The 54250-nt window shown below is 68.2% G+C and carries 59 protein-coding genes and 1 pseudogene; 20 read left to right on the forward strand and 40 right to left on the reverse strand.

The window, feature by feature from the left end:
- Both B5D37_RS13105 and B5D37_RS15205 read right to left on the reverse strand, forming a co-directional pair.
- Positions 1-285, reverse strand: a pseudogene (locus B5D37_RS13105) (transposase); the annotation flags it as partial.
- Between the two features lie 193 nt (positions 286-478).
- On the reverse strand, positions 479-976 hold the full coding sequence (locus B5D37_RS15205; protein ID WP_343124512.1) for an excalibur calcium-binding domain-containing protein: 498 nt from the start codon (positions 974-976) through the stop codon (positions 479-481).
- Here B5D37_RS15205 and B5D37_RS13115 point away from each other — a divergent pair.
- From B5D37_RS13115 to B5D37_RS13125, 3 genes are read left to right on the forward strand one after another with little or no spacing between them, the layout of a single operon-like run.
- Complete coding sequence (locus B5D37_RS13115) at positions 976-1542, forward strand: RNA polymerase sigma factor (protein ID WP_078759190.1); 567 nt, start codon at positions 976-978, stop codon at positions 1540-1542. The genes B5D37_RS15205 and B5D37_RS13115 overlap by 1 nt on opposite strands.
- Entirely contained in the window at positions 1529-1915 is a 387-nt protein-coding gene (locus B5D37_RS13120) for a DUF6768 family protein (protein ID WP_078759191.1), read from the forward strand. Before B5D37_RS13115 ends, B5D37_RS13120 begins: the two co-directional genes overlap by 14 nt.
- A gap of 52 nt (positions 1916-1967) precedes the next feature.
- Entirely contained in the window at positions 1968-2735 is a 768-nt protein-coding gene (locus B5D37_RS13125; protein WP_159447402.1) for a hypothetical protein, read from the forward strand.
- 31 nt (positions 2736-2766) lie between these two features.
- Here B5D37_RS13125 and B5D37_RS13130 read toward each other — a convergent pair whose 3' ends face one another.
- From B5D37_RS13130 to B5D37_RS13150, 5 genes are all read right to left on the reverse strand, one after another.
- Positions 2767-3945: a threonine aldolase family protein gene (locus B5D37_RS13130; protein ID WP_078759193.1), complete on the reverse strand. Its 1179-nt coding sequence runs from the start codon at positions 3943-3945 to the stop codon at positions 2767-2769.
- A 31-nt stretch (positions 3946-3976) separates the two neighbouring features.
- The gene (locus B5D37_RS13135) at positions 3977-4456 is read right to left on the reverse strand and encodes a hotdog fold domain-containing protein (RefSeq protein ID WP_078759194.1); all 480 of its coding nucleotides are present in this window, start codon (positions 4454-4456) and stop codon (positions 3977-3979) included.
- 86 nt (positions 4457-4542) lie between these two features.
- Positions 4543-5523: an RNA polymerase sigma factor gene (locus B5D37_RS13140; protein ID WP_159447403.1), complete on the reverse strand. Its 981-nt coding sequence runs from the start codon at positions 5521-5523 to the stop codon at positions 4543-4545.
- Between the two features lie 79 nt (positions 5524-5602).
- Positions 5603-6928: a PQQ-dependent sugar dehydrogenase gene (locus B5D37_RS13145; RefSeq protein ID WP_078759250.1), complete on the reverse strand. Its 1326-nt coding sequence runs from the start codon at positions 6926-6928 to the stop codon at positions 5603-5605.
- A gap of 11 nt (positions 6929-6939) precedes the next feature.
- Positions 6940-7278, reverse strand: a complete 339-nt coding sequence (locus B5D37_RS13150; protein WP_078759196.1) for a tRNA-binding protein — start codon at positions 7276-7278, stop codon at positions 6940-6942.
- A 146-nt stretch (positions 7279-7424) separates the two neighbouring features.
- On the opposite strand from B5D37_RS13150, the gene B5D37_RS13155 reads away from it, so the two are divergent.
- The 5 genes from B5D37_RS13155 (at position 7425) to B5D37_RS13175 (ending at position 13162) form a co-directional block, all read left to right on the forward strand.
- Positions 7425-8240: a DUF1206 domain-containing protein gene (locus tag B5D37_RS13155; RefSeq protein WP_078759197.1), complete on the forward strand. Its 816-nt coding sequence runs from the start codon at positions 7425-7427 to the stop codon at positions 8238-8240.
- 61 nt (positions 8241-8301) lie between these two features.
- Positions 8302-9903 carry an MFS transporter gene (locus B5D37_RS13160; protein WP_078759198.1) on the forward strand — a complete coding sequence of 534 codons (1602 nt, stop codon included), beginning with the start codon at positions 8302-8304 and terminating at the stop codon, positions 9901-9903.
- A gap of 121 nt (positions 9904-10024) precedes the next feature.
- The gene (locus B5D37_RS13165) at positions 10025-11242 is read left to right on the forward strand and encodes an efflux RND transporter periplasmic adaptor subunit (RefSeq protein ID WP_143814320.1); all 1218 of its coding nucleotides are present in this window, start codon (positions 10025-10027) and stop codon (positions 11240-11242) included.
- A 5-nt stretch (positions 11243-11247) separates the two neighbouring features.
- Positions 11248-12450: an ABC transporter permease gene (locus tag B5D37_RS13170; RefSeq protein WP_078759199.1), complete on the forward strand. Its 1203-nt coding sequence runs from the start codon at positions 11248-11250 to the stop codon at positions 12448-12450.
- Positions 12443-13162 carry an ABC transporter ATP-binding protein gene (locus B5D37_RS13175; RefSeq protein ID WP_078759200.1) on the forward strand — a complete coding sequence of 240 codons (720 nt, stop codon included), beginning with the start codon at positions 12443-12445 and terminating at the stop codon, positions 13160-13162. The genes B5D37_RS13170 and B5D37_RS13175 overlap by 8 nt, the downstream gene beginning before the upstream one ends.
- Before the next feature lie 8 nt (positions 13163-13170).
- Here the strand turns inward: B5D37_RS13175 and B5D37_RS13180 are convergent, their stop codons facing one another.
- The 12 genes from B5D37_RS13180 to rlmE all read right to left on the reverse strand — a co-directional run bounded on the left by B5D37_RS13180 (position 13171) and on the right by rlmE (position 25260).
- Positions 13171-13497 (reverse strand): hypothetical protein, encoded by a 327-nt coding sequence (locus B5D37_RS13180; RefSeq protein ID WP_078759201.1) that lies wholly within the window; start codon positions 13495-13497, stop codon positions 13171-13173.
- Complete coding sequence (locus tag B5D37_RS13185) at positions 13494-14972, reverse strand: sensor histidine kinase (protein ID WP_078759202.1); 1479 nt, start codon at positions 14970-14972, stop codon at positions 13494-13496. Before B5D37_RS13185 ends, B5D37_RS13180 begins: the two co-directional genes overlap by 4 nt.
- Before the next feature lies 1 nt (position 14973).
- The gene (locus B5D37_RS13190; RefSeq protein WP_078759203.1) at positions 14974-16266 is read right to left on the reverse strand and encodes an adenylosuccinate synthase; all 1293 of its coding nucleotides are present in this window, start codon (positions 16264-16266) and stop codon (positions 14974-14976) included.
- 143 nt (positions 16267-16409) lie between these two features.
- On the reverse strand, positions 16410-16604 hold the full coding sequence (locus tag B5D37_RS13195) for a DUF2065 domain-containing protein (RefSeq protein ID WP_078759204.1): 195 nt from the start codon (positions 16602-16604) through the stop codon (positions 16410-16412).
- Between the two features lie 7 nt (positions 16605-16611).
- On the reverse strand, positions 16612-17475 hold the full coding sequence (hflC, locus tag B5D37_RS13200) for a protease modulator HflC (protein WP_078759205.1): 864 nt from the start codon (positions 17473-17475) through the stop codon (positions 16612-16614).
- Positions 17472-18623: an FtsH protease activity modulator HflK gene (hflK, locus tag B5D37_RS13205; RefSeq protein WP_078759206.1), complete on the reverse strand. Its 1152-nt coding sequence runs from the start codon at positions 18621-18623 to the stop codon at positions 17472-17474. The genes hflC and hflK overlap by 4 nt, the downstream gene beginning before the upstream one ends.
- Positions 18624-18694: 71 nt before the next feature.
- Positions 18695-20008, reverse strand: coding sequence for a ribosome rescue GTPase HflX (gene hflX, locus B5D37_RS13210; RefSeq protein ID WP_078759207.1), 1314 nt, complete (start codon positions 20006-20008; stop codon positions 18695-18697).
- A gap of 95 nt (positions 20009-20103) precedes the next feature.
- Positions 20104-20391, reverse strand: a complete 288-nt coding sequence (gene hfq / locus B5D37_RS13215) for an RNA chaperone Hfq (protein WP_078759208.1) — start codon at positions 20389-20391, stop codon at positions 20104-20106.
- A 180-nt stretch (positions 20392-20571) separates the two neighbouring features.
- Positions 20572-21561, reverse strand: coding sequence for a tRNA (adenosine(37)-N6)-dimethylallyltransferase MiaA (gene miaA / locus B5D37_RS13220; protein WP_078759209.1), 990 nt, complete (start codon positions 21559-21561; stop codon positions 20572-20574).
- 113 nt (positions 21562-21674) lie between these two features.
- Positions 21675-22529: a dihydropteroate synthase gene (folP, locus tag B5D37_RS13225; protein ID WP_078759210.1), complete on the reverse strand. Its 855-nt coding sequence runs from the start codon at positions 22527-22529 to the stop codon at positions 21675-21677.
- Between the two features lie 69 nt (positions 22530-22598).
- Positions 22599-24518 (reverse strand): ATP-dependent zinc metalloprotease FtsH, encoded by a 1920-nt coding sequence (ftsH, locus tag B5D37_RS13230; protein WP_078759211.1) that lies wholly within the window; start codon positions 24516-24518, stop codon positions 22599-22601.
- 109 nt (positions 24519-24627) lie between these two features.
- Complete coding sequence (gene rlmE / locus B5D37_RS13235; protein WP_078759212.1) at positions 24628-25260, reverse strand: 23S rRNA (uridine(2552)-2'-O)-methyltransferase RlmE; 633 nt, start codon at positions 25258-25260, stop codon at positions 24628-24630.
- Between the two features lie 71 nt (positions 25261-25331).
- Here rlmE and yhbY point away from each other — a divergent pair, with 71 nt between their 5' ends.
- The gene (gene yhbY / locus B5D37_RS13240) at positions 25332-25637 is read left to right on the forward strand and encodes a ribosome assembly RNA-binding protein YhbY (protein WP_078759213.1); all 306 of its coding nucleotides are present in this window, start codon (positions 25332-25334) and stop codon (positions 25635-25637) included.
- 46 nt (positions 25638-25683) lie between these two features.
- Positions 25684-26064 (forward strand): Mth938-like domain-containing protein, encoded by a 381-nt coding sequence (locus B5D37_RS13245; protein WP_078759214.1) that lies wholly within the window; start codon positions 25684-25686, stop codon positions 26062-26064.
- A 15-nt stretch (positions 26065-26079) separates the two neighbouring features.
- On the opposite strand, the gene B5D37_RS13250 is transcribed toward B5D37_RS13245, so the two are convergent.
- Genes B5D37_RS13250 through surE form a run of 4 tightly spaced genes read right to left on the reverse strand, consistent with a single transcriptional unit; the run spans position 26080 to position 28960 of the window.
- Positions 26080-26835 carry a peptidoglycan DD-metalloendopeptidase family protein gene (locus tag B5D37_RS13250; protein ID WP_078759252.1) on the reverse strand — a complete coding sequence of 252 codons (756 nt, stop codon included), beginning with the start codon at positions 26833-26835 and terminating at the stop codon, positions 26080-26082.
- Between the two features lie 28 nt (positions 26836-26863).
- Positions 26864-27457, reverse strand: a complete 594-nt coding sequence (locus B5D37_RS13255; protein WP_078759215.1) for a YqaA family protein — start codon at positions 27455-27457, stop codon at positions 26864-26866.
- A 25-nt stretch (positions 27458-27482) separates the two neighbouring features.
- On the reverse strand, positions 27483-28160 hold the full coding sequence (locus tag B5D37_RS13260; RefSeq protein WP_078759216.1) for a protein-L-isoaspartate(D-aspartate) O-methyltransferase: 678 nt from the start codon (positions 28158-28160) through the stop codon (positions 27483-27485).
- Entirely contained in the window at positions 28157-28960 is an 804-nt protein-coding gene (gene surE / locus B5D37_RS13265) for a 5'/3'-nucleotidase SurE (RefSeq protein WP_078759217.1), read from the reverse strand. Before surE ends, B5D37_RS13260 begins: the two co-directional genes overlap by 4 nt.
- Before the next feature lie 168 nt (positions 28961-29128).
- Between surE and B5D37_RS13270 the strand changes: the two genes are divergently transcribed.
- The gene (locus tag B5D37_RS13270; RefSeq protein ID WP_078759218.1) at positions 29129-29689 is read left to right on the forward strand and encodes a Smr/MutS family protein; all 561 of its coding nucleotides are present in this window, start codon (positions 29129-29131) and stop codon (positions 29687-29689) included.
- Between the two features lie 6 nt (positions 29690-29695).
- On the opposite strand, the gene B5D37_RS13275 is transcribed toward B5D37_RS13270, so the two are convergent.
- The 9 genes from B5D37_RS13275 to B5D37_RS13315 form a co-directional block, all read right to left on the reverse strand.
- On the reverse strand, positions 29696-29932 hold the full coding sequence (locus B5D37_RS13275) for a hypothetical protein (RefSeq protein ID WP_143814321.1): 237 nt from the start codon (positions 29930-29932) through the stop codon (positions 29696-29698).
- A 130-nt stretch (positions 29933-30062) separates the two neighbouring features.
- Positions 30063-31124 carry a tRNA pseudouridine(13) synthase TruD gene (gene truD / locus B5D37_RS13280; RefSeq protein WP_078759220.1) on the reverse strand — a complete coding sequence of 354 codons (1062 nt, stop codon included), beginning with the start codon at positions 31122-31124 and terminating at the stop codon, positions 30063-30065.
- Entirely contained in the window at positions 31121-31600 is a 480-nt protein-coding gene (gene ispF, locus B5D37_RS13285; protein ID WP_078759221.1) for a 2-C-methyl-D-erythritol 2,4-cyclodiphosphate synthase, read from the reverse strand. Before ispF ends, truD begins: the two co-directional genes overlap by 4 nt.
- Positions 31597-32325 carry a 2-C-methyl-D-erythritol 4-phosphate cytidylyltransferase gene (gene ispD / locus B5D37_RS13290; RefSeq protein ID WP_078759222.1) on the reverse strand — a complete coding sequence of 243 codons (729 nt, stop codon included), beginning with the start codon at positions 32323-32325 and terminating at the stop codon, positions 31597-31599. The genes ispF and ispD overlap by 4 nt, the downstream gene beginning before the upstream one ends.
- On the reverse strand, positions 32322-32651 hold the full coding sequence (ftsB, locus tag B5D37_RS13295) for a cell division protein FtsB (RefSeq protein WP_078759223.1): 330 nt from the start codon (positions 32649-32651) through the stop codon (positions 32322-32324). Before ftsB ends, ispD begins: the two co-directional genes overlap by 4 nt.
- Before the next feature lie 6 nt (positions 32652-32657).
- The gene (gene eno, locus B5D37_RS13300; protein ID WP_078759224.1) at positions 32658-33959 is read right to left on the reverse strand and encodes a phosphopyruvate hydratase; all 1302 of its coding nucleotides are present in this window, start codon (positions 33957-33959) and stop codon (positions 32658-32660) included.
- Between the two features lie 19 nt (positions 33960-33978).
- Entirely contained in the window at positions 33979-34812 is an 834-nt protein-coding gene (kdsA, locus tag B5D37_RS13305; RefSeq protein WP_078759225.1) for a 3-deoxy-8-phosphooctulonate synthase, read from the reverse strand.
- A gap of 103 nt (positions 34813-34915) precedes the next feature.
- Positions 34916-36604 (reverse strand): CTP synthase, encoded by a 1689-nt coding sequence (pyrG, locus tag B5D37_RS13310; protein ID WP_078759226.1) that lies wholly within the window; start codon positions 36602-36604, stop codon positions 34916-34918.
- Positions 36605-36764: 160 nt separating this feature from the next.
- A complete protein-coding gene (locus tag B5D37_RS13315) occupies positions 36765-37052 on the reverse strand; it encodes a hypothetical protein (protein WP_078759227.1) in 288 nt (95 codons plus the stop codon).
- Positions 37053-37265: 213 nt separating this feature from the next.
- On the opposite strand from B5D37_RS13315, the gene parE reads away from it, so the two are divergent.
- Positions 37266-39173 carry a DNA topoisomerase IV subunit B gene (gene parE, locus B5D37_RS13320; RefSeq protein WP_078759228.1) on the forward strand — a complete coding sequence of 636 codons (1908 nt, stop codon included), beginning with the start codon at positions 37266-37268 and terminating at the stop codon, positions 39171-39173.
- A 125-nt stretch (positions 39174-39298) separates the two neighbouring features.
- On the opposite strand, the gene hutG is transcribed toward parE, so the two are convergent.
- The 5 genes from hutG to B5D37_RS13345 form a co-directional block, all read right to left on the reverse strand.
- Complete coding sequence (gene hutG, locus B5D37_RS13325) at positions 39299-40078, reverse strand: N-formylglutamate deformylase (RefSeq protein WP_078759229.1); 780 nt, start codon at positions 40076-40078, stop codon at positions 39299-39301.
- A gap of 31 nt (positions 40079-40109) precedes the next feature.
- Entirely contained in the window at positions 40110-41453 is a 1344-nt protein-coding gene (gene gorA, locus B5D37_RS13330; RefSeq protein ID WP_078759230.1) for a glutathione-disulfide reductase, read from the reverse strand.
- 73 nt (positions 41454-41526) lie between these two features.
- Positions 41527-42783, reverse strand: a complete 1257-nt coding sequence (locus tag B5D37_RS13335) for an NAD(P)/FAD-dependent oxidoreductase (RefSeq protein WP_078759231.1) — start codon at positions 42781-42783, stop codon at positions 41527-41529.
- A gap of 10 nt (positions 42784-42793) precedes the next feature.
- Positions 42794-44032 carry a DUF418 domain-containing protein gene (locus tag B5D37_RS13340; RefSeq protein WP_143814322.1) on the reverse strand — a complete coding sequence of 413 codons (1239 nt, stop codon included), beginning with the start codon at positions 44030-44032 and terminating at the stop codon, positions 42794-42796.
- A gap of 162 nt (positions 44033-44194) precedes the next feature.
- Positions 44195-44674, reverse strand: coding sequence for an FKBP-type peptidyl-prolyl cis-trans isomerase (locus B5D37_RS13345; protein WP_078759233.1), 480 nt, complete (start codon positions 44672-44674; stop codon positions 44195-44197).
- 62 nt (positions 44675-44736) lie between these two features.
- Between B5D37_RS13345 and B5D37_RS13350 the strand changes: the two genes are divergently transcribed.
- Both B5D37_RS13350 and B5D37_RS13355 read left to right on the forward strand, forming a co-directional pair.
- Positions 44737-45339: a C40 family peptidase gene (locus B5D37_RS13350; RefSeq protein WP_078759253.1), complete on the forward strand. Its 603-nt coding sequence runs from the start codon at positions 44737-44739 to the stop codon at positions 45337-45339.
- A 120-nt stretch (positions 45340-45459) separates the two neighbouring features.
- The gene (locus B5D37_RS13355; RefSeq protein WP_425478069.1) at positions 45460-46092 is read left to right on the forward strand and encodes a C40 family peptidase; all 633 of its coding nucleotides are present in this window, start codon (positions 45460-45462) and stop codon (positions 46090-46092) included.
- Between the two features lie 18 nt (positions 46093-46110).
- Here the strand turns inward: B5D37_RS13355 and B5D37_RS13360 are convergent, their stop codons facing one another.
- Positions 46111-46608, reverse strand: coding sequence for an acyl-CoA thioesterase (locus B5D37_RS13360; protein ID WP_078759234.1), 498 nt, complete (start codon positions 46606-46608; stop codon positions 46111-46113).
- Positions 46609-46723: 115 nt separating this feature from the next.
- On the opposite strand from B5D37_RS13360, the gene bla reads away from it, so the two are divergent.
- The 3 genes from bla (at position 46724) to B5D37_RS13375 (ending at position 49830) form a co-directional block, all read left to right on the forward strand.
- Complete coding sequence (bla, locus tag B5D37_RS13365) at positions 46724-47590, forward strand: subclass B3 metallo-beta-lactamase (RefSeq protein ID WP_078759255.1); 867 nt, start codon at positions 46724-46726, stop codon at positions 47588-47590.
- Positions 47590-48078, forward strand: a complete 489-nt coding sequence (locus B5D37_RS13370) for an NUDIX hydrolase (RefSeq protein WP_078759235.1) — start codon at positions 47590-47592, stop codon at positions 48076-48078. Before bla ends, B5D37_RS13370 begins: the two co-directional genes overlap by 1 nt.
- 78 nt (positions 48079-48156) lie before the next feature.
- On the forward strand, positions 48157-49830 hold the full coding sequence (locus B5D37_RS13375; protein WP_078759236.1) for an alkaline phosphatase: 1674 nt from the start codon (positions 48157-48159) through the stop codon (positions 49828-49830).
- A gap of 145 nt (positions 49831-49975) precedes the next feature.
- Here B5D37_RS13375 and B5D37_RS13380 read toward each other — a convergent pair whose 3' ends face one another.
- Entirely contained in the window at positions 49976-50428 is a 453-nt protein-coding gene (locus B5D37_RS13380) for a CopD family protein (protein WP_078759237.1), read from the reverse strand.
- 96 nt (positions 50429-50524) lie between these two features.
- On the opposite strand from B5D37_RS13380, the gene B5D37_RS13385 reads away from it, so the two are divergent.
- The 3 genes from B5D37_RS13385 (at position 50525) to B5D37_RS13395 (ending at position 53616) form a co-directional block, all read left to right on the forward strand.
- Positions 50525-51145 (forward strand): methyltransferase, encoded by a 621-nt coding sequence (locus tag B5D37_RS13385; RefSeq protein ID WP_078759238.1) that lies wholly within the window; start codon positions 50525-50527, stop codon positions 51143-51145.
- Between the two features lie 97 nt (positions 51146-51242).
- A complete protein-coding gene (locus B5D37_RS13390) occupies positions 51243-52487 on the forward strand; it encodes a polyhydroxyalkanoate depolymerase (RefSeq protein ID WP_078759256.1) in 1245 nt (414 codons plus the stop codon).
- 115 nt (positions 52488-52602) lie between these two features.
- Positions 52603-53616: a peptidylprolyl isomerase gene (locus B5D37_RS13395; protein WP_425478070.1), complete on the forward strand. Its 1014-nt coding sequence runs from the start codon at positions 52603-52605 to the stop codon at positions 53614-53616.
- Here the strand turns inward: B5D37_RS13395 and speG are convergent.
- Positions 53609-54196 carry a spermidine N1-acetyltransferase gene (speG, locus tag B5D37_RS13400; protein WP_078759239.1) on the reverse strand — a complete coding sequence of 196 codons (588 nt, stop codon included), beginning with the start codon at positions 54194-54196 and terminating at the stop codon, positions 53609-53611. The genes B5D37_RS13395 and speG overlap by 8 nt on opposite strands.
- Positions 54197-54250 lie beyond the last annotated feature (54 nt).

Below are 54250 nucleotides of genomic sequence, written 5' to 3' on the forward strand. Positions count from 1 at the left end.
GCTCGCGTCGAGCCGGTGCGCTCACCACTTTTTTCGAAGGACGTCCTTGATGACCTCGTTCTCGAGAACCTGCTCGGCCAGCAGCTTCTTCAGCCGGCCGTTCTCGGTCTCAAGCTCCTTCAGGCGCTTGGCATCGGGCACGCTCATGCCGCCGAACTTGCTCCGCCACAGGTAGTACGACGCCTCGCTGAAGCCGTGCTTGCGGCACAGCTCCTTGACCGGCAGTCCGGCCTCGGCCTCGCGCAGGAAGCCGATGATCTGCTCTTCGGAAAAGCGCTTCTTCACGTCCAATCTCCTCGCTTTGGGGAATTGGACTCCAGATCGCCGTGCTACTCAAAACCGGGGGGACGTCGCCAGCTCCGAACTGAGGACAATCGCCCGTGGCCAATCCTAAACCATTACCTTTGGTGCCGAGAGCCGTGTGCCCTGAACGAAACGTCTGCTTTGGGTCGGAAGCGGACGTGGCAAATGCGCAATCCTACTCACACCCAACCCCATCCCCATCCCGATCCAGATGCCGCCCATACCCCGGCTCCCCCGCCCTCACCGGCGCGGCACCTGCCGCCCTCGCTTCCGAACAGTTGGCATACGCACCGCCTGAAGCCGCGCGCGATGGCGCATAGCCGGACGACAGCGAAGATGCAGGCGCAGGCGCGCTAGGCGCGCGGTGACAGTGGTAGTCGCCCGTCTTCCGGTTGGTGTGGCAGCCTTGGGCGTTCAAGCCGCCCCCATGCGCCAACGCCGTGACTGGCACTGCAAGCAATGCCAGCAGCAGAACGCTGGCAACGATCGTCTTCATATAGCCCCCTGTATGAAGCCCTCCCGGATCACGGGGAGGTATGGACCCAAACGGCACCGGGTCCAATGAGGGGCCAGCATGCACCTGTTGGCATCCCGAGATCGCGCTGCGCCCATTGAACCGTTTCCCCGCTCCCGCGCACCTAACATGCAAAGGGGTACACAGGGCGGCAGCCATTGAACCGGGACAGCGAGCGGCTCTTCGACGAATACCTGGTCACGGCCGCGGCGACGGGCGATCGACAGGCGTACGTCCGGCTGGTGGAGCGTTGGCAGCCGCGGCTGCTGCGCCATGCGTGGCGGGTGCTCGGCGATGCGGAGCGTGCGCGGGACATGGTGCAGGAGGCATGGGTCGAGATCCTGCGCGGGCTGGGCCGGCTGGATGACGCGGCGGCCTTCCCCGCATGGGCGTTCCGCATCGTGACGCGTCGCTGCCAGCGCCAGTTCCATCGCAATGCCCGCGAGCCCTTCGAGCCCGAGGAGGCCGGCGAAGGCATGGAGCCCGAGCTCCCCCGGCACCACTCCGCCGAATTCGCCGCCGAGCTCGCCATCGTGATGCAGGCGGTCGGCGCGTTGCTGGCACCGCAGCGCGCGGCACTCGCGCTGTTCTACATCGAAGACCTGAGCGTGGCGGAGATCGCCGTCGCACTCGACGTTCCACCGGGAACGGTCAAGACCCGGCTCATGCATGCGCGGCGCAAGGTCCGCGCGCTACTTGAAGGATGCAGCGATGAACAACGTTGATGATCTGATCGGCCGCGCTCTCACCGACGAGGACCGGGCGCTGCTCGCCCGCCACGGCGAGCCCGGCTATGTTGCACAGGCCTTCGGGCTGTTCCGCGGCCCGATGGGCTGGGCCGTGTGGGTGGCCTACATCGTAGGGGTGCTGGCTTTCCTGGCGGGTGCCTACGCGGTATGGCAGATGGTGGCCACGGCCGATCTGCTCTCGGCCGTGAAGTGGGGCGTCGGGGCAGTGCTGCTGTTCCAGCTCACCACGATGACCAAGGGCTTCATGGGCAGCCACATGGAGGCCAACCGCATGCTGCGCGAGCTCAAGCGCGTGGAGTTGCAGTTGTCGCTACTGCGGGCGGACAGGGCTGGGGAGCAGGGGCGCTAGCCTCTGGCGCTATGCTTGTTGCCGTCAATCCACTCTGCAGGGATACACCACGATGCAAAGCACCGGACGCCTGATTGCCCTCGTTACAGCCGCCCTGTTGGGCGCGTGCCAGAACCCCGGCGAAGCGCCATCATCGCAGGGGGCGGAAGCCATGAGCGCCGATCCGCCATCATCGACCTCGACCGCCCAGGCAGTAGGTGCCACGGAGGCCGCAACGACGGCGCCAGGAATCACCCCGATCGTCGCACTCGATTCGATTGGCGCGACGAAGGAGTTCCTTGAGCGCACCCTCGGCGAGTCGACATACGAGACACCGGACGAGGCGCGCTACACGGTCGACGGATGCGATGTCAGCGTGGGATTCCACGACCGCGCCGTTTCGATGATCAGTATCGACCTTCAAGAAGGCTGCCGATTCGATGTGTCCGGACTGACGGGCACGCAAAGCGACGTAGTGATCGACGGACCGTTGACCTTCGGGGAGTTCGAGCAGCTGTTCGGTGAGGCTGACTACCGTGCGCCCTGCCTCGCCAGTTGCGGGAATGCATACGACCCCTACGTGGACGCGGTCGTCGGGGGCTCACGGGCGAACGGCGTCATCGACGTGTCCGCACACTCCGTATTCGTGAACGATTCGGTGATCCAGGCAGCCAACGAATGGCGCGATGAGCTGACAGCGGAACGCGGCGAAGACTACGTGTTCGAGACGCAGTTCAACTGCACGCGGGAGCACAACGCCGTCGCGCGAAGGATCTTCGCCCGGATCGAGGTCCACAGCTTGCAGTTCGGCCGGGAGCTGGGCACCTACGAGTGCGGATGACCGTCGCACGTATGTAACTTGGCGTAACGCGTCAACCTGCCAGCGCACCCACGAACACCCGCGCCAGCTCTTCAGGCGATCGACGCAGGAGCGACGTATTGACCATCAGCGGCAATTCGTCGGTGCCGGACATGGCGTGGGGCAGGTCGACACCCTGCTCCGCCACCCGCTGCACCCACGCACGGGGTTCTACGCCCGGGACCTTCATCACCAGGCGGCAGGTACCCCCTGGCGGCTTGCGGAACTGGAAGCGGCCGTCGGCGCGTAGCCGTTCCGCCAGCTCGTCGGCGGTTTGCCATGCCTTGGCGTAGTCGGTTTCGTAGCTCGTGGCGTAATGGCTCGCCACTGCCGCCTGCGGCCAGGCGTAGGGCATGCCGCCGCCGAACATGCGCCGGGTGTGGAACAGGCCTTCGATGACGCTGGCGTCGCCGGCGAGGATGGCGCCGGCGCCAGCATTGAAGTGCTTCCACAGCGAGACGTAGACGGTGTCGAACAGAGCCGCATGCTCCCGCACGCTGCGTCCGGAGTGCTGGGGCAGGTTGAACATGCGGGCGCCGTCCAGGTGCAGCCGGATGCCTTGCTCACGGGCGCGCTCGCAGACGCGCACCAGCTCGTCGAACTCGACCATCTGGTGCCCCCGTCGCCGCACCGGGTTTTCGATCGAGATCACGCCTACCCCTGTTTCCACCCGGCCACTGGCCGAGCGCCCGAGCCACTGCTCCACTTCCACCAGTTCGATCGTGCTTCGACCGGCAGCCAGCGGGATCAGGTTCAACCCGCTGAGGGTGCTGGCCGCATCGCCGCTGTCGTTGTAGAGGTGGCTTTCGGCCTGCACCAGCACGCGGCGCTCTTCCCCCGCCAGGGTGCGGACGGCGATGTGGTTGGCCAGGGTGCCGGTGGGCAGGAATATCGCGGCCTCCTTTCCGAGCAGCCCCGCGAAGGTCCGCTCCAGCGACTCGATATTCCCGCCCAACGAGTAGTAGTCGGCTTCGAAGTCGGGCGCCGAGACCACGTCGCGAAGCAGCGTCGCGTACTCCAGCGGGCTCAGGTTCAAGCCGTCCCAGGTGAAGTTGACGCGCTGGAACAGCTCATTCGCGCTGTTGCTGGCAACTGACGCAGCACTGAAAGCAGCGGCAGGACCGGTCATGTGACCCACCAGCGGCAAAGCGGCGGCCAGTCCACTCGTGGCCAGGAAATGTCGGCGATCCATCGGTGTGCTCCGCGGTTGGGCTACGGGTTGGTCAGGCGGATCCCTTCTTCGGCGAGACCCACATCGAGATGATGGCGCGGAACACCCGCTCACCGTGGGTATCGGTCACCACCACCTCGACATCGTAGTTCCCTGCGCGGCCCCAGTCGGGCGTGCCTTCGACCGGACGGGCGATGGCCACCACCGACGTCGTCGCCTTTTTCAGGTATTCGACCGTCATCCCCTTCGGGATCCATCGGTGGGTCGGCGGGATGGTGACTTCGGTCATCGTCCCGCCGGCCAGTTCGGCCATGTTGCACATCGCAATCGCGTGGACGGTGCCGATGTGGTTGAGCACCTTGCGCCGCTTGCGCACCGCTACTTCGCAATACCCGGGCCGCAACTGCAGGAACCGGGGGCTGACGCTGCTGAAGTAGGGTGCCTTCAGGCACAACAGCACGCCGAAGAGCCACTTGCCACCGGGCATCGAGGCGAGGCTGGTCCAGATGTCGATCGTCCTGCGCTTGCCCATGCGGTTGGCCCTTCACTCGCCCCGGTTGAAGGCGGGGCTGACCATACCATGGTGTATGGGCGCGCCGGACGCACAAAGCTGCGGCTCTAGGGCCGATGCCGCCGATGGATACGGGCGCGTGCAATGCCCAACCCGATGATCACCAGCGAGTACCCCGCCGACACACCCAGCAGCCTGGCCTGTGACCAGTCGCCGTGCTTCGACCAGAACAGCATGCCGACGAAGCTGGCCATCACTGCGGCATAAACGATGCCATGGCGCAGCAGCGCCGTGCGCTCGGACGGGCTGCGGGCACGGCGCATGGCGCGCCGCACGTCGATGACGACGGCGCCGACCACCACCGCGAGTGCTGCCAGCACGGTACCAACGGCTCCCAGCGCCCATTTGCCGGCAGTGGCCGTGGCTGCCGTTGCGGCGGCGGCATCGCGTGGCCCCAGCGAGCCGACCACCAGGGCCGCGAACGCCAGGCCGGGGGCACTGTGGCGTGCCACGTCCGCCACCTGCGCCAGCAACTCCGACTGCAGGCCCTCGCGCGCACGCTGCAACCGTTTGCGCACGGCGCCATCGCTCAGCCCCAGCAGGCTTGCCACCTGCTGACTGCTCTGGCCCTCGCGGTAGAACAGCAGCAGTACTTCGCGGCTGTCGTCCGGCACCGCGTCCAGCGCACGCGCCAGTTGCTCGGATCGCTGCCTGTCCTGCATCCAGGCCTCGGGATCCGGACCGGTGGCGGCCGCCCCCGCAATGCGCGAGTCCTCGGTATCGAGCGCGACCTCCTGGTGGCGGCGACGCCGCAGGTGGTCGATTGCCTCGTTCCGCGTGACCTGCCGCAACCACGGCAGCAGGCTTTCCGGGTTCTGCATCGACGCCAGCCGCTGCCAGGCTTTTACATAGGTGTTCTGGGCGATGTCCTCGCTCAGCTGCACGTCGCGGGTGACGGCCAGCGCAATAGTGGCCACCGTCTTCTGCGTCGCCAGCACCAACCGTGCAAAGGCATTGCGGTCACCCCGCTGCGCGGCGAGGAAGTCCGCGGGGGCGACCGGGCTGGTGGTGGGGTTGGCAGTGTTCATCGTCGACCAATGATGGGAGGTTGCCTCGAATAACGAGCGGGCACGGCGGATGTGACAGGCGCCAACGGGGTAATGGGCACTAAGGCCGCGGAGCGGCTCCATCCTTCGCGAACCGGATGATCAGCCCTGCCCGGTCGTCCGTGGCCCAGATGGCCCCATCGTGCGCGACGGCCAGTCCCACCGGCGAGCCCTGGGGTCGTCGCCCTTTGCGCAGCCCCCAGCCGGGCGTCAGCGTCACCGGTGTCGCGGCGGGGCCTGCGCCGTATGCGCGCGACCCGCCGCCGTAGTAGTGGAAGCGGGCGTTCCGGTCCGCGATCGGCACCCCGTCCCCGTCTACCGCGAACGATACGATGCGGCCGCCAACGGAGCGGTGCCCGTGGAAGGTCATGAGCATGCGGCCGTGCAGTGCGGGGAACATCGCGCCGTCGTACCAGAGCAGATCAAGCGGCGCTGCGTGCGGAGGCAGGAGGACGCGCGGCGCGGTGTGCGCGCTCCCGCGGCAGTCCATGGCCGTGCCCGAACGCCAGGCGGGCGCGGGCGTGGCGATGTCCATGCAGTAGGGCCACCCGTAGTGCCGCCCCGCTTCGATGACGTTGAGCTCTTCGAAGGGCGACCACCGCGTGGGCAGGTCGAAACTGTTCTCGGCCTGTACGACGGTGCCGGATGGATGCACTGCAAGCGCGACCGAGTTCCGCAGCCCCTTCGCATGCACGGTGTAGTCCGGGCTCCATTGGCCCGGGCCGACGGCTTCATAGCGACGGATGCTGGCGGCGTGTTCGCCGGTCTCGCTTTCCGTGCAACGGGGGCCGGCAGCATTCCCCTGCTCGTCCGCGCACTGATCCGACAACGCCCCTACGTTGACCAGGAGCGCACCGTCGGGCGCGAACACGAACTTCGACAGCGGGTGGCGATGCAGGTGGAGCGCATTGTCGGGCAGTCCGGAAATGACTACCTCGACGCTGGCCGCCGGGTCCGGTGAAGCAGGATCGAACCGGATGATCCGGCTCATCTCCCCGACATAGACCAGCCCTTCGGGTCCACGTGCCAGTGCATGCGGCACATGCAGGTCGCCCAGCAGGCGTTCTACCTCGGGTGCCCGCCCCGGTTGCAGCGTCAGCTTCCAGACGGCACCGCGCGGCCGGTCCCACGCGCCGAGATCGCTGACCAGCCATTCGGTCTCGCTCAACTGCAGCAGGGAGCGCGGCAATCTGATCGGGCGTGTCCGGTCCTGCCTGGTGGGACCCAGTACCAAGCCCGCGCACATGCCGTGGACGGTGCCGATGTCCAGGCGCGGCAGTCCGCCGCATTCCCCTTCCAGACCGGTGTGGAACTCTCGCGCGTGCAACGGCTGGACAAACAGCACCGCCGCCAGCAGCGCCGCGAACCTGCCTGTTGCCCCTGTCATGGTTGCGATCTTCAAAGCAGCCGGGTTCCCAACGGCACCGGCCGATCGGGCACGCAGAGCGCGACCTCACCCTGCTCGTTGTCGAAGCCGGTCACCAGGCATTCCGACATCAGCGGGCCGATCTGCTTGCGCGGGAAGTTGACGACCGCGACCACCAGTTTCCCCACCAGCTCCTCCGGCGTGTAAAGCGCAGTGATCTGCGCGCTGCTCTTCCTGGTGCCGATGGCCTCGCCGAAGTCCACCTGCAGGACATAGGCCGGCTTCCTGGCCTCCTTGAACAAGGACGCGCTGGTGATGCGCCCGACGCGGAGCTCGACTTTGAGGAAGTCTTCGAAGGTGATGTCGTCCATCGGGAATGGCGGTACGGGAGGGGCGGTCGGGCGATTATCGGGCCGTCCCGTACCCCGCGCGAGTTCAACGCCCTCGACCCTAGCATTCACGGCGCCGGCACCGTCGCTCTGCGAAAACTCCGGCTTCTTCTACATGAGCCAAGCCCATGAACCGATCCATCGAAAATGCAGGCTCCTCCGCCGCGCACCAGGTCGCAGGCTGGGTGCCGCCGGTGGCACGGGCCGGCTACGCCGCCAAGGGCGTGGTCTACGTGTTGCTGGGATATATCGCTTTCACTGCCGCCATGGCGTCCGGCCAGCCCGAGGGCGCCAGTGGCGCACTGCAGTCCCTGGTGGATGAAAGCGGCGGCCATCTGATGCTGATGCTGATTGCGGTGGGCCTGCTTGCCCACGTCATCTGGCGCATGGTGCAGGCGGTGCTGGACCCGGAGCATCGCGAGCATGGTGCAAAGCGCGTCTTCATGCGGCTGTTCTACGCGCTGAGCGCGGTGATCTATGGATCGCTGGCCTATACCGCCTGGCAGCTGTCGCGACAGGGCCAGACCGATGGCGGGAACGGCACCGAGATCTGGATCGCCCGGCTGTTGGACAAGCCCTTCGGCACCTGGCTGGTGATGGCGGCCGGGGTGGGCATCATCGGGTACGGCATCCATCAGCTGATCAAGGCAGCGCGCGGAGACGTCAATCGCCGCATGACGACGAGCAACGCCACGACGTCCCGGGCGGTGCGCGCGATCGGTCGCATCGGCACTGCCGCGCGCGGGGTGGTGCTGCTCCCGATCGGCTGGTTCGTGTTCAAGGCGGGCCGGTCCTACAGCGCAGCCACCGCTGCCGATACGGGCGAGGTGCTGCAGATGCTCGAGCGTGGCGGACTGCTGGCCGCCGTCGGACTGGGTCTGCTGGCCTACGGCGTGCACCAGATTGCCAAGGCGGTGTATCGCCGGATCGAGCGGCCGGACTGACCGGGGCGCTCGCCCGGCGCGGCTCCTCCGTCGGTAAGATGCGCCGACCAGGGGGAGCCCAATGAAGCAGCCGGGATTGTCGTTCCACCGCCCCGCCGCGTTCTGGCTGGGCTGCGCGCTGATCGCCGGTGGCGTGCTGTCGCACGGGCCGATGTTCATGATGGGCCAGCACACGCACTGGCAGATGGTGGGCATGCCGATGACGACCGCGATGTGGGTCGGCATGGCGATCATCCCGCTTGGCCTCGCGCTGTCGGCGTACGGCATGCTGCCGCGGGCACCGGCTTACGCCGGCAGCGATGGCGCCCCGCTGAACTTCCACGTGGCCGACGGCGCCCCGCTCAACCGTGCGCACTGGGCACTGGTGACGGTGCTGGTGATCACGCTGGCGATCGATGTCATGAAGCCGGCGACGCTGGGTTTCGTCATGCCGGGAATGACGGCCGAGTACGGCATGGGGACTTCGCTGGCCAGCCTGCTGGCCCTGTTCGCGCTGACCGGGACCGCGATCGGGTCGGTGGTATGGGGCCGCATCGCCGATCGCTTCGGCCGGCGCTCGGCGATCCTGCTGTCAGCACTGATGTTCATCGGTACGGCCATCTGCGGGGCGATGCCGACGTTCGGCTGGAACCTGGCGATGTGCTTCCTGATGGGCGCGTCGGCGGGTGGGCTGCTGCCGATCACCTTCACGCTGATGACCGAAACGGTGCCGGCGGCGCACCGCGGGTGGTTGCTGGTGGCGCTGGGTGGCCTCGGCACCTCCGGTGGCTACCTGCTCGCGGCGGGCGCGGCGGCCATCCTGGAACCGATGTTCAGTTGGCGGGTGTTGTGGCTGCTTGGCCTGCCGACAGGCGCCCTGATCATTGTGCTGAACCGGTTCATCCCGGAGTCTCCGCGGTTCCTTTCGAGCATGGGATTGCACGGGCAGGCCCGCGCCCTGCTGGAGCGGTTCGCCGGGCGACGCGGCGGGATCGAGCGCGATGACGAAACACATCCGGGCGCGCCTGTCATCGACGAGAGCCATCCCGTCACCGGGGTCCGCCAGCTCCTGCGCGGGCGCCACGCCGCCGTTTCCTGGAGCCTGCTGGTGGCGGGAACCGCATGGGGGCTGGTCAACTTCGGCTTCCTGCTGTGGTTGCCGGTCAACCTGCGCGTGCTCGGCGTCGACCCTGCAGGCGCGAGTGCGCTGCTGGCCTGGTCGGCGGTCTATGCGCTGCCGGGCATCGCCCTGGTGATCTGGATCTACCACCGCTGGAGCAGCTTCAAGTCACTGGTGCTGTTCCTGGCGTTGACCGCGGCATCGCTGCTGGCGTTCGGCGCGCTGGATGCACTGGCCGTGCGTTCGGTGGTGGTGACCACGCTGGCGACCGCCGCGCTGCTGGTCAGTGTCAGCGGTGTCATCGCGATGCTGATTCCCTATGCGGCGGAGATCTATCCGCTGCACTTGCGCGGCACCGGCTCGGGCGTGGTTGCCGCCAGTTCCAAGTTCGGCGGCATCCTGGGTGCCGGACTGGGCGTGGCGGGGTTCTTCGATCACTTCGCCGTGTCCGCGGTGTTACTGGCGCTGCCGATGGCGGCCGCCGCATTGATGCTATGGCGCAGCGGCGTGGAGACGCGCGGGCGCCGGCTCGAGGAGATCGAAACCTGTTTCAGCCGCTCGTGAAAGCACTCTGGCGTCCAGGCCCCATCCAGGCGTGCAAGCTGCTCAACGCCTGCGGGTACGTACCGCTGGTGCCGCAGCCGTTACCTTAACTGAGCTATCGCGCCTGCTCCGGAGTCCGTCGATGAAGCGCAACCTGATGCTCGCCGCCGTCGCCTGCCTGGTCCTGGCCGCCATGGCCTGGGGGTGGGTGAAGATGCGGGGGCCTGAGCTGCCCGGCTACGAAGTGGTCTCGCGCCCGCTGGTGCAGACGGTGGTGGCGACGGGCCGGGTGGTCGCGGTGTCACGTGCCCAGGTGGGCAGCGCCATCACCGGCGTGGTGGTCGAACGCCGGGTCCAGGAAGGCGACGCGGTAGAGCCTGGCGACGTACTGGCGGTACTGCGCGCCGATGACCTGGAGGCCGCCGTAAGGGAAGCCGAGGCCGCCATGGCGCAGCTGCGGGAATCGACGCGTCCACGGGCGCAGGCCGCATTGCGCGAAGCCGAGGCACGGCTCACCCAGGCCAGCCGTGAGGTGCAACGCCGGAGGGACCTCCTGCAGCGCCAGCTGATCGCCCGCGAAACCATGGAGCAGGCGGTGCAGGCCGAGACGGTCGCCAGGACCGCTGCCGAACAGGCGCGGCTGGCCGTGCGTTCGCTGGCGGCCGGCCACCCGGACGAGGCCGCCGCCAGCGCCCGGCTCGCGAACGCCAGGGCGCAACTCGACAAGACAATCGTCCGCGCCGAAGTCGCCGGCACCGTGCTCACCCGGGATGTCGAGCCGGGCGACCTGGTGCAACCCGGCCGCGTGCTTTTCGAGATCGCGCGTGCCGGCGCCACCGAAGTGCTGGTGCCGCTGGATGAAAAGAACCTGGAGGTACTTGCCATGGGCCAACCTGCCATGTGCATCGCCGATGCCTACCCTGCGCGCCCCTTCCCCGCGGAGGTCACCTTCATCGCACCCAGCGTGGACCCACAACGCGGCTCGGTCGATATCCGCCTGACGGTGGATCCGGTGCCCGACTTCGTGCGCCAGGACATGACGGTTTCGGTGAACGTCGAAACCGGACGCCGCGAGAGCGCACTGGTGGTGCCCAACGACGCGCTGGATGCGGTCTCCGGCCACCGGGGCGAGGTGTGGCTGGTCGACGACGGCCGCGCCATCAGGCGCGAAGTGCAACTGGGACTGCGCGGCCTGACGTCCACCGAGGTCACCGGGGGACTGCAGGCCGGCGACTGGGTCCTGGCCGATGCCCGCGCGGAGATCGAGGAAGGCGATCGCCTGCGGGTGGCCGCCACCGAACTGCCCGTGGACGCGACGGACTCCGGCACGCGAAAAGAGCTGCCGATGGCGCTCGACTGACCACGATGTGGATCGAATGGACCATCGCCACCAAATTCCTGCGCGAGGGCAAGGCGCAGAGCGTGCTGATCCTGGTGGGGATCGCGGTCGGGGTGGCGGTAATCGTTTTCCTGACTGCGTTGATCACCGGCCTGCAAGGCAACATCATCGAACGCACATTGGGCACGCAGGCCCATATCAAGGTCGAGCCGGCCGATGAGGCCAACCGGATCCTCGCGCCCGCCGAAGGCACGGTGCAACTGGTGCTGGAGAGCAGGCGGGCACAGCGGCTGCGCTCGATCAACAACTGGCAGCAGGTCCGCGACGTGCTGGACACGCTGCCGCGCATAACCGCAGTGTCGCCGGTGATATCGGGGCCGGCATTTGCACGCCGCGGCGAGGCGCTGGAATCAGTGGCCCTGGTGGGCATCGACGCCGAACGCTACCAGCGGATCATCCCGATCCAGGACGACATCGTCGAGGGCGAGTTCCGCATCGGTGCCGGTGACGTGGTGGTCGGCAGGCAGCTGGCGATCGAGCTGGGCATGCGCGCGGGCGACAAGATGCGGATCGACGGTGGCCAGGGCCGCGAGAGCGTGGTGAACGTGGCGGGTGTCTTCGAGCTGGGCGTGCGTGAGCTGGATGCGCGCTACGTCTACCTGGACATGAAGCAGGCCCAGTCGCTGCTCAACCTGCCGGGTGCGGCCACGATCATCGATGTCACCGTCGACGACATCTTCGCCGCGAAATCGATGGCTTCCCGCATCGCAAGGCTCACCGGCCTCAAGGCCGAAAGCTGGATGGAGACCAACGCCCAGCTGATGAATGCACTGCGCTCGCAAAGCCTGTCCACCCAGATGATCAGCGTGTTCGTGGCGCTGAGCGTGGCGCTTGGCATCGCCAGCGTATTGTCGGTGAGCGTCGTGCAGCGCACGCGCGAGATCGGCATCCTGCGTGCGATGGGTACCACGCGTCGACAGATGCTGGGGGTATTCCTGATCCAGGGTGCGCTGTTCGGCCTGGCAGGATCGCTGCTTGGTGGCGCGGCCGGTTACGGGCTGGTGGCCGCGTTCAACACTTTCGGCCCCAAACTGTTCTACATCCCGGTGGACCAGACGCTGCTGATGGGCGCCACGTTGCTGGCCACCCTTACCGGAATCGTGTCCGCGGCATTGCCGGCACGTCGAGCATCGCGCCTTGATCCGGTCGAGGCGATCCGGCATGTCTGAGCACGATGCCGGACAGGAAGTGCTGCGCCTGCAGTCTCTGAAGAAGAGCTACAACGTCGGAAGGCCGACCGAGATCGAGGTGCTGCACGGACTCGACCTGCGCCTGTTGCGCAGTGACTTCGCCGCACTGGTGGGGGCTTCGGGTTCGGGCAAGAGCACGCTGCTGAACGTGATCGGCCTGCTTGACCAGCCCACGTCGGGCGAGTTGTACCTGCTGGGCGAACCCACCCGTGGCATGGACGACGCCCGGCGCACGGCACTTCGCGGCAGCGCGATCGGCTTCGTCTTCCAGTTCCACCACCTCATCCAGGCCTTCACCGCACTGGAGAACGTGTTGATGCCGCTGATGGTGGCGAGCGGCAAGCCCACGCAAGACCAGCTGGAGCAGGGCCGCGGGCTGCTCGCACAGGTCGGGCTGGAAGGGCTGGAGAACCGCAAGCCCGACCAGCTCTCGGGCGGCCAGCAACAGCGCGTCGCTGTCGCCCGCGCGCTGGTCACCCGCCCCGCGCTGCTACTGGCCGACGAACCCACGGGCAACCTGGACAGCAAGTCCGCCGCCGAAGTGTTCGAACTGTTTCGCAAGTTCAACCGCGAGTTCGGTTGCGCGGTGTTGCTGGTGACCCACGACCCGCGGATGTCAGAGCAATGCGACCGCACCGTGACCCTGGTCGACGGGAACATCGAGAGCGACACGTTGTCGGAGCGTGGATGAAGCCGCCTTCAAAGGCGCTCGACGGCGGTGGCGCGCAACAGGATCTCTTCCTGCTCAAAGCGTGCCTCCAGGGTCTTGCGATACCCCTGCCACCACTCGCGGTCGAGGGTGTCGGCCATCACTTCGTAGAGGATGACGTCGTCGCGGCAGACGTCGCCGTCGTCGTCCTCCCAGGCACCGACGGCCGGCGAGTGCGCAAAAGCGGTGGCACCGCCGAACTCTTCGGTGAGCTCGTCGCGCACCGCATCGAACATGGCCCTGGGGAACGCCTTGCCGTCGTTGCCGTAGACCGGCAGAAACAGCTGGACCAGCGCCTGGCAGGAGTTGGTGCTCATGGCTGGATGGCAGGCAGGCGAACGATGAACTCTGCGCCCTCGCCCGGAATACCGGTGCTGAAGGCGCTGACACTGCCGCCGTGGCGCTGCACCATCTGGTGCACGATGCTGAGCCCAACCCCGAGCCCGCCTCCATCGGCCCGCACCGGTCCCTGGTCGTCCTGGGCGAACAGCTTGAACACGTAGGCGAGGTTCTCGGGCGCAATGCCGGGGCCGTTGTCGCGCACGCTCAGCTCGACGTCCGGACCCGCCTGCGAAAGCCGGGCTTGGATCCGACCCTCCTCCGGTGTGAACTTGACTGCGTTGTGCAGCAGGTTGGCCGCCACCTGGACCAGGCGGACCTTGTCTCCCTGCACGCGGATGTCATGTTCGGGCATCTCGACCTCGAGCAGCTGGCGCTTCTCCCGGCTTGCCGGCATCACCGCTTCGACGGCCTCCTCCAGCACCTGGCGCATGTGCACGGGCTCGTTCTCGAGGTGGATCTTCCCGCTGACGATGCGGCCGACGTCCAGCAGATCGTCCACCAGCCGCGTCAGGTTCCCGACCTGCCGACCGAGGATCTCGCGGGTCATCCTGGTCTGTTCGGTCGGGTCCGGATCCAGCTGCATGATCGCCACCGCATTGGCGATGGGCGCCAGCGGATTGCGCAACTCGTGGCCCAGCATGGCGAGGAACTGATGGAGGTGGCGCTCGTGGTGCTCGAGCGTCCTGATGCGTCGGCGCTCGGTGAGGTCGCGCGTCACCTTGGCGAACCCGTAGTGGCGGCCCTCGTCGTCATGCAACGCGGTGATCACCACGCTGGCCCAGAACCGGCTGCCGTCCTTGCGCAGGCGCCAGCCCTGGTCTTCGAAGCGACCGTCGCGCAGCGCCATCGCCAGCTCCTGCTCCGGCCACTTTTCATCGAGCTTGTTCTGGGGATAGAAGATGGAGAAGTGGCGACCGATGATCTCCTCGGCGGTGTAGCCCTTGTTGAGCTGGGCGCCAAGATTCCAGCTGGCGATGTTGCCGGACGGGTCCAGCATGAAGATCGCATAGTCCCGCACGCCCTCCACCAGCAGCCTGAAGCGCTCCTCGCTTTGGCGGAGCAGTTCCTCGTGCTGTCGGCGGGCGCTGAAGTCCCGGGTGACCTTGGCAAAGCCGCGGTGGGTGCCGTCCTGGTCGAACAGCGCGGTCAATACCACGTTGGCCCAGAACCGGCTGCCGTCCTTGCGCAGGCGCCAGCCCTCGTCCTCCACCCTGCCCGAGCGCAGGGCCTCTTCCAGCTTGGCGCGCGGCAGCCCGAGGCGAACCTGCTCCGGGGTGTAGAAGATCTCGATGCTGCGGCCGATGGCTTCTTCGGGGGTGTAGCCCTTCAGCGCCTGTGCGCCAGCGCTCCAGCTGCGGATACGGCCGTCGGTATCGACCAGGAAGATCGCGTAGTCGCGTACCGCCTCGACCATGAGGCGGTAGTCGGCATCGGCGACCTCACGGGGCATGTCAGGCCCAGGGATCCTGCAGGACGATGTTGGCGTCGCGGTCCGGGCCGGTGCTGACCATGGCCAGCGGGCAGCCCGACAGCTCTTCCAGCGCGCGCAGGTAGGCGCGTGCGGCCGGTGGGAGCTTGTCCCACTCGGTGATGCCGTGGGTGCTCTCTTCCCAGCCCGGGAACTCCAGGTAGACCGGCACGCACTCGTCCCAGCCCTGGGCATCCAGCGGGGCGTACTCGGTCTGCTTGCCGCGGTACTGGTAGCCGATGCACATCTTCAGCGTCGGCATGCCGTCGAGGATGTCGAGCTTGGTGATGCACAGCCCACTGATGCCGTTGATCGCCACGGCACGCTTGAGCGCGACGATGTCGATCCAGCCACAGCGGCGCGGGCGGCCGGTGGTGGCGCCGTATTCCTGGCCCCGGTCGCGGATGCCCTGCCCGACTTCGTCATGCAGCTCGGTCGGGAACGGGCCACCACCGACGCGGGTGGCATAGGCCTTGGCGATGCCGAGCACGTAGTCGATCGAGTCCGCGCCGACACCGGTGCCGGCCAGCGCGCCGCCGACGGTGGTGTTGGAGCTGGTGACGTAGGGATAGGTGCCGTGGTCGATGTCGAGCAGCGAACCCTGAGCACCTTCGTACAGCACGCGCTTACCCTGCTTGCGCAGGTCGTGCAGGATGCCGGCGACGTCGGACTTCATCGGCTCGACGTAGTCGCCGAAGGCCAACGCTTCGTCCAGGGTCTGCTGGAAGTCGACCGGCTCGACCTTGAGGTACTGGGTGAGCACGAAGTTGTGGTAATCCAGCGCGGCGCGCAGCTTCTCGGCCAGTTGCTCGGGGTAGTGCAGGTCCGCGACGCGGATGCTTCGGCGGGCCACCTTGTCCTCGTAGGCAGGGCCGATGCCGCGGCCGGTGGTGCCGATGGCCTTGCCGCCGGCGGCCTTCTCGCGCGCCTGGTCCAGAGCGATGTGGTACGGCATGATCAGCGGCGTGGCCGGGCTGATCTTCAGGCGCGAGCGCACTTCCACGCCGTTGCCTTCCAGCTCGGCGATCTCCTTCTGCAGGGCGCCCGGGTGCAGCACCACGCCGTTGCCGATCAGGCACAGCGCACCCTCGCGGAGGATGCCGGACGGAATCAGGTGCAGCACGGTCTTCTTGCCGGCGATCACCAGCGTGTGGCCGGCGTTGTGGCCGCCCTGGAAGCGGACCACCGCGCCGATGTCCTGCGTCAGCAGGTCGACGATCTTGCCCTTGCCTTCATCGCCCCACTGGGCACCGAGAACGACGACTGACTGACCCATTGCACTTGCTCCTGAGGCATTTTGGGGCCGGTTTGTGGCCGGCCGGGCGGAGAGGCTCCGCACACAGAAAAAGCCGGAAGGGCGAGGGCCCCTGCCGGCTTTTGTGCATTATCCGGGTTTCCAGCCCCCGCGGCCAGTACCCGTTACAGGAACTGCCGGGTCAGCCACAGGGCCAACAACCCCGCGCCGAGAATCACGCCGCCGAGCACCCGGAGCTCGCGATCTCCCAGCGCGCGCGCCTGGTCGATGGCGCGCCGCCAGCTTCCCGGCGCGACGAACAGGAACAGCCCTTCGAGCACGGCGGCCAGGCACAGGGCCGACAACAGCTCCGTCACCATGGCCGGCTCAGCGGTCGTCCTTCAGGTACTGGAGGAACTCGTCGTCCTCGTCCAGGACGATCACGCCCTGACCATCGTCGAATGACTTCCGGTAAGCCTCCAGGCTGCGCTGGAACGCGAAGAAGCCCGGGTCACGCCCCGCCGCCTCGGCATACAGTGCCGCGGCGCGGGCATCGCCCTCACCGCGCAGGCGCTGGGCATCACGCTCGGCCTCGGCGACGATCACCGCCTGCTCCTTGTCCGCCTGCGAGCGCACCGTCTGCGCCTGCTCGGCGCCCTCGGCGCGCAGTGCGCTGGCCACCTGGTGGCGCTGCGCGCTCATGCGACGGTAGACGTCCTGGATCACCTGGCTGTCGGTGGGCAGGTCGATCTGCTTGATGCGCAGGTCCACGATCGACATGCCGACGGTCGCGGCACCCCGGTTGATGGCCTCCAGCTGGCGGTCGATGATCTCGGAACGGTTGCCGGAAACGACCTCCTGCAGGGTGCGCGAGTTGATCTCGTTGCGCAGCGCATCCTTGATGATCGGAGCGAGGCGCTCGGAAGCCACGCTTTCGTCGCCACCGGTGGCCCGGTAGAACGCGCGGACGTCCTCGATCATGCCCACGGCGAAGAAGTCGACGCTGACGTCCTTGCGCTCGGAGGTCAGGTAGCGCTCGGGCTCGGCATCCAGCACTTGCAGGCGGCGGTCGAACACCAGCGCCGTCTCGACCAGCGGCACCTTGAAGTGCAGGCCCGGTTCGACGCCGGTACGGGCGACGCGGCCGAGGTTCAGCACCATCGCCACCTGCCCTTCGCGCACCACGTAGGTGGACCCCATCAGGGCCAGCAGGACGGCGACCGCGGTCGCGATCCAGAACGGGTACTTCATCGGGTCACCTCATCGCGGCCGGTCGGTCGGGCCGCGCGGTCGTCGCGGTTGGAAGCGGGCGCCGTGCCGGACGGGCTGGAGTTGACCTCCGGTCCCAGCAACTGCGGGGTCAGCATCGGCGGGGTGATGTCGGATCCGGGGCCGGTCGCCGAACCACCGCTGCCGCCCTGCCCCGACATCGGCACGTAGATCAGCTGTCGCGAGTCGCCACCGACCACCTTGCGGTTGCCGGCCATCACCTGCTCGACGGTCTCCAGCCACAGGCGCTTGCGGGTCACCTCGGGCGCGTCCTGGTAGGCGTCGACCAGCATCGAGAAGCGGTCGGCGTCACCCTCGGCGCGCGAGACCACCGCGGCGTTGTAGCCCTCGGCGACGTTGCGGATGCGGGCGGCATGGCCGCGGGCCTCCGGCACCACCTGGGCGGCATAGGCTTCGGCTTCGCTGATCAGGCGGTCCTTGTCCTGCTGGGCGCTGTTGACGTCGTCGAATGCCGGCTTCACTTCTTCCGGCGGACGCGCGTTGGGCAGGTTGAGCTCGGTCACGACCAGGCCTGTCCGGTACGCGTCCAGGGAGGCCTGCAGTTGCTCGCGCGCCGATACCGCCAGCGCGCCACGGGCACCCAGCACGGTATCCAGGGTCGAGCGGCCGACCTGCTCGCGCACGGTGCTCAGCACGGCCTGGCCCAGCATGGCGTCTGCGTCGCGCGTCCCGAACAGGTACTGCTGCGGCTCGCCAACGCGGTACTGCACGTTGATCTCCACGCGGACGATGTTCTCGTCGCTGGTCAGCACCGGCACGGTGGTGCTGAAGGTCTTGATCGCGGTGGCGTTGACCTTGGTCACCCGCTCCAGCGGCCAGGGCAGCTTGAGGTGCGGACCCGGCTGCAGGACACGTGCGTACTGGCCGAAGCGCAGCACCACGCCGCGCTCCTGCTCGGTCACCAGTACGAAGGTGTTGAACACGAGCCAGAGCGCCACCACCAGCAGGACCCAACGGCCGATGTTCGGGCCGCCGCTGCCGCTGCCGCCAAACAGGCCGCGCAGCCGGTCGAGCACGTCTTCAAGGCCGCCATTGCCGGGGCGTCGCTGCCGCGGCGGGCGACCGTCGGGGCCGCCGGAGTTGCCGCTGCCAGGGGTATTCCAGGCCATGCCTGCTCCTACAAGGGTGGGTGACGCCTGTGCAGGCGATCGGTGATTCTAGGTCTGGGGGGCCGGTCGCCTCAAGCGAAGTGGTCGGCGTCGGGGTCGGGGTGCTGGTCGAGCAGGGGCTGCAGTGCGTCGCCATGGGGCTGGGCGTGCAGGCGCTGGGCATCGGCGCGGACCAGGTCGAGATCCATGGTCCAGCCGTCGTCGCTGGCGCTTTCGGCAACCACCGCGCCCAGTTCGTGCAGGCGGGCGCGCAGCCGGCCGGCATCGGGAGGCAGCGCCACGGTGCCTACCAGGTGCCGCAGGTCGAGCGCTTCGCCCAGGGCGGACCGGAGCAGGTCGAGCCCGCCGCCATCGCGCGCCGACAGCCAGACCCTGGGGTGCCCCTCCGCCGGCGTGTCCACGCGCGCAACGGCCCCTTCCACCAGGTCGATCTTGTTGTAGGCCAGCACCTGCGGGATGTCGCCGGCTCCGATTTCCGCCAGCACCTCGTCCACCTGCCGCATGCGCTCGTCACGCAGCGGATCGGCGGCATCGACGACGTGCAGAAGCAGGTCGGCCTCGCGCGCTTCGGACAGGGTCGACCGGAACGCGGCGACCAGCTCGTGTGGCAGGTCGCGCACGAAGCCCACCGTGTCGGCCAGCATCAACCCGCCGCCCGGCAGGTCCATGCGCCGCACCGTGGGGTCCAGGGTGGCGAACAGCTGGTCGGCGGCGTAGGCCTCGGCGCCGGTCAGGATATTGAACAGCGTCGACTTGCCGGCGTTGGTATAGCCGACCAGCGCAACGCGCGGCATTTCGCTACGTACCCGGGCCCTGCGCATCTGCGTGCGCTGGACCTCCACCTTGTCCAGGCGCTTCTGCAACTGCTCCAGCCGCTTCTGCAACAGGCGCCGGTCGGTTTCCAGCTGGGTTTCACCCGGACCCCGGAGTCCGATCGAGCCGCCGCGCTGCCGCTCCAAGTGGGTCCAGCCACGGACCAGCCGGGTCGACATGTGGCGCAGCTGCGCCAGCTCGACCTGCAGCTTGCCTTCGTGGCTGCGGGCCCGCTGGGCGAAGATGTCCAGGATCAGGCCGGTGCGATCCACCACGCGGCGCTCCAGGGCGCGCTCGAGGTTGCGCTCCTGGCCCGGCGTGAGGGGATGGTTGACCAGCACCAGGTCGGCACCGGTGGCGTCGGCCGCGGCCCTGACCTCTTCCAGTTTGCCGCTGCCGATGAGCATGGCGGCGTTGGGACGATCGATGCGTGCGGTCAGGGTCGCCACCACGCTGGCGCCGGCCGAACGCGCCAGCTCGGCGAACTCCTCGGCAAGCCCCTCGTCCGGCGGACCGCCGGCATGGGGCTGGATCAGCAGCGCGTTTTCGCCCTTGCGGGAACGTTCAAACAAGGATGGCAGTCTCTGGAAACCGGATTGGCGTGGTCACCAGATGGATGCGGCCCGGGGAGAAAACAAGGCCCGGGACCGGGCAGGCGCACACGCGCCTACTCTTCCTCGCCGGCGCCATCGTCCTGCGTGTGGCCGGGACCTTCGCTGCCCTGGACATACCCGCCCCCCGGCCCGACGCGTACGTTCCGCGCCGGCACCACGGTGGAGATCGCGTGCTTGTAGACCATCTGGCTGACGGTGTTGCGCAGCAGGACCACGAACTGGTCGAACGATTCGATGGTGCCCTGCAACTTGATGCCGTTGACCAGGTACACGGACACCGGCACGCGCTCGCGCCGCAGCGCGTTCAGGAAAGGATCCTGCAAAGATTGCCCCTTGGACATCGAACTCCCCCGGTTTTGATCTTCTAGTTATTGGGCGGCGCCCGCATGGGCGGGCCGCATCGTCGACAGTTGTCCCCACGGCGACGATGCGGCCGATGGTAGCGCAACTGGGGGCTGCGGTGCCTTCCGGAGCACTGCCAGGCGTGTGTACCCCACCGGGCTGTGACGGGGTCGGCGCTTTCAGTGGTCAGCGGCCGCCGGCGGCGCCGCAGGAGGCCCATTCAGGAACAGCGCCAGCGCGGTTTCCAGTTCCGGGCGCGCCCTCAGCGGATCGAACCAGCGCGCGTCCAGCTGGCCGCGCAGCCAGGTGAACTGCCGCTTGGCCAGTTGACGGGTGGCGAATATCGCGCGGTCGCGGAAGGTGGCCGGGTCGGTATGTCCCTCCAGGTGCTCCCATGCCTGGCGATACCCCACCGCGCGCAGCGCCGGCAGCTCCAGCGGCGCCGGGTGCGCCTGCAGTTGCGGCAATTCGCGCAGGCGCCGCACCTCGTCGAGGAAGCCTGCCTCGAGCATGAGGTCGAACCGGCGTTCTATGCGCTCGTGCAGCGTGCTTCGCTCGCACGGCGCCAGGACCAGCTTGAGTACGCGGAACGGCGGGCGCGGCGGGCCGGGCCGGCGGCGCCATTCGGTCATGCTGCGTCCGGACAGGCGGAACACCTCCAACGCCCGCTGGATGCGCTGGGCATCGGTGGCGTGAATGCGGGCCGCCGCGACGGGGTCCACGTGAGCCAGCTCGGCATGCAGCGCCGCCCACCCCTTTGCTTCCGCTTCGACGGCCAGTTCCGCGCGCAGGCCGGCATCCGCCCGCGGCATGTCCGACAGGCCCTGCAGCAGTGCGTGGAAGTACAGGCCCGTCCCACCGGTCAGGATCGGCAACCGGCCGCGCGCCGCGATCGCCGCCATCGCCTCGCGCGCGTCGTTGGCGAACTCCGCAGCCGAGTACGGCTGCCACGGGTCGCGGATGTCGATCAGGTGGTGCGGAACGCTGTCCAGCTCGGCGCGGGAAGGTTTCGCCGCGCCGATGTCGAGTCCGCGATACACCAGGGCGGAGTCGACGCTGACGATCTCACCTCCGATCCGGGCGGCCCACTCCAGCGCCAGGGCGGTCTTGCCGGAGGCGGTCGGGCCCATCAGCGCGATGGCGAGCGGGCGCGAATCGTGTTGGTCCATGTCGCCCTCCCGAATCGTGTGGGGTTATTCACAAGCGCTGTGGACAAGCGCGGTGACCAAGCTGTGGACAAGTGCCGCCGAAGCCCGCGCGGCGGGCCTGCCCATCACTCTGGTCAGTTTTTGCCCACCGCTGCCACGGCCGCCCACACCTTCAGCGCATCCACTGTCGCGCCGACGTCGTGGACACGCAGCAGCAGCACACCGCGCTGCGCCGCGATCAGGTGTGCCGCGACCGAGCCGTGCACGCGATCGGCGGGAACCTCGCGTCCGGTCAGGGCGCCGATGGTGCGCTTGCGTGACAGCCCTGCCATCACCGGCACCCCGAGCTCACGGAACCGCTCCAGCCGCGCAAGCAACGTCATGTTGTGCGTTCCGTTCTTGCCGAAACCGAAACCGGGGTCGACGACGAGGTTGCGCTTGGGGATTCCCGCCATTTCCGCCGCGAAGATGCGCTCGGCGAGGTAACGGTGCACCTCGGCCACCACGTCGTCGTAGCGCGGATCATCCTGCATCCCACCGGGCTCGTCGGCCATGTGCATCAGGACCACCGGCACACCCAGCCCGGCGGCTGCGTCCAGCGCGCCTTCGGCCCGCAATGCGCGCACGTCGTTGAGCATGCCGGCACCGGCAGCAACGGCCGCGCGCATCACCTCCGGCTTGCTCGTGTCGACGCTGATCGGGACGCCTACTTCCCGCGCGAGCCGTTCGATCACCGGCACCACGCGACGCAGCTCCTCCTCGAGCGGCACCGGGGCCGCGCCTGGCCGGGTCGACTCGCCCCCGATATCTAGGATGTCGGCGCCCTCCTCCACCAGCCGCAGCGCATGGGCAACCGCTGCATCCGCGCTCTCGTGCAGGCCTCCATCGGAGAACGAGTCCGGCGTGGTGTTGACGATGCCCATCACCCGCGGGCGGTCCAACACCAGGGGCCGCCCGTTGCAGTCGAGCGTGGGGGAAACATCGAACATGGGAAGCGCACCACGAAAAAAGGCCAGAGCGAACTCTGGCCTTTCGAGGTCGGCGCGGCAAGCGGGCCGTCAGGTCTGCGGCGCGGGCTCCACCATCGGGCCCGGACGGCCGCTGTCCGGCGGCGGCTTCTTGCCGGAGGTGTCCCAGTCCGCCGGCGGGCCCGGCTCGCGTCCATTCATGATGTCGTCGATCTGGTGCGCATCGATGGTTTCGTACTGCAACAGCAGCTCGGCCATGATGTGCAGCTTGTCGAGGTTCTCCTTCAGGATGGTCGTGGTCCGCTGGTAGGCCTTGTCGAGGATGCCGCGGACCACTTCGTCGATCTTGCGCGCGGTGTCGTCGGACACGCTCTTGTGCTGCGTGACCGAGCGGCCCAGGAACACCTCGTCGTCCTCCTCGCTGTAGGCGATCGGGCCCATCTCGTCGCTCAGGCCCCACTTGGTGACCATGTTGCGGGCCATCTTGGTCGCCCGCTCGATGTCGTTCGAAGCGCCGGTGGTGACCTTGTCGTTGCCGAAGACCAGCTCCTCGGCGACGCGGCCGCCGTACAGCGAGCACAACTGGGATTCGATGGCGGTACGGTTGTAGCTGTACTTGTCGCCTTCGGGCAGGTACATGGTCACGCCCAGCGCCCGGCCACGCGGAATGATCGTCACCTTGTAGACCGGGTCGTGCTCGGGTACCACTCGGCCCACGATGGCGTGGCCGGCCTCGTGGTAGGCGGTGAGCTTCTTCTCGTCCTCGCTCATCGCCATCGAACGGCGCTCGGCGCCCATCATGATCTTGTCGCGGGCCTTGTCGAAGTGCTCCATGCGCACTTCCTTGGCATTGCCGCGGGCGGCGAACAGCGCAGCCTCGTTGACCAGGTTGGCCAGGTCGGCACCACTGAAGCCCGGGGTACCGCGCGCCACCACCATCGGCTCGACATCGTCGGCCACCGGCACCTTGCGCATGTGCACGCGCAGGATCTGCTCGCGACCCTTGACGTCGGGCAGGCCGACCACGACCTGGCGATCGAAACGGCCCGGGCGCAGCAGCGCGGGGTCGAGCACGTCCGGCCGGTTGGTCGCGGCGATGACGATCACGCCCTCGCCACCTTCGAACCCGTCCATCTCGACCAGCAACTGGTTGAGCGTCTGCTCGCGCTCGTCATGCCCGCCGCCGAGGCCGGCGCCGCGATGGCGGCCGACGGCATCGATTTCGTCGATGAAGATGATGCAGGGGGCGTGCTTCTTGGCCTGGTCGAACATGTCGCGCACGCGGCTGGCGCCGACGCCGACGAACATCTCGACGAAGTCCGAGCCGGAGATGCTGAAGAACGGGACCTTGGCCTCGCCGGCGATGGCACGCGCAAGCAGCGTCTTGCCGGTGCCGGGAGGGCCGACCATCAGCACGCCGCGCGGGATCTTGCCGCCGAGCTTCTGGAAGCGGCTCGGATCGCGCAGGAACTCGACCAGCTCGCCCACCTCTTCCTTGGCCTCGTCGCAGCCGGCGACGTCGGCCAGCGTGACCTTGACCTGGTCCTCGCCCTGCAACTTGGCCTTGGACTTGCCGAAGCTCATCGCGCCCTTGCTGCCGCCCTGCTGCATCTGGCGCATGAAATAGATCCAGATGCCGATGAACAGCAGCCAGGGCAGGATGTTGATCAGGATGTAGACCAGCGACGGGCCGGTGTCCGGGGGCACGCGCGTGATGTCCACGTTCTCACGGACCAGCACGTTCACCAGCGCATCGTCCGGCGGGCCGTTGGTAATGCCCTTGCCACCGTCCTTGCGCACGAACTCCAGCGTATTGCCCGATAGGCCACTCTTCTCGGTGTATTCCACCGACTGGATCTCGCCGGACTCGACGTCGTCGAGGAACTGCGAGTAGGTCACTTCGGTGGGGGCGGCGCTGCCGGCGGTGCGCGGCCCGAAGGCCTGGAACACCACCATCAGCACGACGGCGACGACCACCCACAGCATCAGATTCTTGGCCAAGTCGTTCATTTGATTCCTTGTGCGCGTCCGTTCGCGTGCAGGCCGCACGCCCTGTGCGGTTGTGTCGTTCCGGGACCCGCGAAGGCGGGAGACGGGATTCGGGTTGGATGCGGGACCATCATTTCATTTCCGCCCGCTTTCCCCGGGCCAGTGCGTAAACCTCGGGTGAACGCTTGCGCGACGCCTGCGGCTTGCGGATCGACACCTTCGCATAGCGACGGCGCAGCTCCCGTACGTAATCGTCGAACCCGACCCCCTGGAACAGCTTGATCAGGAAGTCGCCCTCGACCTTGAGGTGCCTGTCGGCGAAATCCATGGCCAGCTCCGAGAGGTACATCGCCCGGGGCATGTCCACGGCATCCACACCACTCTTATTGGGGGCCATGTCCGACAGTACAAGGTCCACCGGCCGCCCGCCGAGGCTGGCCTCCAGACGTGATAGGACCTCATCCTCCCTGAAATCCCCATGAAGGAATTCCACGCCGGCCAGCGGCGGCATCTCCAGGATGTCCAGGGCGATGACCCGGCCGCTGCCGCCAAGTTCCTGCCGGACCCACTGGGACCAGCCCCCGGGGGCGGCGCCGAGGTCCACCACCACCATGCCCGGCTTCAGCAGCCCGTCGCGCTCCACCAGCTCTTCCAGCTTGTAGGCGGCACGCGAGCGCAGCCCTTCGGCCCTCGCCTTCTTCACGAACGGGTCCGAATGGTGCTCTTTGAGCCATCGCTGGCTGCTCTTGCTGCGGGTGGCCATCAGGCGTGGCGGGCTCGGGAGCGGGGGCCGCCATGATAACCTGCGAACCCTTCCTGCCCTGTCCCGTCCCCATGCCCACTGCCCTCACCGCCGCCCAGACCCGCTTCCTGCGCGGCCAGGCCCATGACCTCAAGGCGATGCTGCAGGTGGGTGGCAAGGGGCTTACCGATCCGGTAGTCGCCGAGGTCGCACTGGCGCTGGAACACCACGAGCTGATCAAGGTGAAGGTAGCCGCGACCGATCGCGAAGAGCGCGATGCGATGATCGCCGAGCTGGCCAGCCGGACCGGAGCGGCGCTGGTACAGCGCATCGGCCACACGGCGGTGCTGTACCGCGAGAGCACCGAGAAGCGCCAGATCGTCCTGCCCCGCGCCTGACGCGGTCCAGGGAGCCGGCGTCGTCCATGCCTTCGAGTCTCCGGCCATGCAACTGACCCTCGAAAAACCCGATTACGACTATTCGCTCCGGGCCGCCGATGGCTCCAGGGCGCTGGTCAACGACCGCACACTGACCCGCAGCTTCGTCCTTGCCCCGGACCACCTGGGCGAGGACTGGCCGGTGCGGGACGCCCGGGGGATGACGCCGGCGGACCTTGCACCCGTGCTGGCGCTGGAGCCGGAACTGATCCTGCTCGGCAGCGGCGAGGGCATGGTGTTCCCGCCTGCTGCAGTCATGGGCGCCGGGCTCTCGCGCGGCATCGGCATCGAAGTGATGACCAATGCCGCGGCGGCGCGAACCTTCAACGTGCTGGCCGGTGAAGGCCGCAAGGTGGCAGCGGCGTTCATCCTGTCCGGAGCCGACTGAGCGACCCCGCTCCCGTCACCTCGCCGGCAGGTAGCCGAGCGGATCGACCGGCTTGCCGTTGTAGCGGATCTCGAAATGCAGCATGTCGCGCGAAGCGCCGGTGCGCCCCATTTCGGCGATCTGCTGGCCCGCCTTGACCACCGCGCCCTCGTTGACCATCCGGTTGCGGTTGTGCCCGTACGCCGACAGCCACTGGTCGTTGTGCTTGATGATGATCAGCTCGCCGTACCCGACCAGGCCCGAGCCCGAGTACACCACGGTGCCATCGCCGGCCGCGCGGACCGGCGAACCGCCACTACCGGAGATGTCGATGCCCTGTTTGGTCGGCTCGCCCGCCTGGAACCGGCTCAGCAGTTGGCCATCCGCCGGCCAGCGCCAGGCGACGCCGCTCTTGAGCGGGGGCGCCGAGGGCGCCGGGGTGGCTGGCGTCGAGGGACGCTGGGCGCCGGTCGATGGCTTTGCCCCGCCGGCAGGCGGCCTGGACGATGGCGTCCTGGCGACGGGCGCGCCGCCCGGGTAGAGCTTCAGGCGCTGCCCCGGATAGATGGTGTACGGGGGAGACAAGCCGTTCCACGCCGCCAGGTCCCGCACCGCGATGCGGTTGCCGGTGGCGATGCGGTAGAGGGTGTCGCCGCGTTTCACGACCGTCGTCACCCCGTGCTTCGGTGTTGAGCCGCCGTCGCGGATGACCGTGCTGGAACAGGCGGCCAGCAGCGCGATTGCGGCGGCTGCAATGATCGTTCGGGCTGTACTCATGCGCGTCTTCAAGATTCCTCCGGCTCGTATCGCGGCGCCCTGCTCACGCCGCGCCTCCACGTAGTTCCATCCAGGCCAGCGCGATCGCCACCAGCGCGGCCACGATCCAGCCGAGTGCTTCGATGTAGCGCCGCAGCAGGTGCTCGAAGCGTCGGCCGCCCCAGGCCACCAGCCCGGCCACGAGGAAGAAGCGTGCCCCTCTTCCGATCAGCGAGCCGAGCAGGAACGGCAGGAACGCGATACCCGTTGCTCCGGACGCTATGGTGAACACTTTGTATGGAATGGGAGTGAACGCAGCTACAAAGACGATCCAGAACCCGTAGCGATTGAACAGCTCCTGGACGTGCTGGAAGGTGTCGTCCCAGCCGATCCTCACCATCCACGGCCATATCGCATCCAGCGCGACGCTGCCCAGCAGGTAGCCCAGCAGTCCGCCGAGGACGGAGCCGATGGTGCATAGCGCCGCCAGCCTGATCCAGCGCTGCGGACTGGCCAGCGCCATCGGCGCCAGCATCACGTCCACCGGGATCGGGAAGAACACCGACTCGGCGACGCTCATCCCGAACAGGTAGCGCGGGGCGTGGTGGTGCGCCGCCCACACCAGGCAGCGGTCGTAGATGGGTCCGAACAGCTTCATCGGGTCCTGCCCCGCCGCTCGGAAGTCAATCGATCATCCCCGACAGCAGCGGAACGAACACCACCGGTCCCAGCATCTTCTGGGTCAGCGCGCCGTGCTCATCCTTCTCGAGCACGAGGAGCGACTGGGCGCTGGCCGAGCCGACCGGAGCGATCAGCGTGCCGCCCGGTGCCAGTTGGCCGGTCAATTCATCGACCAGGGCCGGCGCCGCCGCAGTGACGATAATGGCATCGAAGGCCGCATTCTCGGGCCAGCCGATGCGGCCGTCGTCATGCTTGCTCCGCACATTGAACCCGAGTTGCCTCAGCCGCTTGCGGGCGCTGCGCAGCAGGTCGCCGATGCGCTCTACGGTATGCACTTCCAGGCCCAGCGCCGCAAGGATCGCAGCCTGGTATCCGGAGCCGGTACCGACCTCCAACACTTTCGAGGGGTTGTTGCGCAGCAGTATCTCGGTCATGCGCGCCACGACCCACGGCTGCGAGATGGTCTGTCCGTGGCCGATGGGCAGGGCGGTGTCCTCGTAGGCGCGGGTGGCCAGGGCCTCGTCCACGAACAGATGGCGCGGCACGGTCCTGATCGCCTCCAGCACGCGCTCGTCCGCGATGCCATTGGCACGCAGGCGCTCGACCAGCCGGTCGCGCACCCGTTGCGAGGTCATTCCCGAGCCGATAGCCTCGGACTTCAGCCGCATCCGCAGGCTCATTCCGCCACCTCCACCGGCTCGTGACGGGAAGTCGCGAGGGAGCTCTCGAGCCCTTCGACCCAGCTCGCAACCTGCTCGAGGGCCTGGTAGCGGGTCAGGTCCACCTGTATCGGGGTAATGGAGATGTGCCCGGTGCGCACGGCATGGAAATCGGTGCCCGGCCCCGCATCCTGCTCCGGTCCCGCCGCTCCGATCCACCACCACTGGCGGCCACGAGGGTCGGTCTGCGGCACGCAGGCTTCGGCGCGGTGGCGGTTGCCCAGCCGGCTGACTTCGAAGCCTGCAAGCTCCTCCCAGGGCAGGTCGGGCACGTTGACGTTGAGCATGGTGTCGGCGGGCAGGGGGTCGGTGCGCAACCTGGCGATGATCTCGGCAGCAGCGCGGGCGGCAGTCTCGTAATGGCGACCCACGTGGTCGACCGTTGCCAGCGACACCGCGACGGCGGGCAATCCCAGGAAGCGCCCTTCCATCGCGGCGGCGACGGTGCCGGAATAGATGACGTCATCGCCCAGGTTGGCGGTGTTGTTGATGCCCGATACGACGATGTCCGGCTCCTGCTCCAGCATGCCGGTGATCGCCACGTGCACGCTGTCGGTCGGGGTGCCGTAGACGCGCCAACTGGAGCCGTCGATCTGGACCACGCGCACCGGCATGTCGAGTGTCAGCGAGTTGCTGGCGCCGGAGCGGTCCCGGTCGGGAGCGACCACCAGCACCTCATGGCCGGCAGCGCGCAGGCCCGCGGCCAGGATCCTGATACCGGGGGCGTCGACACCGTCGTCGTTGCTGACCAGAACTCGCATGGGCTCCCTTGCTGGTGGCACGCCCGGGGCGCGCGTGGTGGGCGCCCATGATAGCCGATGCATCGGCGCGGCCGACCTCGCGGCGCACCCCACCAGCATCCGTTGCACACTCGGTGCGGCGCGCTACGCTGGCAGCGGCAGAATGGCGGCGGCAACGGGTGCACACCGATGGGCGACAAGGACAAAGAGGACGAGAGCGAGCTGTTCCTCGCGGCGATCGGCCCGGTGCGCAAGCTGCCGGAAAAGCCGCTGCCGCCAGCGACGCCCCGCCCGCGCCCGAGGGCCCGCATGGCCGAAGTCGACGAGGCCAATGCGCGCGAAGCATTCCGGCTGGGCCTGGACGATGCAGCGCTGGAAGCCGAAGACGCCCTCGCGTGGCGCAGCGATGCCTTGCCCGTGGGCGTCTACAAGCGGTTGCGCCGTGGCGAGATCGCCGCGCAGGAGGAGCTCGACCTGCATGGGGCCGACGCGCGGACGGCGGAGACCCTGGTGCGCGCGTTCCTGGCGGACGCCCAGCGGCACGGCGTCGGCTGCGTGCGGATCATCCACGGCAAGGGCCGCAGCAGCCCGGGCAGCGACGTCGGCAGCCGCGGCGCACCGGTGCTCAAGAACCTGGTGGACCGTATGCTGCGGCAGCGTGCCAGCGTACTGGGCTTCCATTCCGCCCCCCGTGCCCAGGGCGGGACGGGGGCGGTACTGGTGTTGATCGCGCCGTTCAACCGGCGCTGATGCGGGTCAGGGGCTGGTAGCCACCAGTTGCGCCTCTTCAAAGCGCGGCGGGTTGACCCACGTGACCTGGACACCGCGTCGCCATGCGATGCGTTCCACCTCGGCCATGTAGCGGTCCCGCTCGGTCATGCTTTCCGAACCGACCGATCCCATGCCTCCGAGCCTCTGTTCATCCATGCTGGCGCAGGCGCCCAGCGACAGCACCAGCAGCGTCAGCGCCAAAGCAGAAAAGGATGCTTTCATGACGGCATCTCCTGAGACGTTGAGGGGCGATGGCCCCGGCCCGCACACGCGGGCTGTCTCCCGGTATACGCCGCCGCACGGTGGGCGCCAGTGCCGGGAATGGGTTTCCGACGAACGGAACCTGCGGCTCCTATGTGCCTCGCGCAGCAGGCTCGACCGTCTCGCCCAGCTCGGCGAGGACGCTGGTGGCATAGGTGCCTGGCGGAAGCGCGAAGCGGATCTCCAGCACGTTGCCGTCGGACCATGACCATTCAAGGTCGGCAGGCCGCAGCCGCAGGGCACGGCGTTCCTGTTTCAGGCCGGCCCGTTCGAGGCCGTCGCGCAACAGCGGGCTCTCCTCGCCTTCAAGCAGGGACATCTCCAGGTCCCGGGCCGCCCCGCCGCTGCGCAGCTCGCCGCGACCCCACAACGGCGCACTGGGGTGGATGTCGAAAGCAGCCAACCTCGCCGCCAGCGTGTCATCGAATGGTTCCGGTCCGAACACGCTCCGGCTGCCATCGAGGATCCAGGCTTCGCCCTCCAGGGGCCGGTCCCAGCAACCCGCTTCCACCCGCCCCGCCAGCACCCGGTTGAACAACTGCGAGCGTGCCGCCGAGAGCAGGACGCTGCGCTGCTCGCGACGTACGCGGCGCCCGCTGAACATGGCCAAGGCTTCACGCACGTTTCCGCCACCGCGACCAAAGCGCTGCGCGCCGAAATAGTTCGGCACTCCGCGATCGAGCACGGTTTGCAGCCGCTCCTCGATGGCTGGCCGATCACCCTCGACGCCACGCAGCACCAGCACGAAGCGATTACCGGCCAACGCGCCGCGGGGAATCTTGCGCGCATGCCGGGTGTGGTCGAGCAGGCGCAGGTATTCGTTTTCGCCTTCGATCCCGAGGCCCTCGAGCGCGGGCATCGGGCGGCCCGGAAGGTGCACGCTGAAGCGCTGACGGGTCACCGCATGGCGATCCTTGAGCCCCGCGTAGCCGACCGCGACCTCACCCACCCCTGCCCAGCGGGCGATGTGGCTGGCGGCGAAAGCGGTGTTCATCCCGCGCATTTCCACGCTCAGCAACAGGTGCTCGCCGCTCCCGCTGGCTTCGAAGCCATCCAGCTCCTCGACCCGGAAGTCCTCGGGCGTCTCGCGCAACCTGGCACGGAGTACCGACGTTCCGTGCGCGGGTACGCGCCCAGCCGGCGCCGCTGTCACTGCCGGACCAGCAGGCACACCGCCATCGCCGCGATGCCTTCGCCGCGACCGGTGAAGCCCAGGGTTTCGCTGGTGGTCGCCTTGACGCTGACCGCATCGATGCCGACACCGAGATCCGAAGACAGCGCTTCCCGCATCGCCTCGACGTGCGGCCCCACCTTCGGGCGCTCGCAGATGACGGTCACGTCGGCATTGCCCAACTGCCAGCCCTGCCCGGCGGCCAGTGCGCGGCAGTGCCTCAGGAAGGCGCGGCTGTCGGCGTCCTTCCAGCGTGGATCGCTGGGGGGGAAATGACGGCCGATGTCACCCAGCGACAGCGCCCCCAGCATGGCGTCGCACAGCGCATGGATGGCCACGTCACCATCGGAGTGCGCGAGCACGCCATGCGAGTGCGGAACCCTCACGCCCCCCAGCATCACGTGATCGCCGTCGCCGAACGCGTGCACATCGAAGCCCTGGCCGATGCGGATGTTCATGGATACTCCGTAGTCGATCCGGCGCCCTTGCGCCGCGTCAGGAGATGGGCCGCAAGAGCAAGGTCGGCGGGCGTGGTGACCTTGATGTTGTCTTCCCGTCCTTCCACCAGCCGCGGGTGGGCTCCCACGTGCTCCATGGCCATCGCCTCGTCGGTGACTGCGAGACCCGAGGCTTCGGCCTGCCGCAGCGCCTGTGCCAGCGCACCCAGCCTGAACGCCTGCGGAGTAAGCGCACGCCAGAGGTGCTCGCGAGGCTCGGTAGAGGCGATGCGATCCCCGGCGCCAGCCCTCTTCAGGGTGTCGCGCACCGGTGCGGCAAGGATGGCACCGTCGCCACTGGAAGCCGCGGCCTCCAGCAATGTGCCGATGTCGCGGGTATCCAGGTTGGGACGCGCCGCATCGTGCACCAGCACCAGAATGTCGTCGTCCACGCCCTCGCCCGACAGCGTCTCGAGCGCGGCCAGCACCGAGTGGGCGCGCTCGCTTCCCCCGGTACAGCGCAACACGGGCTTGCCCATGCGCGTGCTCCAACCGGGCCACCGCTCATCGCCGGCCGCCAGCGCCACCACCACGCCGGTCACGCCGGGGTGGGAAAGCAGCGCATCTATCGCGTGGAACAACAGCGGCTGGCCATCCAGTTCGAGGTACTGCTTCGGCACCTCACCGCCGAACCGGGCGCCGCGACCCGCTGCGGGAACCACTGCCCACGCGCCCGCCGCGCTCACTCGCCTTCCCCCTCGACAACCGGGGCGGGCACCCGCCCTTCCGGCTCGACCACCCGGTAGAAGGTCTCCCCCGGCTTGATCATGCCCAGTTCGCTGCGTGCGCGCTCCTCGACCGCAGCCTCGCCCGACTTCAAGTCCTCGACCTCGGCGGCGAGGGCATCGTTGCGTTGCTGCAGGCCCTCGTTTTCGCGGGCCTGCTGCTCCACGCCGTGCTGGAGCCCGGCAACCGAACGGCGACCACCCTCGCCCATCCACAGGCGGTACTGCAGCAACACCAGCAGGGCGGCCAGCAGGACCAGCACCACGCTCAGCCAGCGTCGCGGCATGGGCGGTCAGCGCTTCAGCGAGACGAACGCATCGCGGCCGGCATAACGGGCGGCCTTGCCCAGTTGTTCCTCGATGCGCAGCAGCTGGTTGTACTTGGCGACGCGGTCACTCCGGCACAGCGAGCCGGTCTTGATCTGGGTCGCCGTGGTCGCCACCGCGATGTCGGCGATGGTGGTGTCCTCGGTCTCGCCCGAGCGGTGGGACACGACGGCCGCGTACCCGGCCTTGTCGGCCATGGCGATCGCCTCGAGCGTCTCGGTGAGAGTGCCGATCTGGTTGACCTTGATCAGGATGGCATTGGCCACCTCGCGGTCGATGCCTTCGCGGAAGATCTTCGGATTGGTCACGAACAGGTCGTCACCGACCAGCTGCACCTTGCGCCCGAGGGTGTCGGTGAGCTGCTTCCAGCCGTCCCAGTCGCCTTCGTCCATGCCGTCCTCGATCGTGATGATCGGATACTGGCTGCACCAGTTGGCCAGGAAGTCGACGAACTGCTCGCTGGTCAGGCGCTTGCCCTCGCCGGTGAGGTTGTACTTGCCGTTGTCGAAGAACTCGCTGGACGCGACGTCCAGGCCGAGCAGGATGTCCTCGCCGGCGTGGTACCCGGCCTTGCCGATCGCCTCCAGGATGGTTTCCAGCGCTTCCTCGTTGCTGCGCAGGTCCGGGGCGAAGCCGCCTTCGTCGCCTACGGCCGTGCTCAGGCCGCGGCCCTTGAGCACCGACTTCAACGCGTGGAACACCTCCGTACCGGCACGCAGGCTTTCGGAAAAGCTGTCGAAGCCGGTCGGCAGGATCATGAACTCCTGAAGGTCGACGTTGTTGTCGGCATGCGCGCCGCCGTTGATGATGTTCATCATCGGCACCGGGAGCGATACCGCACCGTCGCCACCGTTGGCGCCGGACGCCAGGTGCCGCCACAGCGGAACCCTCCTGGACATGGCCACCGCGTGGGCATTGGCCATCGACACGCCCAGCAGGGCATTGGCGCCCAGCCGGCCCTTGTTCTCGGTGCCATCGAGGTCGACCAGGCGGCGGTCCAGCGCGGCCTGGTCCGCGCCGTCCATGCCGGTGACCGCCTGGGCGATTGCCTGGTTCACGTTTTCCACCGCGGTGCGCACGCCCTTGCCCATGTAGCGGGTGCGGTCGCCGTCACGCAGCTCCACCGCCTCCTTGGTGCCGGTGGAGGCGCCCGAGGGCACCATCGCGCGGCCGAAGCTGCCGTCGGCCAGGGTGACCTCGGCCTCAAGGGTCGGGTTGCCTCGGCTGTCGAGGATCTCGCGGGCGTGGACTTTGGCGATCTGGGTCATGTCGGGTTCTTTGCAGGTCTCAGGATTGGGATTCGAGGAAGCCGTTGCGCTTGGTCACTTCGTCGATGGCCATCAGCGTCTCCAGCAGCGCGCGCATCTTCGGCAGCGGCCAGGCATTGGGGCCATCCGACAATGCCTTTTCCGGCTCCGGATGGGTCTCCATGAAGATGCCGGAAATACCGACCGCCATCGCCGCGCGCGACAGCACCGGCACGAACTCGCGCTGGCCGCCGCTCTTGCCCCCGGCACCGCCGGGCAGCTGCACCGAATGGGTCGCGTCGAACACCACCGGGCAGCCGGTGTCGCGCATCACCGCCAGCGATCGCATGTCGCTGACCAGGTTGTTGTAACCGAAGCTGGCGCCGCGCTCGCAGACCATGATGTCCTTGTTGCCGGTCGCCAGCGCCTTGTCGGCGACGTGCTTCATCTCCCAGGGGGAGAGGAACTGGCCCTTCTTGACGTTCACCGGCTTGCCGGCGCTCGCGACCTTCTGGATGAAGTCAGTCTGCCGGCACAGGAAAGCCGGGGTCTGCAGCACGTCGACGACGGAAGCCACCTCGTCCATCGGCGTGTACTCGTGCACGTCGGTCAGCACCGGCACGCCAAGCTGCTTCTTCACTTCCGAGAGCACCTTCAGCCCTTCTTCCATGCCCGGGCCGCGGAAGCCGGACACCGAGGTCCGGTTGGCCTTGTCGAAACTGGACTTGAAGATGAAGGGGATGCCGAGCTCGCTGGTGATTTCCTTCAGCGTACCGGCGGTGTCGAGCTGCAACTGCATCGACTCGATCACGCACGGCCCGGCGATCAGGAAGAACGGCTGGTCGAGCCCGATCTCGAATCCGCAAAGTTTCATGCCCTCGCCTCCTCCGTAGGAGCGGCTTCAGCCGCGATCGGATAGATGGTCGCCCGCGTCGATTCCGGGTCGCGGCTGAAGCCGCTCCTACAGGAGTGGCTCCTCATGCCGTGGCCTCCTTGAGCAAGCCGCCCGTCTGGCCCTGGTTGGCCCGGCCTTCATTGTGCTTGCGCTCGCGGGCGGCGCGGATGAAGCCCACGAACAGCGGATGCCCGTCCCGCGGCGTCGACAGGAACTCCGGGTGCGCCTGGCAGGCCAGGAACCAGGGGTGCTTGTCGCGCGGCAGCTCGACCATCTCCACCAGCAGGTCGTCCATCGACTTGGCGCTGATCACCAGGCCGGCGTCCTTCAGCTGGGTCCGGTAGCGGTTGTTGAACTCGTAGCGGTGGCGGTGACGCTCGCCGACGACATCCTTGCCGTACATCTCGTGGGCCAGCGTGCCAGGCTTGATGCGCTGGTCCTGCAGGCCCAGGCGCATGGTGCCGCCCAGGTCGCTGAGCTCGCTCCGCCGTTCCACCTCGCCCGCCGCGGTGCGCCACTCGGTGATCAGGCCGATCACCGGGTGCGGGCTGGCCTTGTCGTTCTCGGTGCTGTTGGCGCCTTCCAGGCCGGCGACGTTGCGCGCGTAGTCCACCACCGCGGCCTGCATGCCGTAGCAGATGCCGAAATACGGGATGCCGGTCTCGCGCGCATACCGCGAGCTGTCGACCTTGCCCTCGAAACCGCGGTCGCCGAAGCCGCCCGGCACCAGGATGCCGTCGACGCCCGCCAGGGCCTTTTCCGCGCCGTCGCGCTCGACATCGCTGGACTCCAGCCACTTCAGGTTGACCCGGGTGCGCTGGCGCAGGCCGCCGTGCTTGAGCGCCTCGGCCACCGACTTGTAGGCGTCCTGGTGGTCGATGTACTTGCCGACGACACCGATGGTGACCTCGTCGTCCGGGTTCTCGGTGGCGTCCAGCACCGCGTTCCACTCGGAAAGGTCGGCCGGGCCGGCGGGGAGCCTGAGCCGCTCGATGATCAGGTCGTCCAGCCCCTGCTCATGGAAGCGCGCGGGCATCCGGTAGATGTTGTCCAGGTCGACCGCCGACACCACGGCGCGTTCGGAGACGTTGGTGAACAGCGCGATCTTGCGGCGCTCGCTGTCGGGCAGCGGCTGCTCGGAGCGGCACAGCAGGATGTCGGGCTGGATGCCGATGGAGCGCAGCTCCTTCACGGAGTGCTGGGTCGGCTTGGTCTTGAGCTCGCCGGCGGCTGCGATCCAGGGCACCAGGGTGAGGTGCATGAACAGCGCCTTCTCGGGGCCGCGCTCGGTCCGGATCTGGCGGATCGCCTCCAGGAACGGCAACGACTCGATGTCGCCGACGGTGCCGCCGATCTCCACCAGGCCGATGTCGAAGCCTTCGGTGGCCTCGACGATGCAGCGCTTGATCTCGTCGGTGATGTGCGGGATCACCTGCACGGTGCCGCCCAGGTAGTCGCCCCGGCGCTCCTTGCGGATCACGTTCTCGTAGATGCGGCCGGTGGTGATGGAATTCTTGCGGCCCAGGCGGGTGCGCACGTAGCGCTCGTAGTGGCCCAGGTCGAGGTCGGTCTCCGCGCCGTCGTCGGTCACGTACACCTCGCCGTGCTGGAACGGGCTCATGGTGCCGGGATCGACGTTGATGTAGGGGTCGAGCTTCATCATCGTCACGCGCAGGCCGCGCGATTCGAGGATGGCCGCCAGCGAGGCCGCCGCAATGCCCTTGCCGAGCGAGGACACAACGCCGCCAGTGACGAAGATCAGGGGGGTCATGGATTTGCTGCCGCTGGAAAGCCGTAGTTTACCGGCTGGGAGGCCGCGCTGCGACCGCTTGACGTCCGGGCCTGTTGCTGCGCTGCTCGTGCGGACGCGGGGGCCTGAAAAGCAGGACGCCCCGGCAAGCCGGGGCGTCCCAGGGAAAGAACCGGCGGGATTACTGCCCGTCGATATCCTCCTCCTCTTCTTCCTCTTCCTCGACCGGCTCCTCGCCGCCATAGATCTCGGCGTTGCTGGCGTCGGCCTCGGTCACGGTACCGGTCTCGTACTGCGCACCCTCGACCGCGTCGGCATGGACGGCGGCATCGGCCTGGACCTCGGCCTGCTGCTCCTGCGCGAGCGCCTCGTGCTCTTCCTGGGTCATGGCCTCCTGGCCGAACGCCACCGGGGCGGCGATCAGGGCCGCAATGAAGGCCGGGAGCAGAAGCTTGCGGGTATTGGTCATGATCGGTCTCCAAAAAAGTTCGTCAAAAGGATCTGGCTTGAAGCGCCGCTCCCCTCAGCGACGGGGCTGACGCTAGCGCCCCTCCCCCTTCCTGCAACTGAACAACGGGACCTTAACGGGCGGCGTCACTGTTCCTGCGACGCGCTCGCTTGACCGCCCCGGTCGCCGTCGCCATCCTCGCCGCTCCTGCCCGGCCGGCCTCGACACCCTCTGATGAACAACCGCTACAGCGCTGCAGATATCGAAGTCCTTTCCGGGCTGGACCCGGTCAAGCGTCGCCCCGGCATGTACACCGACACCACCCGCCCCAACCACCTAGCGCAGGAGGTGATCGACAACTCGGTCGACGAGGCGCTGGCCGGCCACGCGAAGGTGATCGAGGTCACCCTGCATGCCGATGGCAGCTGCGAGGTCTCCGACGACGGCCGCGGCATGCCGGTGGACATCCATCCAGAGGAAGGCATCCCGGGCGTCGAGCTGATCCTGACCCGGTTGCATGCCGGCGGTAAGTTCAGCAACAAGAACTACACCTTCTCCGGCGGCCTGCATGGCGTCGGTGTCAGCGTGGTCAACGCGCTTTCGACCCTGGTCGAGCTGCACATCAAGCGCGACGGCAACGAATACCGCCTGAGCTTCCGCGATGGCGACCCGGCTTCGCCGCTGGAAGTGGTCGGCAGCGTCGGGAAGAAGAACACGGGTACCCGCCTGCAGTTCTGGCCGGACCCGAAGTACTTCGATACCGCGAAGTTCAACCTGCGCTCGCTCAAGCACCTGTTGCGCGCCAAGGCGGTGCTGTGCCCGGGGCTGACGGTCCGGCTGCACGACGTCGCGAGCGGTGAAAAACTGGAGTGGTTCTACCAGGACGGCCTGCGCGACTACCTGCACGGCGAGCTCAGCGACCGCGAGCTGCTGCCCCCGGAGCTTTTCGTCGGCCAGCACACCCGGGAGACGGAAACCGTCGACTGGGCGGTGGCCTGGGTGCCGGAGGGCGAGCTGGTGCAGGAAAGCTACGTCAACCTGATCCCGACCGCCCAGCACGGCACCCACGTCAACGGCCTGCGCACCGGGTTCACCGACGCACTGCGCGAGTTCTGCGACTTCCGCAACCTGCTGCCACGCGGGGTCAAGCTGGCGCCGGAGGACGTCTGGGACCGGGTGTCCTTCGTGCTCAGCCTGAAGATGACCGATCCGCAGTTCAGCGGCCAGACCAAGGAGCGCCTCAGCTCCCGCCAGGCCGCGGGCGTGGTCGAGGGCGCTGCGCACGATGCCTTCTCGCTGTACCTCAACCAGCACGTCGAGATGGGCGAACGCATTGCGCAGCTGGCGATCGAGCGCGCCAGTGCGCGCCTGAAGACCGAGAAGCAGGTCACCCGCAAGAAGGTGACCCAGGGTCCTGCCCTGCCCGGCAAGCTGGCCGACTGCACCAGCCAGGACCTCTCGCGCACCGAGCTGTTCCTGGTTGAGGGCGACTCGGCCGGCGGCAGCGCCAAGCAGGCCCGCGACAAGGACTTCCAGGCGATCCTTCCGCTGCGCGGCAAGATCCTCAATACCTGGGAGGTCGCGTCCGGCAGCGTGCTCGCCTCGCAGGAAGTGCACGACCTCGCCGTGGCGATCGGCTGCGATCCCGGCAAGGACGACCTGTCAGGCCTGCGCTACGGCAAGGTGATCATCCTGGCCGACGCGGATTCCGACGGTCTGCACATCGCCACCCTGCTGACGGCGCTGTTCCTGCAGCATTTCCCGTCGCTGGTCGCCGCCGGCCACGTGTTCGTGGCGATGCCGCCGCTGTTCCGCGTCGACCTGGGCAAGCAGGTGTTCTACGCGCTGGACGAGGAAGAGAAGCGCATCCTGCTGGAGAAGATCGAGCGCGAGAAGGCGGAGAAGAAAAAGGGCTCCAGCGGCGCAGTGAACGTCACACGGTTCAAGGGCCTGGGCGAGATGAACCCCTCGCAGCTGCGCGAATCCACCATCCATCCCGACACCCGCCGGCTGGTGCAGCTGACCGTCGACGATGCCGACCTGACCCGCGGCCTGATGGACATGCTGCTGGGCAAGAAGCGCGCGTCCGACCGCAAGGCGTGGCTGGAAACCAAGGGCGACCTGGCAACGCTGGAGGTGTAGCGGCCGCCAGGGTCCTCATTCAACTGGACTCCTTATCGTTTGTAGGAGCGGCTTCAGCCGCGATCGGGAAACATCAGACGACGAAACATCCGATCGCGGCTGAAGCCGCTCCTACAGGGGCAGGTTCATTCCAACGTCGCGCGGAGCAGTTGCTCGAGCACGGGCTGGAGGCGGGCGGCACGTGCTTCGTCGTACTCGAACGTCTCCTCGTCCATGTAGCAGCGCTGGCTGGTCTCCAGTTGCACCGCCTCGATCCCACGCTCCGGTTCGCCATAGTGGCGGGTGATGTGTCCGCCCTTGAAGCGGCCGTTGGCCACCCAGTCGTAAGCCTTCTGCCCGGCCAGTACGCCCTCCAGGCGCTGCTGCAACGTGGCGCTGCAGCTGAGACCGGCGGCGGTGCCGAGGTTGAGGTCCGGCAGCCGGCCCTCGAACAGGAAAGGCAGGCCGCTGCCCCGTATCGAGTGGCCTTCCCACAGCACTACCCGGCCGTGGCGTTGCAGCAGGCGTTCGAGCTCCGTGTGCAGCGCTTCGTGGTACGGACGCCAGTAGCGCTCGACCCGCTGCGCAACCTCGCCCTCGGCCGGCGCCTGCCCTTCCAGGTACACCGGCTCCCCGCTGAACTGCACCGCCGGGCACAGGCCGGTGGTGTTCTGGCCCGGGTACAGCGAGGTGTCGTCCGGTGGCCGGTTGAGGTCGACCACGTAGCGCGAATGCGTCGGGACCAGCATCGATGCGCCCAGGCCGCGGGCGAAGCCATAGAGCTTCGACACGTGCCAGTCGGTGTCGGGTGCGAGCCGCGCCCGCTCGACCATTCGCGCCGCAATGCCGGCGGGGATGTGGCTGCCGTCGTGCGGCAGGCTGACCAGCAGCGGCGCGTCGCCGCGGTGGAGGGTGCAGATATCCATGCGCCCATTGTCGCGCACCCGGCCGCTCGGCTCACCCCATCAGCACGAGCTCTTCCGCGCTGGTCGGGTGGATGGCCACCGTGTCGTGCAGCTGGTCCAGCGTCACGCCCAGCTTCAGCGCCACCGCGAACCCCTGCAGGATCTCGTCGGCGGCCTCGCCGAGCAGGTGGATGCCGACCACCCGCCGCTCGCTGCCAACGCAGACCAGCTTGAACAGGCTGCGCTGCGGCGAGTCCGCCAACGCATGCAGCATCGGGCGGAAGCTCGCCCGGCTCACATGCACGTCGTCGCCATGCAGCGCCCGCGCGCGCTCCTCGGTCAGCCCCACCATGCCCAGCGGCGGGTGGCTGAACACCACGCTGGGAATGTTGTCCGGATCCAGCGGCGCGTCCCTGCCGCCGTAGAGCCGGTCCATCAGCCGGCGGGCGGCGGCGATGGCGACCGGCGTCAGCGGCAGGTCGGCGGTGACGTCGCCGACGGCATGGATGCCGTCGACATTGGTGGAATGGCGCCGGTCGACGATGACGTGGCCACGCCGGTCCATGGCGACACCGGCAGTGTCCAATGCCAGCGATGCGGTATTGGGGGTGCGTCCGGTCGCGAACAGCACGCGGTCGAACGGCTCCTCCGGGGCGCCCTCGCCATGCACCCTCAGCCCGTCACCCGCCTGCTCGACCGTCGTCACGTCACACCCGAAGTGCAGGTGTACGCCCGCTTGTCGGTAGTCCTCGGCCAGCTGGTCGGCCAGCTCTGCATCGAAGGGATTGAGCAGGCGCTCGCCGCGCACGAACAGGTGGACCTGGCTGCCCAGCGCCTGAAGCAGGCCGGCCAGTTCGGTGCCGATGTAGCCGCCACCGACCAGCGCCACGCGGGCCGGGGCAGCCGTCCAGTGGAAGAAATCGTCCGACGTGCCGCCCAGCTCCGCACCCGGGATCGGGGGTCGCACCGGGTGGCCACCAGTGGCGATCAGCAGGTTGCGCGCCGACAGCCGCACGCCGTCCTCGCACTCGATGGCATTGGCGCCGACGAAATGGCCCCGCATCGGCAGGACGGCGATGCCGGCCTTGTCCAGCCGACTGCGGTAGCTCTGGTGGATGTTGCCGATGTAGCGCTGGCGATGGGCGATGAAGGTCTCCCAGTCCAGGGCGCCATCGTGCGGACTGAAGCCCAGCGTGCCGGCGCCCGCCAGCTTGCGCGCCACCTCGGCGGCGAGCCACATGGCCTTCTTGGGCACGCACCCGGCATTGACGCAGGTGCCGCCGAGCGCTGCTGGTTCCAGCAGTGCCACGCGAGCGCCGTGGGAGGCGGCGCGGAAAGCTCCGGCCAGCCCGCCGGATCCGCCGCCGATGACGATCAGGTCGAAGTCTTGCTGCATGGATCGCTCCGCTGGGAATGCCCGGCCATGGTGGCGCAAACGGTGTCGGCGCGCCGTGCCCGCGCCGGGACCGTCAAGCGAAGCGCGAAGGACTGAAGGGTGCCGGGTCCACTGAAGGCGTGCGTTCGGAGAGGAGGTCGGCAAGCAGTTGCCCGGTACCCGCGCTCATGCCCACCCCCATCATGCCGTGGCCCGTTGCCAGCCACAGATGTGAATGTCCGGGAGCACGGCCGATGATCGGGATGTCGTCGCAGCTCATCGGACGCCATCCGAACCAGCGCTCGCGCAGTTCCGTGCCCACCGGGTGGTGCAGGTACTCGGCCGCCCCCCGCTCCAGCGCACCCAGCCGTCGCTGGTTCAGGGTTTCATCGAAGCCGGAGAATTCCATCGTGCTGCCCAAGCGGAACGCGCTGCCCCAGGCGGTGACGCAGACGGATCGCTCACGCAGCACCAGCGGCCGCTTCGGTACCAGCGGCGGCGCCGACCAGGTGGTGGAGTAGCCCTTGCCCGGCTGCATCGCACGCCGCAGCCACGGCAGGCCGATGACGTTTGCCAGCCGCGGCGACCACGCCCCCGACGCGATCACCACGTCCCGCGCGCGCTGCCGGCCGGTTCCGCTGTCGAGCTCGATACCGTCGTCGGCAGGCCGCAAAGATTGCAGGGCATCGTGCTCGACCACCGTGCCACCGCGCTCGACCACCGCCCGCGCCAGTTCGGCCACGTAGCGGTCAGGGCGCAGCGCCGCATCGCCAGAGAACCGGATGGCCCCCGCAACGCCCGGCTTCAGGGCCGGCTCGGTGGCTTCGTACGCCGCACCGTCCAGCACTTCCACGTCGATGCCCAGCTCGCGCAGCAGGTGCAGGTCGTGCTGCTCGCGTTCGAACACGCGCGGGTCGCGGAACACATAGTCCTCACCGCTCTCGCTGAACTCGCAGTCCAGTGCGTATTGCCCGATCCAGCCGGCGAGGCGGCGCCGCGAGTCGTCGAGCAACGTGAACTTGGCGCGGGCGCTGGCTTCCCAGTCACGCCGGTTGCAGCGCCTGGCGAAGCGCCACATCCATTGCCACAGCACCGGATCCAGCCGCGGCCGCACGTACAGCGGGGCATCGGGCGTCAACATCATGCGCAGTGCATGGGCGACCATGCCGGGAGCGGCGAGCGGAGGCGCGTGGCTGGGCGTGATCGTGCCGCAATTGCCGTGGGAGCTGCCGCCCCCGACCCTGCCGGCATCGATCACCCTGACACTGCGCCCGCTTTCCAGCAGGGCCAGCGCGCACGCCAGCCCCACCACGCCGGCGCCGACCACCACCACGTCTTCGCTTTTTCCCATGGCGCCCAGTCTAAGCGGCGGCAGTGCGTCCCGGCCGCTCGAACCGCAGGTAGGTGAAGCCGCGCCACAACCACTCCAGTGGTCCCTGGCTGAAGCGGGCGAGCCACCAGCGACTCAGCAGTACCTGCACGATGAAGAACAGCACGACTCCGAGCACCTGCCAGCCGCGTGCCACCTCGCCCCACATGCCCAGGCCGTAGCCATAGAACACCAGCGTCCCGACCACCGATTGCAGCAGGTAGTTGGTCAGGGCCATGCGGCCGGCCGGCGCCACCAGGCGCAGCCACCGCACGCCGCGTTGCAGGGCCAGCACCACGATCGACAGGTAGGCCAACGACATCAACGGCGACCCGAGCATGTGCAGGCTCAGCGCCAGCATGTCGGCGGCCGTGGCATCGGTCCCGGGTGCCGGGTCCACCTCGACCATCAGCGACAGCGCGGTCAGGAGCGCCCCGCCCAGACCTGCGATCCAGGCCATCCGGACGAACAGGGCGCGGTGTGCGTCCACCGCGGCCATGGCGCCGCTGCGCACCAGCCATGCACCGACCAGGAACATCCCGACCACCAGTGGCACCAGGAACAGGTTGTTGCCCAGCATCATGGTGAAGAAGCGTATGCGCACCGCGACCGCCTCTGCGTAGCTGCCACCGGTGTAGGCGGCGATCTCGGCGGCACGCATCGCCTCGCCCCCGGCCAGCTGAGCCGGCCCCGCGGCTTCCGGGTCCATGGTGGCCGCCAGGCCCATGAGTGCCACGCCCAGCAACATCATCCCGAGCAGGACGGCCCAGATGCCCGCGCCCCACTTCCACAGCCGGCTGACCGGCGTGTTGCGGAACAACAGCAGCAATACGATCGCCCCCAGTGCGTAGGAGACGAGGATGTCGCCCGCCCAGATCAGCCATGCGTGCATCAAGCCGAACGCCAGCAACCCCGCGGTGCGCCTCAGATAGACCGGAACGAAAGGTCGGCCGGCCGCCTGTGCGCGCTGGAGCATCACCGCGAAGCCCATGCCGAACAGCATCGAGAACAGGGTCCAGAACTTGCCGCTGACGAAAACGTGCACGAACGCATCCGCCAGCCAGTGCACGCCGCCCTGCCCGGCGTCGATGCCGGACGACATGTCCACCAGCGGCGCGGTGAAGTACTCGACGTTCATCAGCGCGATGCCGAGCAGCGCGAGCCCGCGCAGCACGTCGAGGTTGTCGAGCCGCTCGTTCCCGGATACGGGAGAAAGGGTGGTACTGGTCATTCCGGCCTCCTGGCCTGCGTTGTCCCCGGCGACATCATCGCGGCGGCCGCGGGCGGCCACAGCCGCCACAAGTCATGCCGCCCGCAGGCGGATCGCGACTACAAAAAACGAACGGCCCGCTCTCGCGGGCCGTTCGTCGGGTCTGGCGCCGATGTCCCGGCGTCAGTGCTGGTGGCCGCCCTCGCCGTGCACGTGGCCGTGCTCGACTTCCTCGGCGCTGGCCTCGCGCACCTCGACGATCTCGATCTCGAAGCTCAGGTCCTTGCCCGCCATCGGATGGTTGAGATCCACGTCGACCACGCTCATGCCGACCTTCTGCACCGTCACCGCGCGCGGGCCGAAATTGGTCGGCAGCACGGCCTGCATGCCCGGCACCAGGCGCACGTCCTTGAAGTACTTCTTCGGGACCCGCTGGGTGAGGTTGGGCTGGATCTCGCCGTACGCTTCGGCGGCGGCCACGTCGGCAGTGAACTTCTCACCGGCCTCGCGGCCTTCCATCGCCTTCTCCAAGCCCGGAATGATGTTGCCGTGGCCGATCAGGATCGCCAGCGGCCCCCTCCCTTCCGAGCTCTCGAGCGGTTCGCCGCCCTGTTCGGCGACGGAATAGTGGAAGAGCACGACGCGGTCTTTTTCGATTTTCATTGGGGAACTCGTTGGGGGGCCTGGCGGGCGCGCTGCGCGTGAATCGCCGCGATGTGGCCGGATTGGGGTTGCCGTCGGCGGCGGGAGCGGCGAAGCTTGCGGCCGTGACGACCACGGCCGCGCATTATCCCGGCAACACCGCCCCCGCGCCAGTTCGGCATCGGGCGGCACGGGCGTCGCTGCTCCTCGCGCTTGCGTGTGCGCTGGCAGCCTGTGGCGGAGGGTCTTCGGTGCGAGGTGATGCACCTGCGTCGCCGCGCGGCTGGGCGACCCTGCCTCCGGGCGATCCCGCTGCCGCCAATGCGGTGCTGATGAGGGCGATCAGCCTGGTGGGTACGCCCTACCTCTACGGTGGCAACACGCCGCAGTCCGGGTTCGACTGCAGTGGCCTGGTCAACTACGTCTACCGCGACATGCTGGACCTGAAGCTGCCCCGGACCTCCACCGAGCTTTCGCGTTTCCAGGGGCCCCGGATCGAGCCGCGCCAGCTTTCACCCGCGGACCTGGTGTTCTTCGGTAGCGGCGGTCGGGTCACCCATGTCGGCATTTACGTTGGCGAAGGCCGCTTCGTGCACGCGCCCAGTTCCGGCGGCACGGTCCGACTGGACCACCTCGATGGGCACTACTGGCGCGACCACTACAGCGGCGCCAAGCGCGTGCTCTGACCTGACTCGTTCCAGAACTGGGACGCTGTCGTTGCGTTTTTAACGCCAATTTAACGAGAATTGAACCTACTGGCGCCTGTTCAAGGTCATCATCGCCGCGTGATTTCCAGTGATGAGCGCGTGAAGACCTTGAAGAACCAGAAGAGCACGACGGGCCACGGCCCGATCCGCCCCCGATTCCGCCTTGGCCTTGCCTGCCTCCTTTGCTTCATCACCGCCCCGGCACTCGCACAGCAAGCCGCGGCACCCGAAGTGTCCGCCATGCAGGGTGCGATGAGCCTGCCGGACCGCGCCATGATGTTCGCCAACGACGTCAACGGCCTGCTGGTGTCCGGCAAGACGGCCGCCGTGGCCGAAGACTACAAGCCGGTCGACGCCAAGGTCAGGACCGTCCTGCAGCGCGCGCTGACCCTGCTCGGCACCCCGTACCGCTGGGGCGGCACCACGCCGGACGGCTTCGACTGCAGCGGCCTGGTCAGCTACGTGTTCAAGAACGCCCTGGGCGTGGAGCTGCCGCGTGTATCGCGGGACCAGGCCAACGCCGGCGAACTGATCGCCGACAAGTCCGAGCTCGCCGAGGGCGACCTGGTGTTCTTTGGCCGTCGCGGCCGGGTCGACCATGTCGGCATCTACGTCGGCGAAGGCCGCTTCGTGCATGCGCCGAGCAAGGGCAAGGACGTGATGGTGTCCAGCCTGGAAAGCGGCTACTGGAGCGGCAAGTACATGCAGGCCCGCCGCGTCGCCGGCATCTGATCCGTCGCCGCGTGGCGGCTACAGGCCGCCCGCCACCCGATAGCGCTCCACCGTCTGCTCGATGCCCTTGCTGAGGGCCATCACCTGCATCGCGTACTCGGCGAGGTTGGCGTCCTCCTCGGTGGCCGGTTCCCAGCTGGGGACCGGCGTCGGCTTGCCCTCGATCCCGTCCATCGCGACGAACACGATCACGCAGTGCGTGCACAGGCGCGGCTCGCCTCCCATGGGGTCGCGGGCGCTGACATCCACCGCGAAATGCATGCTGGTGGTACCGGTGTGCACCAGCTTGGTCCGCACCGTCACCAGGTCGCTGGTATGGACGGGGGCGACGAAGCGGATCCCGCCGACGGCCACGGTCACGCTGTAGGTTCCGCTCCAGCCGACGGCCGCGGCATAGCCCGCCTGGTCGATCCATTTCATGACCACGCCGCCGTGGACCTTGCCGCCGTAGTTGACGTCGGTGGGTTCGGCGAGGAATCGCATCGTCAGCTCGCGCTGGCGTCCACTTGAAGCCATGGGCATCTCCCGTGTCGAGGGCGGCAGTATGGCGTGGCGAGCGTGGTTGCGGATTGAAGGCGCGACCGTGGAGACTGTGCCCCCGCCCGCCAATCCCGAGCCGATGAACCCGATGATGCCGGCGCGCCTGTTCGCGCTCACCTGTTGCCTGGCCGCGCCTGTCGCGATGTCCGCCGAAGCCGTGCTGCCCCAGTTGAAGGCCTACGAGACGCGCGAGAGCTGGCGCACGCCGGTGGCGCCATTCCGCATCGCCGACAACACCTGGTACATCGGAACCGAGGGGCTGAGCGCCCTGTTGGTGACCACGCCAGATGGCGCCGTGCTCGTCGACGGCGGCATGCCGCAGGCCGCGGACATGCTGCTGGCCCACATGCGTCGCGTCGGCGTGGCCCCCTCCGACGTCCGCCTGATCCTCCCCAGCCACGCCCACGGCGACCACGCCGGCCCGCTGGCGGCGGTCAAGCGCGCCACCGGTGCGAAGGTGGTGGCGAACGCCGAGACCGCCGTGCTGCTCGCCCGCGGCGGCAGCGACGACATCCATTACGGCGATGCGATCCTCTACCCCCCGGTGCAGGTGGACCGGCTGGTGCAGGACGGCGAGAAGGTGGAGTTGGGCAGGGTCACCTTCACCACCCACCTCACGCCGGCGCACACCCCGGGCTCGACCAGTTGGACCTGGACCGACCAGCGCGACGGGAAACCGGTCCGCATCGCCTATGTCGACAGCCTCAGCGCCCCGGATTACCGGCTGGTCGACAACCCCCGGTTCCCCGGCATCGTCGCCGCCTATCGCCGCGGTTTCGCGGCAGTCCGCGCGCTGCCGTGCGACCTGCTGATCGCGCCGCACCCCGACGGTGTCGGCTGGACACCCGCCGCCACCGAAGATCGGCAACCGCGACCCATGAGCTGCAGCGACTACGCCGACAGGGCCGAGCGCGCGCTTGACGCGGCTCTGGCGGAACAGCGCGCGGGCAACGACTGATGCCCTACACCCCGATCGTCGCCACGCTGGGCTACGTGCTCTCGCCGGACCGCAGCCAGGTGCTGCTGGTGCACCGCAACGCCCGCGCCGACGACCAGCACCTGGGCAAGTACAACGGCCTCGGCGGCAAGCTTGAAGCCGACGAGGACGTGGTTGCCGGGACGCGCCGCGAGATCACCGAGGAGGCGGGGATCGAGTGCCCGGAGCTCAGCCTGCGCGGCACCATCAGCTGGCCGGGCTTCGGCCGCGATGGCGAGGATTGGCTGGGCTTCATCTTCCTGGTCACGCGATTCAGCGGGACGCCGTTCACCAGCAATCCCGAGGGCACGCTCGAATGGGTGCCGCTTGAACGGCTGCCGTCATTGCCCATGTGGGAAGGCGACCGCAACTTCCTGCCGCTGGTGTTCGACGAAGACCCGCGTGCCTTCCATGGCGTCATGCCCTATCGCGACGGCCGCATGGTGTCGTGGCGCTACTCGCGCGCCTGACCTGTGACGTGCTGTCCCGCCGGTGAAACAGTCGCCGGGCATAATCCGTCCCTTCCCCGATATCCCCCGAGCCGCTCGATGTCCCGACTCCGCAAGGCCTGCTTCGTCCTCGTTCCCACCTTGCTGGCCGCCGCCTGCGCGACCACCGCACCGCCCCCGGAAGGGCCGGTGGCGACCGCGCACGTCGAGGTGCCGGAGATCGCGCATCCGGCAGGAGAAACCGCGGCATGGTGGTTCCGCGACGGCGCCGCCCAGGCGGCCGAACGCGGCGCAATGGACGGCAAGGCACGCAACGTGATCCTGTTCGTCGGCGACGGCATGAGCCTGGCGACGGTGGCGGCGGCGCGGATCCTGGACGGCCAGAACAAGGGCGGCCCCGGGGAAGAAAACCGCCTGTCCTGGGAGCACTTCCCGGCCACCGCGCTGAGCAAGACCTACAACACCGACCAGCAGACGCCCGACTCCGCCGGCACCATGTCGGCAATGGCGACGGGAGCGAAGACGCGCGCCGGCATGATCAGCGTCGGCCAGGCGGTGCGCTTCGGCCAGTGCGACGGAGCCGCCGAGGCTTCCCTTCCGACCCTGTGGGAACTGGCCGCCGCCGAAGGCCTTGCCACCGGCGTGGTGACCACCGCCCGCCTCACCCATGCCACCCCTGCGGCCACGTTGGCACACTCGCCCAGCCGGAACTGGGAGAACGATGCCTGGATGCCGGAGGACGCCCGCGCGGCGGGTTGCACCGACATCGCCCGCCAGATGATCGAGGCCGTGCATGGCGACGGGCCGCGTGTCCTCATGGGCGGCGGCCGCACCCAGTTCATGCCAGCCGACCAGGCCGACCCCGAGTATCCGGACCGCACCGGCCAGCGCGGCGATGGGCGCGACCTGATCGCCGATTGGCGGCAGCGGCACCCGACCGGCGCTTATGTCTGGAACGCGGAGCAGCTCTCGGCCGCCCCAGTCGATGCGCCCCTGCTCGGCCTGTTCGAGCCCGGCCACATGCAATACGAGCACGACCGGGCCGGGGACGGCGCAGGTGAGCCGAGCCTGGCGGAGATGACCCGCGCCGCCATCGCCCGCCTGCAGTCGGACCCGGAGGGCTTCGTGCTGCTGATCGAGGCCGGGCGTATCGACCACGCCCACCACGACGGCAATGCCTATCGGGCGCTGACCGACACCATCGCCCTGTCCGAGGCGGTGCGGGTGGCGACGGAGATGACCTCGGCCGATGACACGCTGGTCCTGGTGACCGCCGACCACGCCCACACCCTCAGCTTCGTGGGCTATCCGGCGCGCGGCAATCCGATCCTGGGCAAGGTGCGCGAGGAGAACGAACAGGGCGAATTTGAGCTGGCGACCGACGCGCTCGGCCTGCCCTACACGACGTTGAGCTACAGCAACGGCCCCGGCTACACCGGTGCCAGCGCCTCGCAGCCCGAAGGCCCGAAGACCTTCCCTCACAAGCCGCGCGACACTCGTGCGATGACCGGCCGCCCCGACCTGACCCGGATCGACACCACCGGCCCGGACTACATGCAGGAAGCGCTGGTGCCCACCGGCAGCGAATCACACGGTGGCGACGACGTCGGCATCTGGGCGATCGGCCCCGGCAGCAACGCCGTGCGCGGCAGCGTCGAGCAGAACGTCCTGTTCCACTTCATGCTGCAGTCCACCCCCCGCCTGCGCGAAGCGGTATGCAAGCGTGGCGGCTGCAACGCCGACGGCGTGCCGGTGGAGATGCCCGCGCCCTGACAAGCGTCGGATCGCTGGTCCTGTAGGAGCGGCTTCAGCCGCGATCGTGAAGTCGGCGCGGGCGCCCGAGTGGCGGATCGCGGCTGAAGCCGCTCCTACAACCCGCAAGAAGTCCCCTTGCCCGGGTGCGCTGGCGCCCCCCGCCTCAGAACGGCTTGGCCAGCACCAGCCAGATGATCAGCACCAGGGCGAGCAGCGGCAGTTCGTTGAACCAGCGCAGACCACGCGGCGATGGCAGGGCCCGCCCCGCCGCCACGCCCTTCAACCAGCGTCCGCAGACGATGTAGAAGGCCAGCGTCAGCGCCACCAGCAGCAGCTTGGCATGCAGCCAGCCGGTGCCGGCGGCGACCATGGTCGGGAATTCCGGAATCACCCGGTAGCCCAGCCACAGCACCAGTCCCAGCACCACCGCCAGCCCCATCATCACGTGGCCGAAGCCGTACAGGCGCTTGCCCATCAGCAGCAGCCGCTCGCGCACGGCCGGCTGGTCCCCGGCTTCGGCCAGGTTCACCAGGATCCTCGGCAGGTAGAAGACCGCCGCCATCCAGGCGATGACGAACACCAGGTGGAAGGTCTTGGTCCAGAGATAGGCGGTCATGCGGGCGGCGGCTCCGTTGGCTGGAAGGGGCGGGGTCATCGAGGGACGCGCTAGCATCGCACGCTGCCGGCGCGGCCGCGCCCACCCGGGGATCCCATGAGCAAGCAGTACGACAAGGCCTACTTCGATCACTGGTACCGGAAGCCGGGCACGGCGGGCGCACCCATTGGCGGCGCCGCGCGGCTGGCGCGCAAGGTGGCCATGGCGGTGGCCACCGCGGAGTACCACCTCGAACGTCCGCTGCACACGGTGCTCGACATCGGCTGCGGCGAGGGTGCGTGGCGCGCCCCGCTGCTGAAGCTGCGCCCGACAGTGCAATACCTGGGTTTCGACAACAGCGAGTACGCGGTGGGCCGGTTCGGCGGCCGTCGCAACCTCCATTTCGCCCGCTTTTCCGATTTCCAGCACCTGCGCCCGTGCCCACCCGTGGACCTGCTGGTCTGCAGCGACGTGCTGCATTACCTGCCGACCCGTGAGCTGGACCGTGGGCTGCCGGCGCTGGGCGAACTGTGCGCCGGCGTGGCCTTCCTTGAAACCTTCACCCGGGCCGACGGCGTCGACGGCGACACCGAGGGGTTCGTCTCCAGGCCCGCCTCCTTCTACCGAGAGCGCTTCGCTCGCGCTGGACTCACGGCCCTGGGTTCCCACCTGTGGCTGTCACCTGCTTTGAGTGACGGTGCAGCGGCGCTGGAGCTTCCCCCGGAGCCCGCCGCGTGACGGTCGCTTGCCGTATCCGGAACCCGGTTCACGTTCCGGCCACCGCGATGGGCTACGCTGCAGCGCAGCATTTCCGTATCAGGGGACGGTCCGAATGATGCTCTACCAGATGCACGAACTCGGCCGCGCATGGATGGCACCGATGACCTACTGGGCCGAAGCCGGCGCCAGGATGTTCAGCGCCAACGGCAGCTGGCTTTCGAGCGTGCCGGGCGCCAACCGTATCGCCGCCGGCTATGAGTTGTTCTACCGGGTCGGCAAGGATTACGAGAAACCCGAATTCGACATCCATTCGCTGGAGGTGGATGGCAGCGTCTATCCGGTGATCGAGCGCGAGGTGATGGTCAAGCCGTTCTGCCGGCTGCTGCGCTTCAAGCGCTACACCGATGACGCCGGCAACCTGCACGGGATGAAGGGCCAGCCACCGGTGCTGGTGGTTGCCCCGCTCTCCGGCCACCACAGCACCCTGCTGCGCGACACCGTCAAGACGCTGCTGCGCGACCACAAGGTCTACATCACCGATTGGGTCGACGCACGCATGGTGCCGACATCCGCCGGTCCGTTCTCGCTCGACGACTATGTCGGCTATGTCGAGGACTTCATCCGCGAGATCGGCGCCGAGGACCTGCACGTGATCAGCGTCTGCCAGCCGACCGTGCCGGTGCTCGCCGCGGTGTCGCTGATGGCGGCGCGTGGCGAGAAGACGCCCCGATCCCTGGTGATGATGGGGGGCCCGATCGACACCCGCGAAAGCCCCACCCAGGTCAACGACCTCGCCGTCGACCGCCCCATGTGGTGGTTCGAGGCCAACCTGGTGCACCCGGTGCCGGCCAACTATCCCGGCCACGGCCGCCGCGTCTATCCCGGCTTCCTGCAGCACGGCGGTTTCGTGGCGATGAACCCGGAGCGCCACGCGCAGTCACACTGGGACTTCTACCAGCACCTGGTGCAGGGCGACATGGAGGACGCGGCCTCTCACCGCCGCTTCTATGACGAGTACAACGCCGTGCTGGACATGGCCGCCGAGTACTACCTCGACACCGTGCGGGTAGTGTTCAAGGAGCACCTGCTCCCGCGCGGCCTGTGGGACGTCAAGGGTGAGCGCGTGGACCCGTCGGCGATCAGCGGCACCGCGCTGCTGACGATCGAAGGCGAGTTCGACGACATCTCCGGCCAGGGCCAGACCCGTGCCGCGCACGCGCTGTGCACCGGCGTCGACGCCGCGAGCCGCCAGCACATCACCGTCGACGGCGCCGGCCACTACGGCATCTTCAGCGGCCGCCGCTGGCGTGAGAAGGTCTACCCCCAGGTCCGCGACTTCATCGCCCGCTACGCCGACTGACGCCGGCTGCAGGACCGGGCCCGCACGCTTTTGTAGGAGCGGCTTCAGCCGCGATTGATGCGACGGTGAGCGACCGGCTCCACGATCGCGGCTGAAGCCGCTCCTACAGGAGATTCTGGCCGCAGTCCGGCCACGGTGGCCGCGGCGTGCGCCTTCGGACAGAATCGGGCGTCGACCCTCCGGAGCCACCCCCGTGCCCAACCCGTGCCTGCCCACCTTCGCGTTGCTCGCCCTGCTCGCTTCCAGCGCCATTGCGCAGGAGCCACCCGCCGAGGAGGCCGCCCCCGCCCCGTCCATGCAGGAGATCCTCGACGCCTCCCCGGCAGCGCATTGGCGGACTCCTGATCCGGGACAGACGCTCTACATGGACCTCGACGCGGGCACGGTGATCATCGAGCTGGCGCCGCGGTTCGCGCCTGCCCACGTGGCCAACGTCCGCGCGCTGGCGAAGGAAGGGTTCTGGGATGGCCTGAGCATCTACCGGTCCCAGGACAACTTCGTGGTCCAGTTCGGCGATCCCACCGAAGAGGAAGCGGATCGCAAGACACTGGGTTCCGCCGAGCCGCACTTGCCGGCCGAATTCGAGCGACCCGCCCGTGGCCTGGAATTCACCACCCTGCCCGACCACGACGGCTGGGCGCCGGAGGTGGGCTTCGTCGAGGGATTCCCGGCGGCGCGTGACCCGGACGCGGGCCTTGCCTGGATGGCGCACTGCTACGGAGCGCTGGGTGCCGGGCGCGACATGGCGGCCGACTCCAGCAACGGCGCAGAGCTGTACGTGGTGACCGGTCAATCGCCGCGTCAGCTCGACCGCAACATCACCCTGGTCGGGCGCGTGGTCCGGGACATGGAGCTGCTGTCGGTGATCCCGCGGGGGCCCGAGCCGATGGGCATGTACGAAGACGCCTCCGCACGCACCCCGATCCGTTCGATCCGCCTGGCCAGCGAGGTCCCGGAGGACAAACGCATCGCCCTGGAGCTGCTGCGTACCGACAGCCCCACCTTCGAGGCCGTGGTCGAAGCGCGCCGCAACCGTCGTGATGGCTGGTACAAGCGGCCGGCCGGGCACATCGACCTGTGCAACGTGCCGCTTCCGGTGCGGACGCCTTCGGACGGGCCGGCTAGCTGATCGGCGCCTGGATCGCGTCCAGTGCCTCGTGCTGGAAGATGCACATGCGGATGACGCTGCGGTAGCGGCCGTCGCTGAAGAACTCGTCGACCAGCACGCCCTCCTTGCGGAACCCGGCGCCCTCGTACACCTGGATCGCCGCGGCGTTGTCCACGTCCACCAGCAGGTAGAGCTTGTAGAGGTTGAGCACCTTGAAGGCGTAGTTGATCGCCCGCCGCGTCGCTGCCTTTGCGTAGCCGCGGTGCTGGTGTTCCGGCGAGATCATGATCAGGAATTCCGCGCGCCGGTGCAGGTGGTCGATCTCCACCAGCTCGACCAGTCCGACGCGCTCGTGGGCCTGCGTCTCCGCGGATTCGTGCTCGACGATGAAGCGCCGCTCCGACTGGTCGTGGATGTGCTTGCTGTAGAGCTCTTCGAGCTCGACGAAAGACTCGTAGGGCTCTTCGAACCAGTAGCCCATCATGCTGCGGTTGTTGTTGAGCACGTGCACGAAGTGCAGGTCGCTGCGCTCCAGTGGGCGCAGGGTCACGACGGGCAGGCTGGCGGCTGGCTGGGCGATGGTTGCTGGGTCGGTAGGCATGGCGCAAGCCTACCGGAGGCGGGGTCGATCCAGCGCGATGGCCGGCCATCCATC

The sequence above is a fragment of the Lysobacter spongiicola DSM 21749 genome (assembly GCF_900167055.1).
Classification (GTDB): Bacteria; Pseudomonadota; Gammaproteobacteria; order Xanthomonadales; family Xanthomonadaceae; genus Novilysobacter; species Novilysobacter spongiicola.

Coding starts and splice junctions, on each gene's coding strand:
- B5D37_RS15205 (WP_343124512.1), bottom strand. CDS start 976: ATGGCTGCCGCCCTGTGTACCCCTTTGCATGTTAGGTGCGCGGGAGCG.
- B5D37_RS13120 (WP_078759191.1), top strand. CDS start 1,529: ATGAACAACGTTGATGATCTGATCGGCCGCGCTCTCACCGACGAGGAC.
- B5D37_RS13125 (WP_159447402.1), top strand. CDS start 1,968: ATGCAAAGCACCGGACGCCTGATTGCCCTCGTTACAGCCGCCCTGTTG.
- B5D37_RS13130 (WP_078759193.1), bottom strand. CDS start 3,945: ATGGATCGCCGACATTTCCTGGCCACGAGTGGACTGGCCGCCGCTTTG.
- B5D37_RS13135 (WP_078759194.1), bottom strand. CDS start 4,456: ATGGGCAAGCGCAGGACGATCGACATCTGGACCAGCCTCGCCTCGATG.
- B5D37_RS13140 (WP_159447403.1), bottom strand. CDS start 5,523: ATGAACACTGCCAACCCCACCACCAGCCCGGTCGCCCCCGCGGACTTC.
- B5D37_RS13145 (WP_078759250.1), bottom strand. CDS start 6,928: ATGACAGGGGCAACAGGCAGGTTCGCGGCGCTGCTGGCGGCGGTGCTG.
- B5D37_RS13150 (WP_078759196.1), bottom strand. CDS start 7,278: ATGGACGACATCACCTTCGAAGACTTCCTCAAAGTCGAGCTCCGCGTC.
- B5D37_RS13155 (WP_078759197.1), top strand. CDS start 7,425: ATGAACCGATCCATCGAAAATGCAGGCTCCTCCGCCGCGCACCAGGTC.
- B5D37_RS13160 (WP_078759198.1), top strand. CDS start 8,302: ATGAAGCAGCCGGGATTGTCGTTCCACCGCCCCGCCGCGTTCTGGCTG.
- B5D37_RS13165 (WP_143814320.1), top strand. CDS start 10,025: ATGAAGCGCAACCTGATGCTCGCCGCCGTCGCCTGCCTGGTCCTGGCC.
- B5D37_RS13170 (WP_078759199.1), top strand. CDS start 11,248: ATGTGGATCGAATGGACCATCGCCACCAAATTCCTGCGCGAGGGCAAG.
- B5D37_RS13175 (WP_078759200.1), top strand. CDS start 12,443: ATGTCTGAGCACGATGCCGGACAGGAAGTGCTGCGCCTGCAGTCTCTG.
- B5D37_RS13180 (WP_078759201.1), bottom strand. CDS start 13,497: ATGAGCACCAACTCCTGCCAGGCGCTGGTCCAGCTGTTTCTGCCGGTC.
- B5D37_RS13185 (WP_078759202.1), bottom strand. CDS start 14,972: ATGCCCCGTGAGGTCGCCGATGCCGACTACCGCCTCATGGTCGAGGCG.
- B5D37_RS13190 (WP_078759203.1), bottom strand. CDS start 16,266: ATGGGTCAGTCAGTCGTCGTTCTCGGTGCCCAGTGGGGCGATGAAGGC.
- B5D37_RS13195 (WP_078759204.1), bottom strand. CDS start 16,604: ATGGTGACGGAGCTGTTGTCGGCCCTGTGCCTGGCCGCCGTGCTCGAA.
- hflC (WP_078759205.1), bottom strand. CDS start 17,475: ATGAAGTACCCGTTCTGGATCGCGACCGCGGTCGCCGTCCTGCTGGCC.
- hflK (WP_078759206.1), bottom strand. CDS start 18,623: ATGGCCTGGAATACCCCTGGCAGCGGCAACTCCGGCGGCCCCGACGGT.
- hfq (WP_078759208.1), bottom strand. CDS start 20,391: ATGTCCAAGGGGCAATCTTTGCAGGATCCTTTCCTGAACGCGCTGCGG.
- miaA (WP_078759209.1), bottom strand. CDS start 21,561: ATGGACCAACACGATTCGCGCCCGCTCGCCATCGCGCTGATGGGCCCG.
- folP (WP_078759210.1), bottom strand. CDS start 22,529: ATGTTCGATGTTTCCCCCACGCTCGACTGCAACGGGCGGCCCCTGGTG.
- ftsH (WP_078759211.1), bottom strand. CDS start 24,518: ATGAACGACTTGGCCAAGAATCTGATGCTGTGGGTGGTCGTCGCCGTC.
- rlmE (WP_078759212.1), bottom strand. CDS start 25,260: ATGGCCACCCGCAGCAAGAGCAGCCAGCGATGGCTCAAAGAGCACCAT.
- yhbY (WP_078759213.1), top strand. CDS start 25,332: ATGCCCACTGCCCTCACCGCCGCCCAGACCCGCTTCCTGCGCGGCCAG.
- B5D37_RS13245 (WP_078759214.1), top strand. CDS start 25,684: ATGCAACTGACCCTCGAAAAACCCGATTACGACTATTCGCTCCGGGCC.
- B5D37_RS13255 (WP_078759215.1), bottom strand. CDS start 27,457: ATGAAGCTGTTCGGACCCATCTACGACCGCTGCCTGGTGTGGGCGGCG.
- B5D37_RS13260 (WP_078759216.1), bottom strand. CDS start 28,160: ATGAGCCTGCGGATGCGGCTGAAGTCCGAGGCTATCGGCTCGGGAATG.
- surE (WP_078759217.1), bottom strand. CDS start 28,960: ATGCGAGTTCTGGTCAGCAACGACGACGGTGTCGACGCCCCCGGTATC.
- B5D37_RS13270 (WP_078759218.1), top strand. CDS start 29,129: ATGGGCGACAAGGACAAAGAGGACGAGAGCGAGCTGTTCCTCGCGGCG.
- B5D37_RS13275 (WP_143814321.1), bottom strand. CDS start 29,932: ATGAAAGCATCCTTTTCTGCTTTGGCGCTGACGCTGCTGGTGCTGTCG.
- ispF (WP_078759221.1), bottom strand. CDS start 31,600: ATGAACATCCGCATCGGCCAGGGCTTCGATGTGCACGCGTTCGGCGAC.
- ftsB (WP_078759223.1), bottom strand. CDS start 32,651: ATGCCGCGACGCTGGCTGAGCGTGGTGCTGGTCCTGCTGGCCGCCCTG.
- eno (WP_078759224.1), bottom strand. CDS start 33,959: ATGACCCAGATCGCCAAAGTCCACGCCCGCGAGATCCTCGACAGCCGA.
- kdsA (WP_078759225.1), bottom strand. CDS start 34,812: ATGAAACTTTGCGGATTCGAGATCGGGCTCGACCAGCCGTTCTTCCTG.
- pyrG (WP_078759226.1), bottom strand. CDS start 36,604: ATGACCCCCCTGATCTTCGTCACTGGCGGCGTTGTGTCCTCGCTCGGC.
- B5D37_RS13315 (WP_078759227.1), bottom strand. CDS start 37,052: ATGACCAATACCCGCAAGCTTCTGCTCCCGGCCTTCATTGCGGCCCTG.
- parE (WP_078759228.1), top strand. CDS start 37,266: ATGAACAACCGCTACAGCGCTGCAGATATCGAAGTCCTTTCCGGGCTG.
- hutG (WP_078759229.1), bottom strand. CDS start 40,078: ATGGATATCTGCACCCTCCACCGCGGCGACGCGCCGCTGCTGGTCAGC.
- gorA (WP_078759230.1), bottom strand. CDS start 41,453: ATGCAGCAAGACTTCGACCTGATCGTCATCGGCGGCGGATCCGGCGGG.
- B5D37_RS13335 (WP_078759231.1), bottom strand. CDS start 42,783: ATGGGAAAAAGCGAAGACGTGGTGGTGGTCGGCGCCGGCGTGGTGGGG.
- B5D37_RS13340 (WP_143814322.1), bottom strand. CDS start 44,032: ATGACCAGTACCACCCTTTCTCCCGTATCCGGGAACGAGCGGCTCGAC.
- B5D37_RS13345 (WP_078759233.1), bottom strand. CDS start 44,674: ATGAAAATCGAAAAAGACCGCGTCGTGCTCTTCCACTATTCCGTCGCC.
- B5D37_RS13360 (WP_078759234.1), bottom strand. CDS start 46,608: ATGGCTTCAAGTGGACGCCAGCGCGAGCTGACGATGCGATTCCTCGCC.
- bla (WP_078759255.1), top strand. CDS start 46,724: ATGCCGGCGCGCCTGTTCGCGCTCACCTGTTGCCTGGCCGCGCCTGTC.
- B5D37_RS13370 (WP_078759235.1), top strand. CDS start 47,590: ATGCCCTACACCCCGATCGTCGCCACGCTGGGCTACGTGCTCTCGCCG.
- B5D37_RS13375 (WP_078759236.1), top strand. CDS start 48,157: ATGTCCCGACTCCGCAAGGCCTGCTTCGTCCTCGTTCCCACCTTGCTG.
- B5D37_RS13380 (WP_078759237.1), bottom strand. CDS start 50,428: ATGACCGCCTATCTCTGGACCAAGACCTTCCACCTGGTGTTCGTCATC.
- B5D37_RS13385 (WP_078759238.1), top strand. CDS start 50,525: ATGAGCAAGCAGTACGACAAGGCCTACTTCGATCACTGGTACCGGAAG.
- B5D37_RS13390 (WP_078759256.1), top strand. CDS start 51,243: ATGCTCTACCAGATGCACGAACTCGGCCGCGCATGGATGGCACCGATG.
- speG (WP_078759239.1), bottom strand. CDS start 54,196: ATGCCTACCGACCCAGCAACCATCGCCCAGCCAGCCGCCAGCCTGCCC.